Genomic DNA, 40658 nt, shown 5'->3' with positions numbered 1-40658 from the left:
CAGCTTCACCATCACGCCGGATGAGAACTTCAACGGCGATATCGACATGCAGTTTGATATCACCGATGGCACCGATACGATTCAAGCAACCGGTGACTTGACAGTTAATCCTGTTAACGACCTACCGACTGCTGACGATGTAAATTACACCATCGAAGAGGATGGCTCACTAACCTTCACTGATGCCGATCTACTTGCTGGCGCTGCGGACATTGATGGTGATGACCTATCTATCGCTGATGTGTCTTACACGGGTGCAGACGGTGTGTTCACGGACAACGGTGACGGTACCTACAGCTTTGCTCCGAATGAGAACTTCAATGGTGATGTGAATCTTGAGTTCTCCGTGAGTGACGGCCAAGGCGGCAGCGTCGATGCCAACATCAACGTGACGGTAACTGACGTTAACGATGCCCCAGTGGCGGGTTCAACGTCTTACCAAATGAACGAGGATGGCACCATCACGCTAAGCCCAGAGCAGTTGATTGCGAACAGCTCAGACGTGGATGGCGAAGTGTCTCTGGATAGCGTGAGCTACTCGGGTACGGATGGCATCCTAACTCAGAACGAAGATGGCTCAGTCACGTTCGCGCCAAACGAGAACTTCAATGGTGACATCAGCCTAGATGTGGTTGTAACCGACGATGACGGTGCAACAGCAACAACAACGGCAGGTATCGAAGTTCTGGCTGTGAACGATGGACCTGAATCAGAGGACGTCAATCTAACCACAGCCGAAGACAGCACTATTCTTATCACACAAGAAATGCTGCTGGCTCAAGCGACAGATATCGACAACACCGCTGACGAACTATCTGCTTCTGGCCTACAGATAGACCCTAGCTTAGGTGAGCTGTTAGATAACGAAGATGGTACTTGGTCATTCACGCCAAATGAAAACTTCAATGGCGATGTGCCAATGACGTTTAACGTTAGCGATGGACAAGCTACGATTTCAGTCGACGGCAATATCGATGTAACGCCTGTCAATGATGCACCTGATGCTCCAACCATTCAGATGCAAGGCGAAGAAGATGTAGTCATGGTGATTGACCCAGCCTACATCGCGGATCAAGTGACGGATCTTGATGGTGACGAAATCAGCATCGAAAGCATCACGGTTCGTGCACCAGCAAATGCGACCTTAACTCAACAACCAGACGGCATGTATCACTTAGTCACTACTCAAGACTTCAATGGCTTGGTAGAGCTAGGTTATCAAGCAACAGATGGCGAAGAAGTGGTTGATGGCTCGCTGAATGTGGATGTTATCCCGGTTAACGACGCTCCATTCAATGTCGGTAACGCAATGATGACCACAGACGAAGATGGCGCGTTCACCTTCGACGCTGGCGACTTGATGAACTTGTTTGGTGACATTGATACCGCTGACCTTGTGGTTTCACGCATTATCACCGCTGACGGTGAAGATGGCGGTGAAGTGTCTGACAACGGTGATGGTACTTGGACATTCACACCAACAGGCGACTTCGCAGGCGTGTCTGACCTACAAGTTGTTGTCAGTGACGGTGAGTTTGAGACGGTGCTTGATGTACCTGTTTATGTTCGTCCTGTCGCTGATGGTGCGGTTATCTCTACGGACCATGACGGTCCGCTGGTATTCGGTGAAGATGAAACAGGACACTTAGGTCTGAACGTTGGCCTAGTGGATGATTCAGAGACGCTAAGTAACCTCGTTATGACAGGTTTCCCTGTTGGATTTGAGGTGAGCGATGGCGTGAATACCGTGATGATCACCGAGCCGGGACAATACATTGACCTGTTCGATTGGGATATCTCAAACTTGGAGATGACGCCTCCTGAAAACTTCAGTGGTGAGTTCTTCGTAACCGTGAGTGCAACAACGGTTGATTACGGAGATGAGCCGGAAGCATTTGAAGATGGTATCGATTCTGGTGACTTCGAAACCTTAGCAGGAGATTCGATTATCCTAACTGCGGATGACTTGATCGGATTAGCTGAGAATGTTGAAGCAGACAGCGATGATGAAGTGAAACTGGTTCATCTTGCAGACCGTAGCCAAGGTGAGATTGTCGATAATGGAGATGGCACTTGGACGTTCACACCGGCACCTGGCTTTACGGGTGAAGCCGATATTGCTTATGTGATTGATAAAGATGGTGTCCTTCATGATGAGCAGACAGGTGTCGTCGTTAAAGAAGAGGGCACACCAGAGAATGCAGAGCCTGAAGTGGATAGCATTGCTACTACGGAAATCGCTGCACACTCAACCTTGTCGTTCACTGATGAAGACATGTTAGCGAACCTGAGCGATGCAGAAGGTGATAACTTGAGCATTGAATCAGTGAGCTTGATGGAAGGTCAGGGTCTTATCGAAAGCGATAACCAAGGCAACTATGAGTTCACACCTGCTGAAGGCTACACCGGTGATGTTCAAGTTGGATTTGTAGCAACCGATGGCGAAAATCGCATCGAAAGCTTCTTCAATGTCGATATTCAAGGTGGCGATGAAGCAACCACAAGTGAAGGTTATGCGTTGGCTGACGATGGTTCATTAACTCTCACAGATGCACAGTTGGTTGATGAGTTGGGCTTGAGTGACACAGCAGAGATTGTCGATGTAGCAGACGCTAACGACGCTGGTTTCTTTGCCGAGTCTGGTGAAGGTGAGTGGACCTACTGGCCGAACGAAGACTTCGATGGCAACTTAGCTATGAATGTCGACGTAAACGATGGCGGTGAGGTATCGAGTCATAGCTTAAGCATCCAAGTTGCTGATGAATCAGTTCAAAGTGAAGAGCCACAAGCAGAAGCTGCTCAAGAAACAGAAGAGCAGCAAGTGGAAGCCGCACAACAAACTGATGAACAAGCACAAGATGCTGAAGCGGAAGACAGCGTTGCCGATGTCACAGTAGCACCAGGCGATACAATCTCTATCTCGATTCCAGATGAGGTGAGTGGTAATGAGTCGGTGGATTACGCTGAGATGTCTGGCTTACCAGAGGGAGCTACAGTGAGTAATGCTCTGGATAACGGTGATGGTAGCTTCACTATCAGTGGTAACTTAGAGCAGCCAGTATCGGTTGGCCTACCGGAGGGTTACGAAGGTACTAGCGAGATCCAATTCCAAGGTTACGACGAGTTGGGCAGCTCAATAGACGGTGCAATCGGCTCTGTTGAAGTTGAAGTGGATGATCAATACACCATGCAAGGTTCTACTCAAGAGCAGCAACCAGACATGGCAGGTATGGAATCTGGAGACAGCGATTGGACAAGTGCTGGTGGTCAAGACCAAGGTGTTGACTTCACAGACGACTCTGGAAGCTTCGATTCAGGTTCACAATCTGGAAACGATCAAAACAACGACTTCGACCAAAGCTCAATCTAACCGAAAGGGTTGGTTTAATTGGAGTCTACAACTAAATAGGGCAGCGTAATGTTGCCCTGCCTAAGCCATACAGAGTGAGCTTTGTATGGCTTTTTTATTTTTTGTCTATCAAAGAAAAACTTGCGTTAAAAATCTTGAGAATGGAAAAAAATGTTCTTAATTATTAGAAGAGTCAGTTAAAAGGAGGGGATGACATGTATCGGTATGTCAGTTCGCCACAAGCGCCAAAATATATAGTGCCGCCACCACAACACCGAGAGTTGTCCTGTGTGGATGTGCCTGAATCAGAATTAGAGATGCGAGAAATTTTGAATAATTGGTTTTCAGATGGGCTAGCTCCTATTATAGAAAGCGATGACGACTTTATTGCCGCGAATGATCATGCGAGATTTGAACAGCTCAGTCGCACCGTAGGTACGCTATTAAGAAACAAAGATTATTATTTTGCGGCGAAACGGATCTTGTCTCTATGGGAGCAGGATCGCTTCGAAACTACCTATGTTAACTATCTGATTCTACGTAGCGAAAGGGCGAACCCTTACAGGTAAGCCTGTACTTATAGCTCGTTAAGTAAACTGGTTCGTTAAACAGACCGGCTACTTAAAGTAAATTACCTATATAAGTAGTTTGCCTGCCTCCAGTCATCCTCCGAAGATTTGCCTATCTTGAGAGTGTTCTTTTTAACAAACAAAAAGGGCAAGCTTGTTAAGCCCACCCTGATGATTTTGTAACAAATTGATTATTGTCTAATAAAACCTTTATCAGCGTTTGTGTATCAACTTATCACCAACTGTTAAACCCAGCCATCGAACGTGAGTCGCTTCTTGATTCTTTCTACCGCCTCTTTCTGCATCTGCCTCACTCGTTCATTTGATACACTGGTGTCTAGTATCTGCCCAACTTCCGAAAGTGTTTTTACATTGTTTCCGAACAAACCAAAACGATGGATCAAAACTATTTGGAGCTTAGGAGGTAGGGTATTGATGATCTGCTCTAAGGCGTCGGTAAAAGATTGATTCTCGCAATCATGTTGAGGGTCACAAAGATATTCGCTTTCACACTGCTCTAGTGCAAGTGGAGCATTGTTGATGTCTACCGTTGTTGTAACGTCGATAAAACCACTGAGTGCCACGAGTTGATCAACACGCTCAGCTTTTACACCAGAATTGTCAGATAGCTCAGAAATGGACACTTCTTTGTTCATTTTCTTACTTACATCGACTTTTTTTGATGCAAGGCTGTTGATCTCTTTGCATACATGAGCAGGTAAACGAACTGTACGTCCTTTGTTCATTAGAGCCGCTTCGATGTTTTCACGAATCCACCATACCGCATAAGTAGAAAAGCGGAAGCCTGGCTCAGGGTCATACTTATCTATGGCCTTAATTAAACCGATGTTACCTTCTTCAATCAGATCGAGCAGGGTAAAGTTATTCCCTTTGCGCTTGAGGTAGCTCTTTGCAATCTTAACCACAAGGCGTAAGTTGGATTCGATCATCACATCACGGGCATTTTTGTCACCCGCGCGATTTAACTTCGCGTAATACAACTCGTCTTCGCGAGACAACAAATCGATACCCACAATATCCTTGAGATAGTGAGCATAAGGATCTGCAGTGGTGGAAAATGATTCATTAATGGGCGCTTCATCCATTAGCCCTTGGAACGCAGCAATACTATCGTTGTTCATTTCCGTGTCCTTATCTAGCCGACTGAACGCTTCACCTTATTATGAGACTAGGTGATTAACGTATAGTTTCATCTGAGTATAGATAACACTTTGTTACTTACCAATAAATAATATGAGTTTCCGTAGATTTATGTCACAAAGATGGGTACAAGATTCTAACAATCTTGCAGTTGGACGGTTGCTTAGGTGATGAACTTAGGCTTATTTATAAAACATCTAAATGCTGGTTCATCTTTCATAAAGCTAACGAGATTGATTGCTAATGAAACTTATATTTTTATCTAACTTGTGATGGGACTGACTTCATAATTGGATTGGTCGTTGTATTATTTTATCCCCACTGGTTTTCAGTTGGCCTTTCTTATTATCTAGAACAGGCCACTACGTAGATTATAATGGATTTTTAACTTTGCAAATAACGGTATCTTATTTAAATTGTTGATTTTTATGTGTTTTGGTTTTGGTTTTGGTTTTGTTTTTATTGGCGATTGCGATGTGGTTTAGAAAGGTAGTCTATACTTCATTGTTATTATTACTCTTCGATTAATTATGTTGCAAATACCGAGTTTTTATTTTTATATAAAAGCTGTGTGTTATTTATATTGGTTTATAAGAGATTAAATGATCTATATTATTGGTTTAAAATTAGCCGCTGAAAGGTAAATATCCATTATCACGCCTTTATTTGTAAATACCAAACGCCAAGTTAGGCTATTTAATAACGATGCGTTTACTATGTTGGATAGCCATGATTTATGTATGGCGATTGTGGCTTGTGCAAGAGTATGTCAAATCAAAGTACCTTCTGTCACAACCACTCAGTTTTGCCACATGCTGTTACATTTTACCGGAGGAATAATTGTTGGCGTCCGTTGAGTTCATTAGACACTCGTTGCATTATTCCTAAACTGAATTTTCTACCTGTTAAGTATCTACCTAATGAATTTGGCTCAAGTCGACCTAAACCTTTTGGTCATTTTAAAGCAGTTGCTGGAAGAGAAGCATGTATCTAATACCGCATTGGCATTGGATATGAGCCAACCTACGATCAGCCGCTCATTGCAGAAACTTCGCACCGTATTTAACGATGATTTGTTGGTGCGTGGCACTTACGGTTATGAATTAACGCCGAAAGCTGAATCTATCAAACAAGATCTAACATCTGTTTTAGGACGATTGGAAAAGTTGGTTGCCGGTGATGTCTTCGAGCCAAAGCACAGTGATGCAACCGTTCGATTCTTCGGATTGGTACCACAAGTGACACAATTGATGCCAAAGGTGATGGCTGAAATTCGTCGAGAGGCTCCGAATATGGTCGTTGATATCGATTCTATTCCTAAGCGTCCTTTTGAAAGCCTGTTGTCTGGGGATGCCCACTTTGTTTTGTCTACTCATGAGCCACTAAGTTCAGAACAAAATCTATATCGTACTTTTGTTACCAGTCGAGATTATCGATTACTCATGAGTAAAGATCATCCACTAGCTGATAAAGAGATAACAGTCGACGATTTGCTGAATAGCCAACTAGGTCAGATCTCCCTTCAAGGTGATAAACGACTTTCCATCGAACATCGCTTTAAAGAGCTGGGTCTCATTGACAAGCAGCGAAAGCTCTCAATTCCAATTCAGCTCTCTAATTTCAATGTCGCACCAGATATCGCAGAAACCACGGATATCATATTTCACCTGCCTACGCCATTTGCTCAGCAAGCGGCGAAGCAACGTGATTTGGTTTGTAAGAGGGTACCAAAGGCGCTGCGACACCCTAGTGAAGATGTCTATTTATATTGGCATAAACGTTTTCACAATGATCCTATGTGCCAGTGGATTCGTCGTATCTTTAAAGATCTTTATGCCTAAGTAACAGCCTTTCTTGCTAGCTTTTTAAGTTGTAACCACATTTAGCCGAACATAAACAAAATAGAAATAAGCTCCTTGTATGCTATCCATCTCGACAATATCGAGATGGATATGGAAGCAAATTTGTATTCTCAAATTAAATACTGGGAATTACATAGGGGTATGAAACTTTTATTGATGTAAATGGTAACCGAATGTCTAATGCAAACCATTATCATTTATAAATAAAAGCCAATATCCCATGACTGACCGTTCGTTATTATCTCGTAAACCGCTATCTATCGCCGTAGCGCTCATTTGTTCTTCACTCTCAGCCACCTCTTTTGCTAGTGAGTCTAGCCAGAATACACAAACTGAAACTGATGAGCAGATGGTAGTCACGGCAACTCGAACTGAGACATCACTGAAACAAGCTCCGGCGTCAATGTCGGTGATCACCGCTGATGATATCGAGAATAATCCAGGTATCACGCTGGCAGATATCGTAGCTGACTCAACCAGTGTCGAATCTGATTTCGACAGTACGCGAGCGGGTCGTCAGATGATCTCTATTCGTGGTATGGACTCAGACTACACGTTGATCATGGTGAATGGCCGACGTTTGAGCTCAGCAAGCGCAATCATTCGTGGTAATGACTTTGATCTTTCAACCATCCCGGTCGAGTCTATCGAGCGTGTAGAGATCATTCGTGGCCCAATGTCAGCACTGTATGGCTCTGATGGTATGGGCGGTACGATTAACATCATCACCAAAGCGCCTCAAAACGACTGGAGCTCAACATTGAGCATGGATACCTCGTCACCTATGGACGGTAACGGCGGTCAAGAGCACTCAGTCGGCTTAACAACGTCTGGCGCTCTTATCGAAGACGAACTGTTTGCTCGTTTCTCTGTAAACCAAACCAGTCGTGACGCTTGGCAGCCTTACACCGGTACCCACAGTGCGGGTCATGATAGAGAAGATGTTACGGCTCTAGAAGGGCGCGATACTCTTAGCTTACTTGCGACGTTGACGTGGCACGCAACAGACAACCAAACGATCGATTTAGACCTTGGTTACAGCGACGATGAACGTGATACAGCAGCAGAACATGCAACGGGTTTAAATATTTCTAACTCAAACGTCAAACGTAATAGCCAAGCGTTAACGCACAGCGGTTACTGGAGTTGGGGTGATACTAAAGTTCGTTACTCTCGTGAGAATGTTGTTGATAAAAATGCTGCTGATGTAGGTAGTTCGACACGTGACGTTGAAGAGCTTACGCAAATTTTTGAAGCATCGGCAACGAGCTATCTTGGTGATAATCATATTGTGACCTTCGGTCTTGATTATCAATTGAGTGAGCTTACTAACGAAGAAAACGTTACAGGCGCTCCTGCCAAAGCGTATCAAGGTGCGTTGTTCATTCAAGATCAGTGGAACGTTACTGAACAATTGACAGCAACACTGGGCGGTCGTTTAGATAAACACGAAAAATACGGCGAAGAATTTAGCCCTCGTGTGTACTTAGTCCACCAAACGACGGATGATCTTGTAATCAAAGGTGGTGTGGGTAAAGCATTTAAAGCGCCGACTCTGACACAAAACCACGCTGGATATACGGTAGCGAGCTGTAAGGGGTGGTGTGACATTGTTGGTAATGAAGATCTAAACCCAGAAACAAGTTGGAACTATGAATTGGCAGCTCTCTACAGCCAACCACGATGGAATATTGAAGGTGCTGTGTTCCGAAACGAGATTCAAGACTTGATCGATCGTGGTGATACTGAATGTCTATCAGGTGGTACATGGGGTGGTAATGGTATCGGTTGTGTTGAAGATGATGGCACTTTTGTAAGTAATGGTACTCGTACTTATGTAAACGTATCAGAAGCTGTTATCCAAGGTGTTGAACTGGCTGGTGGTTTCCAAATCTCCGATGCGTGGGATGTATCAGGTAACTACACGTATTTAGATACAGAGGACAAGTCTACAGGTGAAGAGCTACTTGAGCGCTACAAGCACTCTGGTCTGGTTAAACTGAACTGGAGCCCAACGTATGACCTATCTGCTTTCGTGAGTGCAAGATACCGTGGTGAGCGTCAGATTGAAACAGACCTAACTCAAGATGCATACACGACACTCAACATTGGTACTGTTTATAACGTTAATGACTCAGTACGAATCCGTGCTGGCATTACTAACCTAACGGATGAAGCTGTTTCTCAAGAGCTTGAGAACATGGGTTATGTTGAAGAGCCACGCACATACTACGTCGGTATGACAGCTGATTTCTAATGTGTAAGAAGCATTCTAACGCGTGAGAAACGTTCTAATTTGTGAGAAGCAATAGAACAGTGAATAAACAAAAACGCAGGTCGAAATGGCCTGCGTTTTTTCGTTTTGTTGTTAAGATAGCTCTTGCTTAATGGGCGGGCTTTTTCACACAAGTGATAATAGCGTTACCAGATTGCTGATCCCAAGGCGTCAGTTTTTCATAGTCGTGTTCAAACAAGTGAACGTCAAAGTAAGGCTCAAGAATTTGAACGATCTCTGCAAACGTAAATGCAACCATTGGATGCTCGTCATGCCAAATTTGTGTTTCACCTTGCGTCGTTTTCTCGATACTCAACTTAAGTGCTTGTCGCTCACCATTGCCAGAATAGTACCAACCGGAGCGGAAGGTAAACGCATCTTGCTCTAAATTGCTGGTGTGTCGAACAAAAAGATTGTTATTGATCTTAGCCTTATCAACCACGTTGAAGCAGAAAATACCATCAGGCTTTAAAGCGGCATGGACGCTCTCAATACATGCTTTCAAGTTATCAATACCATCGTTGTAGTGGATGGAATAAAGAAAGCAGGTAATCAAGTCGACCGGTTCATCTACCTTAAAGAAGCTCATATTTTGTTGAGAAAACTGAGCTTCAGGGCAACGAGTCATTGCGATATCCAGCATAGGTTGGTTCAAATCCAATCCAGCACTGGTATAACCATAATCGATAAAGTGGCGAACGTGCGGGCCAGTACCACATGCAAGATCCAAGTGAGTACGACCGGTATTGCCAAAGATTTGATGCAGTCTACGCACGCAATTGCTTTGCGATTGATAGTCGATATCAAGACACATGAGATCGTAGTAACTAGAAAGATCGGTATAGAGTGCATTGGTGCGCATGTTGGCCTTTAGCAATGTGCTTAGAAATGGAGTGGTGGCGCATCGTAAGGGACTCATTTTGCAAAGAGAAACAAAAAGTGTTTTTCGTCACGACCACTGATTTTTTCGTGAGTGGCGTTTGGCTGGATATCGTTTTATGTAGAGGTATATGGGTATGTGCCGATAGGCCTTCTCTATAAAGGCATATTTTTGATCTTGAACTGTAAATGAAGCTTCAGTTATTCTGAATGACTTACTTAAGCAAATAAAGTGCGCTATATCAGCACGATAAAGGAATGAGACTCATGGAAATCAGGAAGGATGACTTGTCAGGTGGAGATGTCATCGCTTTGCTTGAAGAGCATTTAGCGGACATGTATGCCACATCACCAGCGGAAAGTGTTCACGCACTTGATGTAAGCGCATTAAAAGCAGCAGACATTACGTTCTTTAGTGCTTGGAAGGCTGATGTACTGCTCGGCTGCGTTGCGATTAAGGAGCTAGAACCACAACACGCAGAGCTTAAATCGATGCGCACGTCGCGTCACGCAAGAAAGGGTGGGGTAGCAAGTCAACTGTTGCAGCATGTTCTTGATGTTTCTTCAGAGCGTCGTTATCAAACACTCAGCCTAGAAACGGGCAGTGAAGAGTATTTTAAACCAGCCCGAAACCTCTATGAAAAGTTTGGCTTTCGTTATTGTGAGCCATTCGCAGATTACAAGCTCGATCCACACAGCCAATTTATGACCATTGATATCTAGATAGCATGGCAACGTATTTATCCGGCTTTTCTCTTGGCCTATCGTTGATTCTGGCTATCGGTTCGCAAAATGCCTTTGTATTGAAGCAGGGTTTGAAAAACCAACATGTGTTTATCGTCTGTTTAGTGTGCGCTGTCTCTGATGCACTTCTTATCAGTTTTGGCGTGACGGGTTTTGGCGCTATTGTTCAGAAGTTCCCACAGATTGAACAGCTGGCGCGGTATGGCGGAGCACTGTTTTTGGCGGTCTATTCTTTCATGAGTTTTCGTTCTGCGTTTACTGAGCATCATGCTTTGGAAACGCATGTCCAGACCAAAGGCTCATTGCTGAAAGTCGTCTCGGTCTGTTTGGCATTTACTTGGCTGAACCCACATGTGTATCTAGACACGGTTGTGTTGCTTGGATCCATTTCCACCCAATATCAACCGAATGAAATGCAGTTTGCTTTCGGTGCAATTACGGCATCTTTTGTCTTCTTTTTCTCGCTGGGCTTTGGAGCGCGTTTTCTCTCTCCGTTATTCAGCCGTCCGCAATCGTGGAAAATATTGGAGTTTATCGTTGGGATCATCATGGCCACGATCGCATTGAGCCTCATCTTCTAGTTGAACAGGTTACCTGTTAGCAATTGACTAAGGTTCTAGATAGTTTGGAACATGCCTACCTATTCAGATGAAAGGTGGGCGTTTTTGTTTGCACCATAAAAACCGCCCTAAATAGAGCGGTTACGTTAGAAGTTAAAGTGCTGTAACTGTAACTGTAATTGTAAGTCGAAGCGCTTAAACCTTAAATCGACTCATCAGTGTATTAATACTATGGTTAAGTTGCTTAATTTCGGCAGACTCATTCACTTGATTGACACTCAATTTGTTGAGTTCGAGAACGATTTGGTCGATTTCATGAACACTCTTAGTAATGCTCTGTGTAACGGCATTTTGCTCCGCTGATGCACTAGAGATGTCGCTGTTAAAGCTATTAACCACTTCCATCTTTTCGCTTAACTTAGACAGCATATCAACGGCTCGAACAACCTGATTACGAGTTTTCTCGCAGTTTGATTTGGTTAGCTCAATCGATTTAACCAAGCCCTCTGATTGACCTTGAAGATTAGACAAGGCTTCTTCGATTTCTGACGTGCTCTCTTGCGTGCGATTCGCCAATGCACGAACTTCGTCGGCAACCACCGCAAAGCCACGGCCGTGTTCTCCAGCCCTTGCTGCCTCAATCGATGCATTAAGCGCAAGAAGGTTAGTTTGTTCGGCAATACCACCAATAACCGTGACAATAGACTGAATGCTTTGAGATTCGTTCGCCATAGCGATGATGTCATTCGACGTGGTATCGACTTGCTCTTCAAGCGCGTTGATGTAGGACTCAGTTAATACGTTGATCTGCTTGGTTTCATCACTAAATGTTGCTGCGTTGTGAGCGGCTTCAGCAGCAGATTGAGAGTTCTTTTCAACGTCAATCGATGCGTGTGAAAGGCTATCAATCGCTGTCACAACTTGGCTAGTCTCGTCAGTATGAACCTGCAAAACGCTGTTAGTTTCTTGGCAACAACCTTCGATACTGCTCACTTTTCCTTCTAGCACCACGTTTTTCTGCTTAACTTCCGTGATCATGGTCTGTAGTCCGCTGATGAAGATATTGATGTCGCGGGCTATTTTCCCAAGGTCATCATTGGTTTTCTCTTCTAGGCGCTGAGTCAGATCACCGTTCCCTTGCGATAGGTCGTGAACGATATTACGCAGTGAAATGATAGGGTGGTAGAGCATGTTTAATAGCAGAGTCATCACTGCAATCGCGCTGAACACTGCACCAATGATCAGCATTTGGGCGTTAAACACGACATTGTCGAGAGTTTTCATTGCGATTTTAGGGTCGATTACCGAGATCATATGCCATTGGTTAGCGTCGCCAATGTTGACGACCTTAGCCATTAACATCATCTCTTGTTGGTCGATAGAGCCACGAATGAACGATCCCGGTTGATTGGTCGCGACAGCAATCTGAGTAGATTGTGGCAATGAGCTCAACATGCTTTGTGGGGCGATGCTCTCGATAGTAGAAGCGATGATCATGCCTTTGTCATCGACAATCAGGCCGCGCGCTTGATAAATCTCTTCTAGCGCGCCGAGTTTATCCTCAAGGTCATCAAAGCGAAGGTCTGCCATTAATACGCTGTCTTTGAACGAGTACATCACACCGACCATCGGCGTTTGAGTGCTCTTTGTAAAGAATAGGTCGCTTAATGACAGCCCAGAACGTGTTTTGGCAAGCTTGTACCAAGGGCGCGTCGTTGGGTTGTACTTTTCAGGAATACCGATGCCATTGGGGAAAGATTCTGACGGACGCGAGGTATAAGAACGACCATCGTCAAACCCAATTACCATCTTATCAATGCCGCCTAGTTTAGCTGCGTAATGCATTAATGCTTGGTTTTCGACTTCAAAGTTTGCAGCGCTCAGCTCAGTCGCAGTTGACTGAACGACAGAAATCGTACGTTGCACATCTTGCTCAATCTCATTGATCTCAACAGCGAGAGAGCGGTCGATCTCTTTGTAAATCGTCTCTTCTACCTGCTCTTTAGCGAGGTTAAATGAAAACCAATTGGAAGCGATGAGAGAAACAGTGGTGACAGCGGCCACCATAAGGATGAGTTTGCCTTTAAAACCTAGTGGAAATAACGTTTTTATATTTTTCATATTTGTTCACACGAATAGACAAGTGAGTTTAGGTGTTGGTTGTGTGTGCTTGAACGGCTCAGCACGACCAATCAGCTGTAATGTTATTGTATTATTTTTAGGGTATGCAATCTGTGAGAAAAATCTATCTGTAAAATCAAATAATCGCCAACTATGTGACTTAACTAGAATTTATACTTATCGAGATATCCCCTCCAAATACGACCTGTTATGCGACAAGTAGCAATAGATCGGCCGAATAGGTTGTTGTTCATTTATTGACTTAGCTCTCTATTTTGGCATTAAGCACTAACCATTTTTATTTATTAGTAATACAATAATGCTGATTGGGGTGCTTAGAGGCCTTATATGTTGTTGTTAAACACCCCAATTTTTTGTTGCTTTTGAATTAGCTAACAACTGGTTCAACGAGGTTACAAATGAGTTATGTTCCCATATTTCTGAACACAGTAGGTGGCCTGTAAAGGCTTCAATAGAGAATGACGCCAGTAGTTACAAGGTGAGCGTAGAATTCCGTGGGGGTATCGTTCGGCTTTCTGAGTGTTTTCTTCCTGCTTTTGTTCAGGCGGATTATCCGTTTTGCCCACGTTTCGTTCTCGAGCGTGGGCTTTTTTATATGTATGACAAGATTTGATTTTGGTCTGTAGTGAAAAGAAAGGAGATAAAGGGCCTCTACAGACAATTTACAAAATGAGTGAATCCCTTTCTCTAAAAGGGTTAAGAGACTCAATTGATAACTAAAACGCAGTAATATCGACCGATTCACAAAAATAATATTAATCTGCCATTAATCACACTTTTGACTTATTGTAGTACAATAGGGTGGGTTTATAGCTATGATGTACGGGTCGAAACTAATTATAGAAAAACAAAAGGTCTATTAGAATGGAACTCAATACAGCTATTGTAGGCATCTATTTCTTATTTCTTATCGCTATAGGATGGATGTTCAGAACGTTTACTAGTAACACCAGTGATTACTTCCGTGGGGGCGGTAACATGCTCTGGTGGATGGTAGGTGCGACTGCATTTATGACGCAATTCTCCGCTTGGACATTTACCGGTGCAGCGGGTAAGGCATACAACGATGGTTTCGCGGTAGCAATCATCTTCTTAGCAAACGCGTTTGGTTACTTCATGAACTTTGCGTACTTTGCTCCTAAGTTCCGTCAACTGCGTGTTGTTACAGTAATCGAAGCTATCCGCATGCGATTTGGTGCAGCGAACGAGCAGGTATTTACTTGGTCTTCAATGCCTAACTCTGTTGTTTCAGCAGGTGTTTGGTTGAACGCTCTCGCCATTATTGCTTCTGGTATCTTCGGCTTCGATATGACGATGACAATCTGGATCACTGGTCTGGTTGTACTCGCTATGTCAGTAACGGGCGGTTCATGGGCGGTAATCGCATCTGACTTTATGCAGATGGTTATCATCATGGCGGTAACGGTGACGTGTGCTGTAGTAGCGGTTGTTCAAGGTGGCGGTGTTGGTGAAATCGTCAGCAACTTCCCTGTCGGCGACACAGGCTCTTTCGTAGCGGGTAACAACCTTAACTACTTAAGCATCTTCAGCATCTGGGCATTCTTCATCTTTGTTAAGCAGTTCTCTATTACTAACAACATGCTTAACTCTTACCGTTACCTAGCGGCAAAAGACTCGAAGAACGCTAAGAAAGCTGCACTTCTTGCATGTGTACTAATGTTAGGTGGTGTATTCATTTGGTTCATGCCTTCTTGGTACATTGCGGGTCAAGGTGTAGACCTATCTGCAGCATACCCTGATGCAGGTTCGAAAGCTGGTGACTTCGCTTACCTATACTTTGTACAAGAATACATGCCAGCAGGTATGGTTGGTCTTCTAGTCGCGGCAATGTTTGCAGCAACGATGTCTTCTATGGACTCAGGCCTAAACCGTAACTCAGGTATCTTTGTTAAGAACTTCTATGAACCAGTTGTTCGTAAAGGTCAAGCTTCAGAGAAAGAGCTAGTAACCGTATCTAAGATTACTTCTACGGTATTTGGTGTTGCTATCATTCTAATCGCACAGTTCATCAACTCTCTAAAAGGTCTGAGCCTGTTCGATACGATGATGTACGTTGGTGCACTAATCGGCTTCCCAATGACAATTCCAGCATTCCTTGGTTTCTTCATTAAGAAGACTCCAGACTGGGCAGGTTGGGGTACGCTAATCGTCGGTGGTATCGTTTCTTACATCGTTGGTTTCGTTATCAATGCAGAAATGGTTTCAGCAGTATTCGGTCTAGAAGAGCTAACTAAGCGTGAGTGGTCTGATGTTAAGGTTGCAATCGGTCTAATCGGTCACATTACACTAACAGGTGGCTTCTTCGTGGCTTCTACTCTGTTCTACAAACCACTACGTGAAGAGCGTCAAGCGGATGTAGATAAGTTCTTCAACAACTTAGATACACCATTGGTTGCTGAATCTACAGAGCAGAAGAAGCTAGACAACAAGCAGCGTCAAATGCTTGGTAAACTAATCGCAGTAGCGGGTGTTGGTGTCATGCTAATGGCCCTTCTACCTAACCCAATGTGGGGACGCATGGTGTTCATCCTGTGTGGCGCGATTGTAGGTGGTGTTGGTATGCTGCTTGTGAAAGCGGTGGATGACACGGTTGAAGAAAAGGGCACGGTATCAGAACAAACCTCATGATGTTTGATACATCCATAACTTCAAATAGATAACTTTAAAGCGGCTGATAGTTCAGCCGCTTCTGTCGTTTTTATCGTATAGCTTTCGACTCAAGAAGTGACTTGTTGTTTTTCGATAAATAAAACCCCGATATGTCATCCATATCGGGGTTATTTTTTGTGGGGTAAGATTTTTTGTATTAGTGATCTTTACTTGTGACTCAAACTATAGAGCTTGGCGATTGATACTGATGTCGTTGGAGAGAGGCGTTTTTTTTGTGCTAAGAAAAGCTCTGCTGTAGAGACTGCATCGATAAGCGCGTTGTGATTGTTATATTCTGGCAGCCCATAACGCTCGCGAGTCGAAGACAAAGAGTAGTCTAGGTCATGCTCATTTCGCGCTTTTGCCATGTTCTTATCAATCGCTAGCGTATCAATCCACAAGATAGGTAAATTCACCACTTGATAGTAGGTATCCAAGTAGCGGTCGATGAATGCTTTTTCGACGCCACAAGCATGGGCAATGACTATTTTACCTGCGGCAGCTTCGAAAAATTGAGTCATAGCATTAGATAAAGAGATACCATCTCTGAGCATTTGCGGGGTGATGTGGTTGATCACCGCGGTTTCAGGTACGACGGACGACTCTTCATTGATGTAAAGATGTGACGCCGAGTTGAGATTGATTTTGTCGTTGTTTATCTCGACCCAACCCATAGACAATATAAGATCGCTTTCTGCTTGTAGCCCTGTGGTCTCAAGATCCAAAACAATATAGCTAAGCTCATCGGCTGTTGTATCGAGCGAACACTCTGGCTCAGATACTAATGCCTTGAGTTCTAGGGCTTGATGGCGCTGCTCAATAAACAGTTCTCGTCTTTTATTCAGCCGCATTAACGGGTGAAAGCGTTTAAACAGCATTGATTAGCCTCCGAACTTCACTTTTGCGGCATCCTGCAATTCCGCGATGATTCTAAAGGCATCTTTAAGGTGTTTACGCTCAAAGCTACCAAAACTATTGGGATTGATGTGGTTGTTAGGCTCACCACCATGTTTAAGCGCTTCGAGTTGATGACTGAACCGGAAAGAAAGAATGAAGCGATACGCATTAATAATGTTCTTGTACGAATCTTCGCTGAGTGAACCTTTCTCGAATGCAGTTCTAAATCGCTCATCTGTCGCGGAAAGGTCACAAGATACCGCCAGTCCATAGATACGTGCGAGATCGATGATCAGGTTAATCGCGTACTTCTTAATATTGAGTGTCTTCTTGTTCTCGCCTGTCTTTTCAAGAACCAAGCTATTGAAGATGCCTAAAGGAGGGTTGGTATTCACTGCATCGTTAACTAGCATAGTAAGGAAGCTTCGATTGCTTTGAATATTTTGATGAAGTTCGTCCCTTAGAATCTTCTCAAACTCGCTGTTGCCATAAACCGAACGAATTTCGAGGAAAACGCTGATGTTAAGTAAGCGATCGTATTCTGGGTTATCAACCCATTTCTTGTAGTACTGTTTCCAGACGGACAAAGGCTGACACCACTTTGGTGTAGCTGCCATGTATTTGCCCGGGCAAAGTGGGTAGTGACAGCTCTCTAAGCCTTTGGTGACAATCATGGCTAAGTGTTTGAAGTAAATACGATCGTTATCGGTCGCGTCGTCAGACAGTACAATTGCACTGTCTTGATCTGAAAGCATGTGTACTTCATTACGAGCATGAGAACCGGCAACAATCCACGCGAAATCACAAGGTGGAGGGCCTAATTTATCAATGGCAATCTGAATCAGACGGCGAGTATAGGCATCCATGATCATTGTCATCACCTTACCGACAACTTCTGGACTCACTTTGCCTTCAACCAAGGCTTCAAAAATTGCCTGACGTTCTGGAGTAAACTTGGCCAATGACGATACGCTACCTGCGTATTTGATCTTCTCAATAAGGAAGATGGCTTGAACACGGTGGTTTTGAACTAGGTGAGTGGTCGTCAAAAGCCCGACCACCTTATTGTCTTGTACGACGGGTAAGTTACGAATATTGAACTGCATCATCATCGATGCCGCTTGTAGTACAAGGTCGTCTGGAGAAATCGTTAACGGTGACAGTGTCATGACTTCCGATATAGGGCGACATGTGCTTACATCTTTAGCGATTACGCGCTTGGTCATGTCTCTGTCTGTAATCAAACCAACAATTTCATTTTCTTCATAGACCACGGCACAAGGAGAGCGCTGAATAAGCATCTCTTTAGCAACGTCTTTAATTGGTTGCTCCGCAGTAACAACAGCTACGCGTCCGCTAGCGACATCACCAACTCGGCGTATAAACAGACCTTTTTCTTTGTTTGACCAAACCACATCTAATGCCGATTTCAAGCGAACTTGTGCCTGTGACGCGAAATGTTCAGCCGATTCTGGATGCTTGGTAAATAGCGCTTTGAGTGCCGAGTGGGGTATTGAGTAGATGAGTGAGTTTTCAATTGCGATCGCTTGATAGATTTCACTGCTGTCTTGTTGTTGGCCGAGGAATGTAAAGCCAAAGAGATCTTCTGGCCCTAATTTCGCTCGTAAAACACCGTCTGACTTACGCTGCTCTAAAGCGCCAGTGCGAACAATGTAGAGCGCTTTTTCGCCTTTGTTTGAGCAAAGATCAATGACTTCTCCCTTTCCGACATAGCTTATCTGTATCTGAGAGGCGAGCTCTCTTAAGGCGTCTTTAGGCACCTTATCAAATGGGTCAATTTTATCGATAAACTGCAATATGTTGGGTAGAAGGGTATCTGACATAACTGATGCTCATTAAGATATATTTGTATGATTATAGCGTGGTTTTTTGGTTTCTAAAACTAGAATCATGATTCAGTCTGACTGTTGCCTAAATCACTAACTATAAGCAAAGTAGTTGATAAAATCGGTGTTGTCTTGAGTTATAGATCTCGTTGTTTAACTTAGGCTATTGTTGAACTTATGGTGGTATTGTATGATTAATTAAAATAAAGCAGCAAAAGGTAACCATTGATGTTTGATGATTTAAAAGGCAAGCGAGTGTTAATCACTGGCTCAACGTCGGGTATGGGATTAGCAACGGCAAAGTACTTTGCTCAATGTGGAGCATCTGTAGGCTTGAATGGTCGAAGCTCGAGGACTCCGGAAATTGAAGCGATCTTAAACGAATTGAAAGCGCTGGGGGGAGAGGCTGAATTCTTTCAAGCGGACCTAATGCAATCATCAGGCTGTGAAAACCTTGTTGCTGACTTTACAGATCACTTTGGTGGGCTAGACGTATTGATTAACAATGCTGGTGGGCTAGGAGGAAGAGAAAACCTAGAAGATATTGATGATGCGTTTTTCGATCGTGTAATTGATCTTAACGCGCGCTCTGCATTGATGGTCACCAAATATGCGATTCCACATCTAAGAGCCTCAGCTTTAGAGTCAGGTGAAACATCGTGTGTTATTAGTACTGGTTCAATCGCAGCGCGCGAAGGCGGCGGTGTAGGGGCCGGTTTATACGCAGCATCAAAAGCTTGGCTTCATGATATCCATCGAAACTGGGTTAAAGAGTTCACCAAAGATCGTATTCGTTTCAATATCGTTTCTCCAGGAACGATTGATACCGCTTTTCATGACGCTAAATCGGATGAGGTTAAATCAAATATAGCTAGCTCAATACCTATGGGGCGTTTTGGGCGTGTGGAGGAGGTTGCTCCGAGTTTCGCGTTCTTCTCATCTCATGCGTGCGCAGGTTATATCACTGGGCAAATTCTCGATGTGAATGGAGGTCAAATGGCGCCATAGTTTATCTCGATTCTTAATGTAAAAAATCTCAGAAGAGCCAGCACGTAGCTGGCTTTTTTGATCGACTTACGTAAAAGCAATTAAACAAATCGATTGCGTAAAAAGAAAGAGGGTGACGCTATTCACATAATTATCGATTATTTGTATGACAAGTTGTGTGCATAGACTAAAGTTCGCTTAATTAGCCATCAGCTCATCAGATTTAGCGACAAGGAATGAACCATGAATCTCTTTTATGAAGCCGACAATCACCCGTGGGAATACTTAGGTAATGGATTGAAGCGCAAGGTGGTTTCATTAACTAAAGATTTGATGGCCGTTCACCTCTGTTTTGATAAGGGGGCGGTCGGTGCTGTCTACGATCACACAGTACAAGAGCAGATTGGATACGTGGTAAAAGGGAGTTTCGAGGTTGAAGTGGATGGCAATAAGCAAATCCTAAATGCGGGGGATGCATTTATGGCTCATCGACATCTTGAAAAGGGCGCAAAGTCTCTTGAGCACGACAGTGTATTGCTAGATTTAGTCAATCCACATTAATGGCAGATTCGAAGCAGTAAAAATCCCACATAGTATTTATTCATTACGATACCCCTCGTTCTTCAAACACGACTTCTCGTCCTAGACGCGTCCAGTATTAATCTAACCAATCGCATATTCACGGTTGGTTTCTACTTCTATTTTTATCTACCTCACCGTTTTTGAACGTTCTAGCTGAGTAGCGACCCACTTAAGGGCGGACGCCACCTCTAAACCATCATTCGACTTCTTGATATAAAGTAATCAATTTGTATCATTTTATATTCCACATATGTCATATCTTATCCTTGATTGGTAGTGCTGGTGAGGTTTATTCAATTCAACCCGAAGATATCGTACTGGGTTTGGAATGGGCTTATTTTGTTAGATTAAATCATTACTGGATCTTATATTTGTATGTTTTATCCTGTCTGATTCACATTTTTTAGCTTTCCTTTATCTTTATTGATTTTATCTTCCATCCTTTTAAATTGGGAGTCTTCGTGAATTTTTCTCTGTTTTTGTTCAATGATCTTTATTTATTTGTATGAATAAATGTTTAGGTTTGGCGTAATGTTCCGCTCGCTTCTGTGACTTATGTTTTAGTTTCGACTTAATCATCGCAGTTATTGTGAGAGAGCTCATTCTATCGATACGCACTATTTGAAGCTTAGCTCTATTTGTCTAACAATAAGACTTAATCCAATTGCGTAACAAAAGAAGAGAAGGGAATATGAAAAATTCTAAAGTGGCTATTGCAGTGGTTACAACACTATTTGCCGGCATGGCATCGGCCGCGTCAATTGATTACCGTTACGAATATCGTGCTGCTACCGATTACACCTACGAAAAAGATGGAACGAGCGAAACTCGCCATGTCGATGCGCGCCATCAACATCGTGTGAAATTGGGTGACAGCTTTAAGCTAGACGACAAGTGGAAGCACTCATCAAGCCTAGAAATCAAATTCCATACAGACGACTCTTATTACGATGCTGACTCGGGCAGCGTTAAGAATGCTAACAGCAAAAGTTTCTACAACGGTAACTGGTATATCTACAACATGGAGTTAGATAACACCGCTACTTACAAAGTGAACAGCAATTGGTATCTACAAATGGGTATGCCAATCGCATGGGATTGGGATGAGCCAAACTACAACGACGGTGACTGGAAAATGAAAAAAGTCACTTTCAAACCTCAGTTCCGTGTTGGCTACAAAGCGGATATGGGTCTAACCACCGCTATTCGTTACCGTCACGAGTACTCAGATTTCCGTAACCACACTCGTTTTGGTGACACGGACAACGAAACTGGTGAGAAGCTAGAATCTGCTCAGAAATCAAAGATCACTCTAACGGGCTCATACAAGGTTGAATCTTTACCTAAGTTGGGCCTGTCTTACGAAGCTAACTATGTGAAATCTCTAGATAACGTACTTCTATACGACAACGATGATTGGGAATGGGATGCGGGTATCAAGGTGAGCTACAAGTTCGGTTCTTGGAAACCATTTGGCGAACTTTGGTCATCAGATATTAGCTCTCGCTCAAGTGACCGTGAAGCGAAGTACCGCGTGGGTATTGCTTACTCATTCTAATGCGTAACGAGGCAATAGTTTAAGGTTAGCTCTGCGCACAGTGGAGCTATGTTTCTCTGTCATATCCTCAATACGGATGAGAAAACCTTTTGTCTAAGAATATATAAAAGTTATAACGAACAAGAGAGTTTATTATGCAGATTTCTAAAGTGGCAACAGCAGTCGCACTGTCTACTGGCTTACTTTTTGGCTGTAATAGCGATGGCTTACCTGTACCGACAGATCCTGTAGTTCCGGCACCGGATTTAAAAATTACCAGCGGTTATTGGCAACTGGGGACAGCCGCATCAGCGACGAGCTTTTCAACGAGCAGCGCAGATCTTCCAAATGTTTACGTGTTTAGCGAAGACGGCAACCACAAATATTACGATGATGACGCAACACCTGGTACATACGTGATCAAAGATGCATCAGCATCAACCAACGACTACGATGAAGACGCCGGTACTATTTCATTTATGCTTTACGATAGTGGCACAACAATGGAAGTATCTGGTGAGTTCACGCTAACAGAAGCTTCTGGTGACACACCTGCATCAATGACATTTGTTGATGAAGATAACGGTGTTGACCTATCGGGTTCAGATGAAGTTGATAATGATTCTGTTAAAGATGCGGTTGTTGATGCCAATGAAGATAGCGGTATTAATAATGTCGTTCAAATCTTAGATACAAACTTTGGCGGCGCTAAAAATGACGTTGGTGAGCTGCGTCTGAAACTGTCTGAGTCTGCGACAGTATCTAGCATTGCCTCTGGTAAATTATCAGTAGACCTAATCTACCAAGTCGATGCAGACACGAATGAAGAAGCGAACGACAGTGGTAACAACGCTTACATCTCTTTATATGGCGCGGGTACTTCAAACACGAACCTACACGGTGAAGTGATTTTTAATGCTGGCGAGATTTTCTATCGTTCAACCGTGACGAGTGGTGGTAAACCACAAATCTCTGAAGAGCCAGTAGGGACTTACGAGCTTGGTGAAGACTTAGCCGTTGAAGTGAGCTGGGCTAATGGTTACTACACATTCACTGTCAATGACACTGTGTATGACAACAGTGGTAATGGCTTTGAGTCGTTTGATAAATCTGCAGTGACAGTTATTTCACTGAAGCTTGGTGATACATCAAATACGACGCACTATGAACTGATTGCTGATAACTTCATGGTTTACTCAAATGACGAGTCAGATGACCAAGTGGTGTTTGAGGATAACTTTGATAGTTATACAAACGGCGCTGCATTAGGTGGCTCGGATCCATACAATAACAACAGCGCAGAAGCGACCGTTGTTACTGAAGGAGAAGACCCAACGGATCCAACAGATCCTGAGCCAGAACCAGGTGAAGTAACAGATGACTTCGATAGCTACACGGCAGGCACTCGCATTGATGCCGCAAACAGCGCTTACGCTATCAAGGGTGATAAAGACGGTGATGATGAGACAACAATTGTTGCAGAAGTAAGTACTGTACAAGCTAATTCAGGTGACAACTCACTACTGTTGCATGACAACTCAACACTAGGAAAACCTGTTGTATCTCGTACCTTTAAAGATGGTGGTGCTGAATCAGGTTCGGTGTCGATGTCTGTGTACATTCCATCTGATGGTTATGTGAAATCAACATACTTGTTCTTAGGTTCGTCAGATACTGCATCTTCGAGCAAGCGATTTACAGAAGTGGCATTTGGTAGCTCTGCGCTCAAATTCCGTAACGAAAGTGGCAGCCAAAAAGACCTAGCGTCTTATGCTCAAGATGCTTGGGTGGACGTAACTATGGCATGGGAGCCAAATTCAGACAGCTCTGGTTATGATGTGACGATTACGGTCGATGGTACTGAGTACACGTCGTATGAAGAAGATGGCACGACTTATCCTCTCGTTGCTGAAGCTGATGAAGGTGCACCAATTATGTTTGCAGCTTATGTAGGTGATAACTCGAGCAGTGGCACATACAGTTACTTCGACGACTTAGATTCTGAATTATTCTAAATCACAGTTTATTGAGTTTTAAAGAGGCCATTTAGGCCTCTTTTTTTGTTTTTTACCCGCTCAAATAACCAAGCTTATGCCTACCTTAAGAGCAAAAACAGAGCACAAAACAAGAAGGTTTGGCCGGTTAATTTGCTTCAATAAGACTCCGATCTCATTTATCTATGATTCGATGGTGATGTATAAGAGCGCGATCTCATTTATGACTTTTTAGGGGTATTTGTATTACTTTATTATGTTTATACTTGTGTCATTAGCGTGAAGGACATAGCTAATACGGTACATGGAACGTGGCTTAGAGCTTGAGTTTCATATCAATAAGGTATCTTGTCCTCGTCTTATAATACAAATAATTCAAACTTAAGCATTAAAGGTGAAAGGTCTAATGAAAAGTATCTATCTAAAAAGCTTGCTTGCATCTTCGATTGTTCTAGCCGTTGGTTGCGCGAGTACTTCAGCATCTGTAGTAGAGCAGTTTCCAAACAACAAAGAAACGGGTGAGCCACTTCTAACGCCAGTTGCTGTGACGGCAAGTAGCCACGATGGTAATACACCTAGCCAACTTATTGATGGCAACATTATGACTCGCTGGGCTGCAAACGGTAACGGTGAGCACGCAACGTTGGATTACGGTTCAGTTCACGAGTTTGATGCGGTTCAAGCGTCGTTCAGTAAAGGTAACGAACGCGTGACGTCGTTTGACATTCAAATGAGTGAAGACGGTGAGAACTGGACTACTGTGCTTAAAGATCAGAAAAGCTCAGGACGTGCGATTGGTTTAGAACGCTTCCAGTTCGAGCCAGCGGTAAAAGCGCGTTATGTTCGTTACGTGGGTTACGGTAATACTAAAAACCAATGGAACTCAGTAACAGAGCTTGCGGCTGTAAACTGTGGTATTAACGCATGTCCTTCAAGTCACCTTATTTCAGATGCTGTCGTAGCTGCAGAAGCAGATATGATCGCGCAAATGAAGGCTGACCAGAAAGCACAAAAAGAGCTGCTGAAAAAGAACCGTAAAGGTGATTTCGGTGCGCCACTCGTGCGCCCTTGTGAGACAACGGTAGAGTGTGACCTTTCTCAGCCAATGCCGACACCAACGCTGCCTGCAACGTTGCTGGCAACTAATGCACCTGGTGAGAACTTCGACCTAACACGTTGGAAGCTGACAACACCTTATGACCACGATGGTGATGGCCGTGCAGATGACGTTGATGAGTGGGATCTAGCACATGGCTTCCAGAACGAAGACATTTTCTACACTGCAGAAGATGGCGGTATGGTGTTTAAGACTTACGTGAAAGGCTCACGCACTTCTAAGAACACCAAATACGCTCGTACTGAGTTCCGTTCGATGCTGCGTGCAGGTGAGAAGTCACACAAAACTAAAGGTGTGAACCCGAATAACTGGGTATTCAGCTCTGCTCCAATTGAAGATCAGCAAGCTGCTGGTGGTGTAGACGGGACTCTTAAAGCAACACTGAAGATCGACCATGCAACAACAACAGGTCAATCTCACGAAGTGGGTCGTTTCATCATCGGTCAAATCCACGACAAAGATGACGAGCCAATCCGCCTTTACTACCGTAAGCTTCCAAACCAAGCAACGGGCACTGTTTACTTTGCTCACGAAAAAACTAAGACGGGCACAGAAGATTACTACAATCTAGTCGGTGACATGACAGGTGAAATCGGTGAAGACGGTATCGCACTTGGTGAAATGTTCAGCTACGAGATTGACGTGAAGGGTAACATCATGACAGTGACTCTGATGCGTGAAGGCAAAGAAGATGCTGTTCAAGTGGTAGACATGAGTGACAGTGGCTACGACGAAGGTGGTCGCTACATGTACTTTAAAGCCGGTGTTTACAACCAGAACATGTACGGTGAGCCAGATGATTACGTACAAGCGACATTCTACGAGTTAGACGCAACATACGGTGAGTTCCAAGGTTAATCCAACTAATGCTCTCTAGTAAAAAACTATCAAGCCAGTAACCTTTGTTACTGGCTTTTTGTATGCGCATAAAAAAGCCATAGAGTCTTTAACGGAGTCTATGGCTTTGTATACGATAGAGTGTGGAGCTAATCTATTTAGCTCCACACCGATTATAGAGAGTTACTGCACATGTTCAGTTGATACTTCACTAAAGCTGACATCGAAGATCTCGCCTTGGTATTTATCATCAGGTTTAAATTGAGGGTAGATACCGGCTTTAAAATAAAACGCGATGTCATCGCTCGCCCAATCACTACTTAGTGTGACGGTGTCACCATTCATGTCAGTGTAGTCAGCTCCCCAGTCAATTTGGTGGGAAACAAGGTTACTGCCATCGGTGTCTGTGGTTGCGAGGAACAGCCCATCTTGTGTTGCACGGATAATGTAGCGCCACTCTTCATTAGCAGCGTATTGGCCTAAGGTTACGCTAAACGGTTCACAGCTCGCGCAGTCTTGGTTATTACGCTCAAAACTGTCGTTGAGGATGACTCGGATCGGCCTATCATCACCTTCCCAAAGCAACTTAACCAATGCTTGGCTGATCTTCCAGCCATGAATTTGTCCCAATACCACTTTAGGGCGCTGCTCACTGAAGTCGAGATTTGGATACTCATTGATTTGAAGTTGAGCCTCAAGGGTATGGTTTTTTGCATTGGTACGAAGATCGTTGAGGTACCAACTGGTGTCTTCATCACTGGTACTGCAATCAGGGGAATCATTGCTAATGTACAACTCTCTTAGCTCAGAGCGAATATAGCTAGAGTTCGCGGTTGAAGTGCCGTAGCCCATGTCAGCCCGAAAGTGCATCTGACCATCAACAACGTTGAAGTAGGAGATCCCTAAGTCATTGTCATAGATATTGCTGGCGTTGGACAAAACATCTTTACTCGAGTTACAACGCTCGGGTTCAAGTTCGGCAGCACTATTACCGCCACTGCCGTACCAATCATCTTTACTTGGCGGGATAGTGATCTTCCAGTCATCAATATTCCATTTGGCCGAGGTGTCAATATTCTCTTTCTCGTAGGTTAACTGGTTAAACTTCGCTTCACCTTCACCATTTTCAAACTGGTTGTAAATACCAGCTTTAAAGTAACTGAGCAGATGCGACCAGTAAGAGATGTCGATATTTGCTTTCGATTCGTCGTTCACTTCGATAGATAGAGTGTTCTCTAGTATGGATATTTCAAAGCGAGTAAAGTCATCAAGGTCAGCTTCACCTAAATCATAACGGTCATATGAGTCGCTGCAGTTGGCTGCGTTAGAAGCCTGGCTGCAATCTAACGCGTTATTTTTGACAACCGCCCAGTAATGACCTGTTAGACCATTTCTTTCTTGTTCCCAAACAACGCGAACTAACGGGTGCGGGATATAACCAGTACCATCTTCGCTAGTGCCTTTATTGTGGATCTGCAAGAAGGTGACTTCATCATGGTCAGCGGGTGAATTGGCCATCGCTAAATCAATATCAGGCAGTTTAACTTCTGCGTAGAAGGTTCGCTTGATGTCATCCTCGCTCACGTCAAAGTTCTCTAGCTCTCTAACCTCAGAGCGCATCTTGTAGTTCGACATCTTGAATACAAGGTTTTCAGTCTCTTTTTCAGCGTAGAAGTAGTCACTTTGATAGTTGTCGAATGCTCCGTTTTTGACCTCAGAAGTTTTATTACCTTCACTACCATCCGGATCAGAGACTTGCAGATCTGAGTTATCTAAGATGCTCTGATATTTAGCAATGCTGTAAGGTGCAACAGTTTCAGTGGGATCGGTTGGTTGATTTGGGTCAGCGGGCTCACTCGGAGACGAAGAGGAAGAGCTGCCACCACAGCCCGCGAGTAGTACGGCTATGACCGCTGCGGTGATTGGTTTTAATGTCATCATACTGGTTATTCTTATTATGGAAAAAACCAATAATTACATTTGTATTATTTTAACTCAAATCGGCGGTTCTGATTTTGTGACTCAATGTGAGTTGAATTTCGTCACTGACGGGGTACTTTGGTCAAATTGCGGACGAACAGTCAGATATCGATGATTAGTTGCCTTTTCATAAGCTTATTAAAGAGATATGCCGGAGCGATTTTGATAGATTAAGAACATTCGATCCCCGTAGCGAGACACCATGAAAATTCTTCACACGTCAGATTGGCATCTTGGCCAAAATTTCTATAACAAGAGTCGTAAAAACGAACACCAACAGTTTTTAGATTGGCTACTTCAACAAGTCGTTGAGCAGAGCATTGATGCCATTATCGTTGCGGGCGATATTTTCGATACCAGCACACCACCAAGCTATGCACGTGAGATGTACAACAAGTTCGTCGTAGATTGCAGCAAGTTGAATTGCCAACTGGTGCTGCTTGGCGGGAACCATGACTCTGTGTCAGTGCTCAAAGAGACACAGCAACTACTCAAGTACATGGGAACCGATGTGATTCCCAACACTAATGACGACTACCCAACACAAGTGCTTACATTGAAAGGTAAGTCTGGCGAGGTTGAAGCCTTGGTTTGCGCGATTCCATTTATCCGTCCCCGTGACGTACTAACTAGCCAAGCTGGTGTTTCTGGTGTCGAGAGACAGAAACAGCTGGGTGACGCCATTAAGCAGCACTATGCAAGTGTTTACCAAGCGGCCGTTGCGGAGCGTGAAAATTACGAGAATGCGAGCGAAATTCCTATTGTTGCAACGGGGCATTTAACCGCTATGGGTGTGCAACAGTCTGATTCAGTTCGTGACATCTATGTGGGTAATTTGGATGGCTTTGCTGCAGATGGCTTTCCACCAGCCGACTACATCGCGCTCGGCCATATCCATAGGCCGCAAGTGGTGGCGAAACAAGATCATATCCGTTACTGCGGCTCTCCAATTCCACTCAGCTTTGATGAACTCAAATCAACCAAACAGGTATGTATTGTCGAGTTTGAACAAGGGCAACGCGCGATTTCCCAATTGAATGTTCCAACCTTTCAGCCACTTGTCGAGATTAAAGGCGATCTTGAAAGCATTGAGACACAGTTAAACCAATATATTGGTCTCGATGGCGAGCAGAGTGTATGGCTGTCGATAGAAGTACAAACGCAGGATTACCTGTCTGATCTTCAAGAACGTATTTCACGTCTGACGCAAGAGCTCAATGTAGAGGTACTGCAATTACGACGAGCGCGAGAGAAGCGTAATCAAACTTTGAATCAAGAATCGGCAGAAACGCTGTCAGAGCTGAGCCCAATGGAAGTGTTTGAAAAACGCATAGCACTGGAAGACTTCGAAACTGAATCAGAAAAAGCACGTTTAGAGCGCATGACCGTGACGTTCAAACAAGTGATGACCGAAGTGACCGACGCAGAGGCTGAATAATCCGCTATGAAAATCTTATCTTTAGAATTTGAAAACCTGAACTCACTTAAAGGTCGTTGGAAGCTAGACTTCACTCAGTCGCCGTTTGCAGAAAACGGATTGTTCGCGATTACCGGGCCAACGGGCGCAGGTAAAACTACCATTTTGGATGCGATCTGTTTAGCCTTGTTCCATCGAACGCCTCGTTTAAAGAGCATCGCAAAAGGCAACAACGAGATCATGACGCGTGGCACGGGTGAGTGTTTTGCTGAGATTGAATTTGAAGTTAAAGGGAAGACCTACCGTTCTAACTTCCATCAAAAACGTGCTCGCAACAAGCATGATGGCGCACTCCAAACACCCACTTGCGAGTTTGCTGACGCGGACACTAATAAGGTATTAGAAACTCAGCTCAGTAAGAAGATCAAATTGGTTGAGTCGACAACTGGCCTCGATTTTTCCCGTTTCACTAAGTCTATTCTGCTTTCCCAAGGCGAGTTTGCGGCGTTCTTAAATGCCAATGCGAATGATCGTGCTGAACTGTTAGAAGAGCTGACGGGTACTGAAATCTACAGCCTGATCTCAGAGCGTATCTATGAGCACTACAAATCCAGTGAAGAAGGGCTAAACCAGCTTAAAGCGAAAGCCGAAGGTGTAAACTTGCTAACGGCTGAACAAGTTGAAGAGCTGTCTCAAAACAAGTCGAGTTTAGAAATCGCTTTAAAGCAGTTCGACCAAGAGCTGAAAGGTTGGTCAGAACATTTGGCTTGGTGGCGAGAACTCAACAAAGCCAAGCTATCACTTGAAAACAGTGAAAGTGAGTTGAAATCTGCTCAAGTAGAGATGGAAATCAATAGTCAGCAGCTAGAGCAGTTAGCGAAAAGTGAACCTGCAGAGAAGCTGCGCCCATTGCATAAAGATCTTCATCGCGTGCAGCATGAGGTAGCGTCATTAAATTCTCAACTGGATGATGCGAACAAACAGCTTGAAGCGGGCAATCAAGAGAAGCTTCAAACAGAAACGGCGCTCAATGTACAAACAGAAGCCACAAACCAACTTCGCAAAGAACAAACCGAGCTTGTGGCGACTATCGAAAAAGTGCGTCCACTTGATCAGAAAGTTGCTTTGCTCAATGAAAAACTAGCCACGCAGAAGCAATCCCAATCACTGCTTAAAGCGGAACAAGCGACGAAACAGTCTTTGATTCAAAATGCGGAAAAGTCACTTGAAGAGTTAAAAGTCCAAGAGAAAACACTGACAGAGTACTTATCGACGAACGAAAGCAGCAAATCTCTCGACCGCTATTTAGGCCAGTGGCAAACCAACGTTGCTCAAATGCGAACACTTGAACAGCAGCAAACCGAACAGCAAAAGCGAGTAGAGCGTCTTGCTAATGAAATTAGCGCTCAAGAGCAGCAAGCTAAGCAATTAACTCAAGACCAACAGAAGAACACTCAAGAGTTGTCATCGCTAACGACGGCCGAGCAAGCCGCGAAAGTGTTATGGGAGCAATCTCAGCAGGTACACAGCGAAGAGCAGTTAAATGGCTTGAAACACGTGTTAGAAGCGTGGAACCGACAAACTCATGCCTTAACGGATGTTCAACGTCGTTACTTATTTGCAACCGAACAAGCACAAGTCAAGCGTATCGAGTTGGAGCGCAAGACATCTGAAAACACAGAGCTCACAATGCAACGTGAGATCTTGCTTGAGCGTTACAAAGAGAAAGAGCAGTCACTAGAGCGTTTGAAGACCTTGATTGCTCAAGAGGGTGAGCTCGCTAAGTATCGCGCAATGTTAGAGCCAGGTTCTGAATGTCCATTGTGTGGCTCAACGGACCACTCGGTTGAACAATCTCAAGATGTCCATGCACTACTTCAGCAGCAAACCCAAGAATCAGAGGCTTTGGAGTTGGTTAGGAAAGATGGAAAGGATCTTCGTCAGAAACTGGATTCACTCGGCCCAATTTTGAATCATCTTGAAGGTGAAATTAAGAACTTAATAACAGATGCGGAGCAAGCTAAGCAGTCGTGGGCGCTGTTGGTAGAGAAGTTCACTCAAACGAGTGCAAGTAGTTCATATGCGAATGCACAATTAGCTAACAGCGCACCATTGATGGAGTGGGTTGTTACGCAAGAGCAGATTGCAGATAAAGATGCCGTCGCCTTGTTTGTCGATCGTTGTGAGCATGAACTGAATAAAGTCACTCAACTTCAACAGCAACAAATGCAAACTAAAGCAGATTACCAATCGGCAGAGAAGCAGCGTATCAATCTTGAGCTAGCGTTGAAAGATGCGCTTAACAAAGTTGAAGCACTATCAGTGCGTGTTGCAGATTTGCAGAAGCAGCGTATAGATGCCGAAGAACAAACTGCTCAATTGAAACAAACTCAGTTATCGCAGTGGCAGAGCTTACAACAAAGCATTACTGAGACTGGAAACAGCGCACCCGAGTTGGAGAGCATTGATCAATGGCTTGAAGTAAAAAGTGCGGCGTCGCAAGAGTGGCAAACAAACTACCAGCAGAAAGCCGAACTGGATAAAACGCTGATCGCTCAGCAAGAGAAGCATCAGTCTCTGGCAGCTTCCTTGGGTGAACAAACCAGCAAGCTAGAACTGCTTGAGAAAGATCTTGGAATGACCTCGGATGATCTTGCTAAGGTCCAGCAGGAGCGTCAGGCATTGTTTGGCGACAAGCAGATTCATCAGCAAGAGCAGTTGATGAACGCTCGAATGGAAGAGGCCACCAAAGAGCTTGAGGCTCTGAAAGCGGCATTCAACCGTTGCGAGCTAACTCTGCGTGAATGGCAAACTAAGCAAGCTGCATTCTCGAAAGAGCTTACTGCGAAACAGAGTGATTTCACTGTGGTCAATGAATCATGGACCCAAGCACTATCAGCCAGTCCTTTTGAGTCTGAAACCGAGTTTGAACAAGCATTATTGGACGAACAACTTCGAGCAGATCTTGTTGCTCTTAAACAGAAGCTCGATAACGCGATCGTCAGTAGCTCAGCCAAACTCAAAGCCGCTAAGCAAAGCGTTGAAGAACTGCTCGAACACGCTAACGCAGCTAAATGGCAAGAGGTTGAAATTGAACAAGTGGAGCAACAAGTCTCCGATTGCCAGCAACAGCAACAATCGACGGCCAGTCAAATCGGTGCGATTAACGCAAATCTAGAGATGGATAAGAAGAATCGCGAGAATCAACAACACTTGTTCAAAGAGATTGATGAGAAACAGCAAGCGTTTGATGATATCTCGCAATTGAACTCATTGATTGGTTCGAAGAATGGCGACAAGTTTAGAAAGTTCGCACAGGGGCTAACCCTTGAGAACCTTGTTTACCTTGCCAATAAGCAGTTGCAGCGCCTGCATGGTCGTTATGAGTTAAAACGCAAAGCGGAAGACGGACTAGAGCTGCAAGTGCTGGATACGTGGCAGGGCGATGTGGTTCGTGATACGAAAACGCTCTCTGGTGGTGAAAGCTTCTTGGTGAGTCTGGCTTTGGCGTTAGCGCTGTCCGATTTGGTGAGCCACAAAACCAGTATTGATTCGCTGTTCCTTGATGAAGGCTTCGGTACCTTGGATAGCGACACGTTAGATATAGCGCTCAATGCGCTCGATAACTTGAATGCGTCTGGCAAGATGATCGGTGTGATCAGTCACGTTGAGGCGTTAAAAGAGCGAGTACCCGTCCAGCTTAAAATCACTAAGCATTCGGGCTTGGGTGTTAGTGAGATGAGTAAAGAGTTTAAGGTCGCTTAACTAGTTGAAGCTAGTAACTCGTAATTAACAGCTAGTAAGTACGAAGGGGCAGTGAATCTGCCCCTTTTCAGTTGTTTTCTTTGTTATTTCAACGGTATTTCAAACCCTTAGCGACTGTTGAGCGTATAGCTTCTAACAACCTCAAGTTAGAGAAATACGATGCGAAAGAAACGCGACCTTCCCACTAAACTCTGCCCAGTGTGTTTGCGTCCATTTACGTGGCGCAAGAAGTGGCAAAAGTGTTGGGACGAAGTGCAATATTGCTCAGAACGTTGCCGCCGAAACACAGGCAGCATCCACAAGCCGTAAATTACCAAGGCAGCTCTTCACCGTTGTATGCGAAAAAGCGACCACTCTCTTGTGGCGTTGATCTTTCAATAATACTCAATAATTGGCGCGCCACGTCATCAGCATCGAACAGTTTGCCTTCAGGAACGTTGGTCTGAAATGGCTTGGAGAGTGGGGTATCGGTGGTTCCCGGATGTAGAGAAAGGATCGTTGCTCTCTTGGCAATACGGCTCCACTCGATGGAGATGGACTTAATTAGCATATTGAGTGCCGCCTTAGAGGAGCGATAACTGTACCAACCACCCAAACGGTTATCACTAATGCTGCCAACCTTAGCTGAAATGGTTGCGAACTTACCTGCAGGCGAATGTTTCAATAGAGAGGTAAAATGCTTTGCAATTAGTAGAGTCGGAAGCGCATTAGTCGTCATGTTCTCTAAAAAAAACTCTGGGTCGATAGTATTGAGGCTTTTCTCTGGTTGATGAGTCGTTGTATGGAGTATGCCGACACAGTTGATCAACCAATCTAATGAGCTGAAGTGAGATGCGAGCTGTTGTACGTCTGATTCTTGAGTGATATCGACCTTATGCCATGTGACATTACTGAGAGAGAAGTCTGGCTTGCCATTGCAGAAAGTCGTATGGACGTTGGCTGTAGGCGCGATTGTTTGCAACTGTTTCACTAAGGCTTTGCCTATACCGCCAGAGCCTCCAATCACTAATACGGTTTTGATAGCGTTTTCCATTACAAATCCTCCAAATGTTCGAGGTAATTTTCTGCACGTTGTAGCGTCTTATCTTGCTCTTGTTCGTCCATGTTGTCCCAAGAGCGGAAGATCATCCCCATTCGCGGATTGCGAGTGAGTTGCTCTCGGTGCTTAGTCATGAAACGCCAATACAAACTGTTGAACGGGCAGGCATCTTCATCACTTCTCGACTTCACGTTGTAGTGACAACCCTTGCAGTAATCACTCATCTTATTAATGTAAGCGCCACTTGCTGCATAGGGCTTAGTTCCAACAATTCCCCCATCAGCAAACAGAGCCATACCGCGTGTGTTTGGCATTTCTACCCATTCGATGGCGTCGATGTAGATGCCGAGGTACCACTCATCCACTTGGTCTGGATTAAGTTCAGTGAGCAGACTGAAGTTACCGGTCACCATAAGTCTTTGAATGTGATGAGCATAAGCAAACTCGTGTGACTGCTTGATCGCTTGCTTCATGCACAGCATTTTGGTGTCACTGTCCCAAAAATAGTGAGGTAGATTGCGATCCGCTTGAAAGTGATTGATGGTTTTGTAGCGCGGCATGTTGGCCCAGTAAACCGCGCGAATGTACTCCCGCCAACCGAGAATTTGACGCACGAATCCTTCCACCTGAGAAATATCGATGTTTGCGTTACTGTGGTAAGCATCAAGTGCCGCATCAATGGTTTCTTGGGGCGTAATCAGTTTGCTGTTTAAGCTGAAAGACAGACGACTGTGGTACAAGCCCCAACGAGAAGTATGATCTTTGGTCATTGCGTCTTGAAAGCGACCGAACAGCGGTAGGCAGGTATGGCAAAAGTGCGCTAGTAGAGACAAACTTTGAGCACGATTAATCGGCCATAACAGTCTTGTTTGATCGATTTCGCCGATGGTTTGTACATTGTGTCTGTCCATTCGCTCCACAATGTCGCTCACGTCATTAGCAAACATCAAAGGTGAGGGCAGTGCTTCGATATCTTTTGGTTTGAGTTTGTTTCTGTTGTTGCCATCGTAGTTCCACTTGCCACCCACAGGTTTACCGTCGTCCATTAACACAGAGAAGCGCTTGCGCATTCGGCGATAGAAATGTTCCATCATGATGTGCTTACCTGCTGGAAACTGCGGCTCAATCTCGTCAAACGGCAGCAAGAAGTGTTCGGTGCAGGTACAGTGCTTTACCGCTTTCGGTAGTTTGAGTTGAGCTAACTGGCTTAGCAGTCGGTACTCATCAGGTCGTTGATACTCGAATTTCTCGGCGTCAAACTCTGTTGTGTAGTGCTCTATCAACTCATTTAGAGATGGAAACTGTTTGGTATCATCCAATGTCAGGTGCAGCACCTCATGCCCTTCATCTTTGAGCTCTGAAGCGAAAACCGCCATTGCACTAAAAAACGCAGCGACTTTTTGCCTGTGATGATCGACGTAACCGGCTTCCTGATGGAGCTCCGCGATGATGTATAAGATATTGGAGTCACGATTAGAGAACCAAGAGTGCTGAATATTAAGTTGATCACCCAGTATTAGGCGTACAGTGTTGAATTTCATTCTCTAATCCTATTTAGCAATCTGGTGCAGTTCGTTAGTGGTCGCCCAACGTTGGATAAATTCGTGTTGCGGGTCGTACATTTGCGTCTGCTTTTCAAGATCAAAGTGACGAGTCTGTTGCCCATTCATACCTGCAATGTAAGACCAATTTCCCCAGTTAGACGCAACATCGTAATCGACCAATTGAGTCTCGAAATAGGCTGCACCCCAGCGCCAATCGCAACCTAACTCGTAGATAAGGCAACTCGCCGCTAGTTGTCTGCCCCGGTTAGACATATACCCAGTGGCATTCAGCTCTCGCATGCAAGCATCGACAATAGGATAGTTGGTGTTACCCATTTTCCATCGATTGAAAGCTGTTTCGTCCTTGGTACTTATATCGTGGGCTTTGGTACTTAAAGCGTGACTGTCTTGTGAGTTAGTAAATAGTGCATTGCCTGCAGCTCTAGCACGCCAGTAGAAATATTCACGCCATAGGAGCTCAAACTGAATCCAGTACGTTGACTCGTTTGATCCGTACTGTTGTTCATATTGGCGTAGCGTGCTGACAATCGTCTTTGGTGATAAACAGCCCAATGCCAACCAAGGTGAGAACTTGGTTGAGTGACTCATACCATCGAGCGCGTTTCGAGTCTGTTTATAGTGGCTAGCATAAGAGTGTCGGAAGTAATCTGTTATGCGTGCGATCCCGGCATTTTCGCCACCGTCAAAAAGTCCCACGCGTGTTTGACTCGATACGTGCGTAATCTGATTCGTGTCTGAGGTGTTTATGGCAGAGATACTAGGCGCGATGTTTAAGTTATCTCTCAACACATTTGGCAATTTAGGGAGCACAGGTGTGGGACTATGCTCTGTGATGTTTAACAGCTTGTTATCTGCCTCAACCAATTTACGAAAGCGAGTAAAAGATTTTGGAAGCTTGTTTAGCTCGAAAGGAAGATCAGCTTTGTCTAGCAGTGTGCTGTTGTTGGTAGAGATAACCTTTGTGTTAGGTAATGACTCCTGCACCTCTCGTATTAGTTCAGATTCATCACTGCCGGGATGTTGATTACAATAAATGTTGCTCACTTGGCAGGTTTCTATCAACTGAATTAAGTCGTCTGCTTCGCTGGAGTGCATCCTAAACAAGCTTTGATTTTGGGCTTCGAATCGTTTTGCGAGATCCTCAATAGACTGTTGCCAGAACAATAGCCTCTGTTCCCCAATTTGGTCTTCACCAGAGTGATGTTGAACGAAAGGAGAGATTTGAATAGGCATAACGACGCCGATGAGTTCATCAACTTGATCACACGCCAGTGATAAAAGCTCGTTGTGCGTAAAACGTAAGTCATTAGTAAAACAGTAAAGGCCAATTTTTCTCATCACTGTGGTTCTCTTGATTGGGATCTCGTGAATAGATAACTAGCGATAATTACGGTTTGCTAAAGGGGATCGATCAGGTAAGCATGTTAAAAGAGCTAGAAAAATCAAAGGGGAAGGGAAGCCTACCGAGCGGGACTTTGATTGAAGCAGAAGCGCGGTGCCCGGTAGGGTTTGAAGTTAAATCACGTAACCACTACTCGATTGGCACCACTAAAATATCGACCGGTGATTTATCAATAAGCTGTTTGGAGTGTGAGATGATTTTGCTCCAAAAGTCATGGTGGTGACCACAAATCAAAAAGTCGACTTGGTTAGCAGCGACTGTCTCTTTGAGTTTATCTGTTAGATCACCAGTACCCATAAACAGGTGCTTGATGTTGTGCTCGGAGTACGCTTCGAAATCTCTTAACTGTTTAACGGCATCTTCATTAAATGGGAGTTCGCCAGTGTGCTGCTTGATATCCACCAGCTCAGGGTATATCTCACCATGTGTTCCATCGATATAAACGAAAGAAAGATCGGCATCGAGTTTGTTGGCAAAAAATGTCGCTCTATCAATTAAGATGTTTGTGTCTTGTGACAGCTCAATCGCGACGAGTATGTGTTTGTATTCCATAGCTCACCTCTCTTATCTAGGGTCTATAAATAGCATAGAATTTCACCAATAAATTTCCTTCGAGCGGATCTCATATTAAACAAAATGCTCATATCTATTTGTTCTAAAGGAAGAACTTTCTATTACCCTGATAGTTCACTCAGCGTTGCCTGAATATCAATGAGTTAAGAATTACATTGGTTTATACAAGCGCTTAAATATCTTGTAAATTTGAGAACAAAAACCGACCGATTACTGTTTTTTTGCCACTGGCTCTCAATAAGTACTCAACTGATATCGTAAGCTATTAGGTAGATTTTGAAGACTAACGAGAGAGGAATGCATTATGAATAATGATCGCCATGGAATATCCGTTGGAGTAGAGCGAATCGACCACGAATATGTCCTGATGTTCAAAGCAACAGGCCATCTGACCCACCAAGATTACCTCGCCTTAACCCCCAAACTAGAGTCGGCACTGAAAACCGTTGGTTCTGAAAACATTAGAATGGTTGCTGATATCAAAGAGCTGAACGGCTGGGATATACGCGCCGCCTGGGACGACTTAAAACTGGGTATCAAGCTAAGAACCAATTTAGGCAGAGTTGCAATATACGGTGATAAGGGCTGGCAAGAGCTCGCATCCAAAGTGGGTAGCTTGTTTATCGCGGGTGAAGTTAAACAATTCACGGAATATGACGATGCGATCGACTGGGTAACTGCGGCAACCTAAGTAATCTTTTCTTTCGATTTTGATTTTCAATGCGTTGTCTCGATTTTCGGCATACAATTCAGGCAACGCATGCATTTGACTATTAGTTCAAGTGCGAATCTATAACTGGATACGAAACCCTGTTGAAACATTCGCGGGCATCATTAGTATCTTGCCGAGAAATACCATGAGAAAAATCTACGTTGTTGAAGGCGATATTAACGCCAAGAAACAAAAAGACGCCTATCCAAAACGTGTGTTGTGTGAGCAATGCGTATCCTCTTTTATCGTCATCAGTGAAGGCGACAGAACCTACCAAGCTTGTGACAGTTGTGGCGATGATTCGTAACGCTGATTTTTATTTATCCTTCCATTAAGTAGAAGCTACCTGTGAACAATTATTTTGAAAGTCCCTTTGTGGGCAAGTCTCTTAAAGAACAGGTGACTAATCCGAACATCATTGTTGGTGAACACAGCTACTATTCTGGTTATTACCACAACCACAGTTTCGACGATTGTGCCCGTTACCTTACGCCCGACAGAGACGACGTCGATAAATTGATTATTGGCAGCTACTGCTCGATTGGCTCTGGTGCCGTTTTTATGATGGCGGGTAACCAAGGACATCAAAACCAGTGGGTAAGTACATTTCCATTTTACTACCAAGATGATGAAAAATTTGAAGGAGCGATCGACGGCTTCGAACGTTCTGGAGACACTGTGATTGGCAATGATGTCTGGATTGGCACAGAGGCGATGATCATGAGCGGCGTAAAGGTTGGCGATGGGGCAATTATCGCTAGCCGCGCAGTCGTAACCAAAGATGTTGAGCCATACTCGATTGTCGGTTCTAACCCAGCTCGTCATATCCGCTATCGTTTTAGTGAGCCTCAAATTGCGCAGTTGCTAGAAATGAAGTGGTGGGAATGGAATGAAGAGCAGATCAAAGGTGCAATGTCCTTGATGTGCTCTTCTGATATCGATGGCTTGTACCAGTATTGGAAGACTTTTGCTTAGCGTCTGCTTGGTACATTGAATGGTGATTTAGCTAGATACCGGCTCCTACTTGGAAGTAGAGCGCGGTATCTTCTTCACTAAACGCAATATCAATCCCTGAAATTAGGCCATAACGCCTTGCGATAAGGTAACGAAATCCAACGCCGTACGCTAAGTGTGAGCTTTGGTCAAACATATCGCTGTCACTGTCACCAGCATAACCAATCCCAGTAAACACGCCGGTAGACCAACGCGGCGTCCATTGTTTGCTTACTTGTACCTCTGCCGCAAAGGTATGCTCTCCTTGATAGCGGTTTCTTGCAATACCTCTTAGCTGAATGTCAGGATAGTATTGAGGTGATAGAAAGCGTTCATCAGTTGATAAGGATTTGTATTGTCCGCGCAACGCGAGATTCCATTCTTTGTTGAGTTCCCAATAATTCAGTCCCTCTAGATTAAACGTTTGGTAGTTATAATCACTGCCAAGTCCATCACCAAACCATAGATACTCGGCGACATAGTTATAGCCTTGAGTTGGATTTAGAAAGCTGTTTTTACTGTCGTACTCAGCGATTAAGCCTAAGCCTGATGAAGTAGGTGAGGTATTCCCAATATTGTTTAGGATCTCTTGCGCTTTGGGGTGGTTATTGAGTGACAATTTAGGTGCAAAAAACTGTTGAGATAGGCCAACTAACCATGGCGAGTCTTGGATTCTGAATTGAAGCTTTTGTATCCCGCCCATGCCTTTTAAGCCAAGCTCGATACCTTCGTTTGGTTCGAGTGGTGAAAGGGCATTGGGAGAACTTTGTCGGTAGAAAGTCATGTTGATATCACCATAACCCAAACCACCAAGGTAGCGTATCGAATCCTCTTTCCAGCTTCGCTTGTGACCGATAAATGCCATCCAAGTGCCATTCTCTGTCGCGAAGCCACCGACTGCGGTGATCGCAGGTGTTAAGAGTTGTGCGCCTCCATCAAGGGACTTCTCCGCCAGTGCTTTGCGTGTGTTTTTCTGCTCTTCTGATTCATGAAGGAAGATACCGGTGAAACCACCACCGTAGCCAACCGCTGGCTCTGTAATCAGAATCGGGACCGGTAAAAAGCCATAGGCATTTTCAGCTAGGTATTCACCCATGTCTAAGTGACCATCGATTTGGTCTATAAAACTCACCGCACTTGCTGTTGTAGAGACCAGCACGAGAGCACTTGCGGCTAGGGGTTTTAAGTTCATAACGTTCCGTA

The 40658-nt window shown here is 44.2% G+C and carries 29 protein-coding genes; 18 read left to right on the top strand and 11 right to left on the bottom strand.

Going from position 1 to position 40658, the window contains the following annotated elements; genetic code table 11:
• The coding region (locus tag KI655_RS01370) for a tandem-95 repeat protein (protein WP_285400982.1) at positions 1 to 3370 on the top strand (3370 nt) is incomplete at its 5' end.
• A gap of 194 nt (positions 3371 to 3564) precedes the next feature.
• Positions 3565 to 3918, top strand: coding sequence for a hypothetical protein (locus tag KI655_RS01365; RefSeq protein WP_285400980.1), 354 nt, complete (start codon positions 3565 to 3567; stop codon positions 3916 to 3918).
• Positions 3919 to 4163: 245 nt separating this feature from the next.
• On the opposite strand, the gene KI655_RS01360 is transcribed toward KI655_RS01365, so the two are convergent.
• Positions 4164 to 5060, bottom strand: a complete 897-nt coding sequence (locus KI655_RS01360; protein WP_285400978.1) for an RNA polymerase sigma factor RpoD/SigA — start codon at positions 5058 to 5060, stop codon at positions 4164 to 4166.
• A gap of 939 nt (positions 5061 to 5999) precedes the next feature.
• Here KI655_RS01360 and KI655_RS01355 point away from each other — a divergent pair.
• Positions 6000 to 6920, top strand: a complete 921-nt coding sequence (locus tag KI655_RS01355) for a LysR family transcriptional regulator (protein WP_285400977.1) — start codon at positions 6000 to 6002, stop codon at positions 6918 to 6920.
• A 241-nt stretch (positions 6921 to 7161) separates the two neighbouring features.
• Positions 7162 to 9198 (top strand): TonB-dependent receptor domain-containing protein, encoded by a 2037-nt coding sequence (locus KI655_RS01350; protein WP_285400975.1) that lies wholly within the window; start codon positions 7162 to 7164, stop codon positions 9196 to 9198.
• Between the two features lie 127 nt (positions 9199 to 9325).
• On the opposite strand, the gene KI655_RS01345 is transcribed toward KI655_RS01350, so the two are convergent.
• Entirely contained in the window at positions 9326 to 10078 is a 753-nt protein-coding gene (locus tag KI655_RS01345; RefSeq protein ID WP_285400973.1) for a class I SAM-dependent methyltransferase, read from the bottom strand.
• Positions 10079 to 10362: 284 nt separating this feature from the next.
• Between KI655_RS01345 and KI655_RS01340 the strand changes: the two genes are divergently transcribed.
• Together KI655_RS01340 and KI655_RS01335 are read left to right on the top strand one after the other, a co-directional pair.
• Entirely contained in the window at positions 10363 to 10818 is a 456-nt protein-coding gene (locus KI655_RS01340; protein ID WP_285400971.1) for a GNAT family N-acetyltransferase, read from the top strand.
• 5 nt (positions 10819 to 10823) lie between these two features.
• Positions 10824 to 11420 (top strand): LysE/ArgO family amino acid transporter, encoded by a 597-nt coding sequence (locus KI655_RS01335; protein ID WP_285400969.1) that lies wholly within the window; start codon positions 10824 to 10826, stop codon positions 11418 to 11420.
• Positions 11421 to 11594: 174 nt separating this feature from the next.
• Here KI655_RS01335 and KI655_RS01330 read toward each other — a convergent pair whose 3' ends face one another.
• Entirely contained in the window at positions 11595 to 13466 is a 1872-nt protein-coding gene (locus KI655_RS01330; RefSeq protein WP_306416312.1) for a methyl-accepting chemotaxis protein, read from the bottom strand.
• A 939-nt stretch (positions 13467 to 14405) separates the two neighbouring features.
• On the opposite strand from KI655_RS01330, the gene KI655_RS01325 reads away from it, so the two are divergent.
• On the top strand, positions 14406 to 16190 hold the full coding sequence (locus KI655_RS01325) for a transporter (RefSeq protein ID WP_285400965.1): 1785 nt from the start codon (positions 14406 to 14408) through the stop codon (positions 16188 to 16190).
• A 188-nt stretch (positions 16191 to 16378) separates the two neighbouring features.
• On the opposite strand, the gene KI655_RS01320 is transcribed toward KI655_RS01325, so the two are convergent.
• A complete protein-coding gene (locus KI655_RS01320) occupies positions 16379 to 17089 on the bottom strand; it encodes a 3'-5' exonuclease (protein ID WP_285400963.1) in 711 nt (236 codons plus the stop codon).
• Between the two features lie 3 nt (positions 17090 to 17092).
• Complete coding sequence (locus tag KI655_RS01315; RefSeq protein WP_285400961.1) at positions 17093 to 18952, bottom strand: DUF294 nucleotidyltransferase-like domain-containing protein; 1860 nt, start codon at positions 18950 to 18952, stop codon at positions 17093 to 17095.
• A gap of 231 nt (positions 18953 to 19183) precedes the next feature.
• On the opposite strand from KI655_RS01315, the gene KI655_RS01310 reads away from it, so the two are divergent.
• From KI655_RS01310 to KI655_RS01290, 5 genes are all read left to right on the top strand, one after another.
• A complete protein-coding gene (locus KI655_RS01310) occupies positions 19184 to 19963 on the top strand; it encodes an SDR family NAD(P)-dependent oxidoreductase (protein WP_285400959.1) in 780 nt (259 codons plus the stop codon).
• Positions 19964 to 20185: 222 nt separating this feature from the next.
• The gene (locus KI655_RS01305; protein WP_150872588.1) at positions 20186 to 20503 is read left to right on the top strand and encodes a cupin domain-containing protein; all 318 of its coding nucleotides are present in this window, start codon (positions 20186 to 20188) and stop codon (positions 20501 to 20503) included.
• A gap of 712 nt (positions 20504 to 21215) precedes the next feature.
• A complete protein-coding gene (locus KI655_RS01300) occupies positions 21216 to 22082 on the top strand; it encodes an oligogalacturonate-specific porin KdgM family protein (RefSeq protein ID WP_032548923.1) in 867 nt (288 codons plus the stop codon).
• A 134-nt stretch (positions 22083 to 22216) separates the two neighbouring features.
• A complete protein-coding gene (locus KI655_RS01295) occupies positions 22217 to 24076 on the top strand; it encodes a hypothetical protein (protein WP_285400955.1) in 1860 nt (619 codons plus the stop codon).
• A 385-nt stretch (positions 24077 to 24461) separates the two neighbouring features.
• A complete protein-coding gene (locus KI655_RS01290) occupies positions 24462 to 26030 on the top strand; it encodes a polysaccharide lyase family 7 protein (protein WP_285400953.1) in 1569 nt (522 codons plus the stop codon).
• Between the two features lie 162 nt (positions 26031 to 26192).
• Here KI655_RS01290 and KI655_RS01285 read toward each other — a convergent pair whose 3' ends face one another.
• Positions 26193 to 27947 carry a polysaccharide lyase family 7 protein gene (locus KI655_RS01285; protein ID WP_373417271.1) on the bottom strand — a complete coding sequence of 585 codons (1755 nt, stop codon included), beginning with the start codon at positions 27945 to 27947 and terminating at the stop codon, positions 26193 to 26195.
• A gap of 244 nt (positions 27948 to 28191) precedes the next feature.
• On the opposite strand from KI655_RS01285, the gene sbcD reads away from it, so the two are divergent.
• From sbcD to KI655_RS01270, 3 genes are all read left to right on the top strand, one after another.
• Entirely contained in the window at positions 28192 to 29427 is a 1236-nt protein-coding gene (gene sbcD / locus KI655_RS01280) for an exonuclease subunit SbcD (RefSeq protein WP_285400949.1), read from the top strand.
• Between the two features lie 6 nt (positions 29428 to 29433).
• The gene (locus tag KI655_RS01275; protein WP_285400947.1) at positions 29434 to 33171 is read left to right on the top strand and encodes an SbcC/MukB-like Walker B domain-containing protein; all 3738 of its coding nucleotides are present in this window, start codon (positions 29434 to 29436) and stop codon (positions 33169 to 33171) included.
• A gap of 159 nt (positions 33172 to 33330) precedes the next feature.
• The gene (locus tag KI655_RS01270) at positions 33331 to 33480 is read left to right on the top strand and encodes a DUF2256 domain-containing protein (RefSeq protein WP_285400945.1); all 150 of its coding nucleotides are present in this window, start codon (positions 33331 to 33333) and stop codon (positions 33478 to 33480) included.
• 1 nt (position 33481) lies between these two features.
• Here KI655_RS01270 and KI655_RS01265 read toward each other — a convergent pair whose 3' ends face one another.
• The 4 genes from KI655_RS01265 to KI655_RS01250 form a co-directional block, all read right to left on the bottom strand.
• Positions 33482 to 34204, bottom strand: a complete 723-nt coding sequence (locus KI655_RS01265; protein ID WP_285400943.1) for an SDR family oxidoreductase — start codon at positions 34202 to 34204, stop codon at positions 33482 to 33484.
• Positions 34204 to 35751 carry a cryptochrome/photolyase family protein gene (locus KI655_RS01260; RefSeq protein WP_285400941.1) on the bottom strand — a complete coding sequence of 516 codons (1548 nt, stop codon included), beginning with the start codon at positions 35749 to 35751 and terminating at the stop codon, positions 34204 to 34206. Before KI655_RS01260 ends, KI655_RS01265 begins: the two co-directional genes overlap by 1 nt.
• Positions 35752 to 35760: 9 nt before the next feature.
• Positions 35761 to 37113 (bottom strand): DASH family cryptochrome, encoded by a 1353-nt coding sequence (locus KI655_RS01255; protein ID WP_285400939.1) that lies wholly within the window; start codon positions 37111 to 37113, stop codon positions 35761 to 35763.
• A gap of 193 nt (positions 37114 to 37306) precedes the next feature.
• Positions 37307 to 37729: a universal stress protein gene (locus KI655_RS01250; protein ID WP_032548939.1), complete on the bottom strand. Its 423-nt coding sequence runs from the start codon at positions 37727 to 37729 to the stop codon at positions 37307 to 37309.
• A 325-nt stretch (positions 37730 to 38054) separates the two neighbouring features.
• Here KI655_RS01250 and KI655_RS01245 point away from each other — a divergent pair, with 325 nt between their 5' ends.
• From KI655_RS01245 to catB, 3 genes are all read left to right on the top strand, one after another.
• The gene (locus tag KI655_RS01245) at positions 38055 to 38441 is read left to right on the top strand and encodes an STAS/SEC14 domain-containing protein (RefSeq protein WP_285400936.1); all 387 of its coding nucleotides are present in this window, start codon (positions 38055 to 38057) and stop codon (positions 38439 to 38441) included.
• A 166-nt stretch (positions 38442 to 38607) separates the two neighbouring features.
• On the top strand, positions 38608 to 38769 hold the full coding sequence (locus KI655_RS01240; protein ID WP_285400934.1) for a hypothetical protein: 162 nt from the start codon (positions 38608 to 38610) through the stop codon (positions 38767 to 38769).
• A gap of 41 nt (positions 38770 to 38810) precedes the next feature.
• Positions 38811 to 39437: a type B chloramphenicol O-acetyltransferase gene (catB, locus tag KI655_RS01235; RefSeq protein WP_285400932.1), complete on the top strand. Its 627-nt coding sequence runs from the start codon at positions 38811 to 38813 to the stop codon at positions 39435 to 39437.
• A gap of 31 nt (positions 39438 to 39468) precedes the next feature.
• On the opposite strand, the gene KI655_RS01230 is transcribed toward catB, so the two are convergent.
• Entirely contained in the window at positions 39469 to 40647 is a 1179-nt protein-coding gene (locus tag KI655_RS01230) for a BamA/TamA family outer membrane protein (protein ID WP_285400930.1), read from the bottom strand.
• Positions 40648 to 40658: the final 11 nt, after the last annotated feature.

It is taken from the genome of Vibrio sp. D404a, from assembly GCF_030248535.1.
GTDB lineage: Bacteria > Pseudomonadota > Gammaproteobacteria > Enterobacterales > Vibrionaceae > Vibrio.
The sequence above is the reverse complement of the archived record's forward strand: the minus strand, read 5'-3'. Positions and strand labels throughout refer to the sequence as shown.

What these genes read in the sequence shown, in the direction of transcription:
- KI655_RS01285 (WP_373417271.1), bottom strand. Translation starts at nt 27,947, where the DNA reads ATGACATTAAAACCAATCACCGCAGCGGTCATAGCCGTACTACTCGCG.
- KI655_RS01240 (WP_285400934.1), top strand. Translation starts at nt 38,608, where the DNA reads ATGAGAAAAATCTACGTTGTTGAAGGCGATATTAACGCCAAGAAACAA.
- KI655_RS01320 (WP_285400963.1), bottom strand. Translation starts at nt 17,089, where the DNA reads ATGCTGTTTAAACGCTTTCACCCGTTAATGCGGCTGAATAAAAGACGA.
- KI655_RS01265 (WP_285400943.1), bottom strand. Translation starts at nt 34,204, where the DNA reads ATGGAAAACGCTATCAAAACCGTATTAGTGATTGGAGGCTCTGGCGGT.
- KI655_RS01260 (WP_285400941.1), bottom strand. Translation starts at nt 35,751, where the DNA reads ATGAAATTCAACACTGTACGCCTAATACTGGGTGATCAACTTAATATT.
- KI655_RS01295 (WP_285400955.1), top strand. Translation starts at nt 22,217, where the DNA reads ATGCAGATTTCTAAAGTGGCAACAGCAGTCGCACTGTCTACTGGCTTA.
- KI655_RS01250 (WP_032548939.1), bottom strand. Translation starts at nt 37,729, where the DNA reads ATGGAATACAAACACATACTCGTCGCGATTGAGCTGTCACAAGACACA.
- KI655_RS01230 (WP_285400930.1), bottom strand. Translation starts at nt 40,647, where the DNA reads ATGAACTTAAAACCCCTAGCCGCAAGTGCTCTCGTGCTGGTCTCTACA.
- KI655_RS01275 (WP_285400947.1), top strand. Translation starts at nt 29,434, where the DNA reads ATGAAAATCTTATCTTTAGAATTTGAAAACCTGAACTCACTTAAAGGT.
- KI655_RS01325 (WP_285400965.1), top strand. Translation starts at nt 14,406, where the DNA reads ATGGAACTCAATACAGCTATTGTAGGCATCTATTTCTTATTTCTTATC.
- KI655_RS01355 (WP_285400977.1), top strand. Translation starts at nt 6,000, where the DNA reads ATGAATTTGGCTCAAGTCGACCTAAACCTTTTGGTCATTTTAAAGCAG.
- KI655_RS01300 (WP_032548923.1), top strand. Translation starts at nt 21,216, where the DNA reads ATGAAAAATTCTAAAGTGGCTATTGCAGTGGTTACAACACTATTTGCC.
- KI655_RS01360 (WP_285400978.1), bottom strand. Translation starts at nt 5,060, where the DNA reads ATGAACAACGATAGTATTGCTGCGTTCCAAGGGCTAATGGATGAAGCG.
- KI655_RS01345 (WP_285400973.1), bottom strand. Translation starts at nt 10,078, where the DNA reads ATGCGCACCAATGCACTCTATACCGATCTTTCTAGTTACTACGATCTC.
- sbcD (WP_285400949.1), top strand. Translation starts at nt 28,192, where the DNA reads ATGAAAATTCTTCACACGTCAGATTGGCATCTTGGCCAAAATTTCTAT.
- KI655_RS01310 (WP_285400959.1), top strand. Translation starts at nt 19,184, where the DNA reads ATGTTTGATGATTTAAAAGGCAAGCGAGTGTTAATCACTGGCTCAACG.
- KI655_RS01305 (WP_150872588.1), top strand. Translation starts at nt 20,186, where the DNA reads ATGAATCTCTTTTATGAAGCCGACAATCACCCGTGGGAATACTTAGGT.
- KI655_RS01270 (WP_285400945.1), top strand. Translation starts at nt 33,331, where the DNA reads ATGCGAAAGAAACGCGACCTTCCCACTAAACTCTGCCCAGTGTGTTTG.
- KI655_RS01290 (WP_285400953.1), top strand. Translation starts at nt 24,462, where the DNA reads ATGAAAAGTATCTATCTAAAAAGCTTGCTTGCATCTTCGATTGTTCTA.
- KI655_RS01245 (WP_285400936.1), top strand. Translation starts at nt 38,055, where the DNA reads ATGAATAATGATCGCCATGGAATATCCGTTGGAGTAGAGCGAATCGAC.
- KI655_RS01255 (WP_285400939.1), bottom strand. Translation starts at nt 37,113, where the DNA reads ATGAGAAAAATTGGCCTTTACTGTTTTACTAATGACTTACGTTTTACG.
- KI655_RS01330 (WP_306416312.1), bottom strand. Translation starts at nt 13,466, where the DNA reads ATGGTGGCCGCTGTCACCACTGTTTCTCTCATCGCTTCCAATTGGTTT.
- KI655_RS01335 (WP_285400969.1), top strand. Translation starts at nt 10,824, where the DNA reads ATGGCAACGTATTTATCCGGCTTTTCTCTTGGCCTATCGTTGATTCTG.
- KI655_RS01340 (WP_285400971.1), top strand. Translation starts at nt 10,363, where the DNA reads ATGGAAATCAGGAAGGATGACTTGTCAGGTGGAGATGTCATCGCTTTG.
- KI655_RS01315 (WP_285400961.1), bottom strand. Translation starts at nt 18,952, where the DNA reads ATGTCAGATACCCTTCTACCCAACATATTGCAGTTTATCGATAAAATT.
- KI655_RS01350 (WP_285400975.1), top strand. Translation starts at nt 7,162, where the DNA reads ATGACTGACCGTTCGTTATTATCTCGTAAACCGCTATCTATCGCCGTA.
- KI655_RS01365 (WP_285400980.1), top strand. Translation starts at nt 3,565, where the DNA reads ATGTATCGGTATGTCAGTTCGCCACAAGCGCCAAAATATATAGTGCCG.